The sequence below is a fragment of the Burkholderia sp. Ac-20349 genome (assembly GCF_017104865.1).
GTDB classification, from domain to species: domain Bacteria; phylum Pseudomonadota; class Gammaproteobacteria; order Burkholderiales; family Burkholderiaceae; genus Burkholderia; species Burkholderia aenigmatica.
This window is the reverse complement of record NZ_JAAGPM010000004.1, coordinates 56340-114010: the sequence shown is the minus strand read 5'-3', so window position 1 is coordinate 114010 and position 57671 is coordinate 56340. Positions and strand designations below refer to the sequence as shown.

Below are 57671 nucleotides of genomic sequence, written 5' to 3'. Positions count from 1 at the left end.
CCATAGTACGTCCCGGAATCGCGACTTCAGGCGTCAATGCGTCGATTGTCAGCGATTCAGGCCACACTGTCGAACGTCTCGATGTGGCCGCATGGCGACGTTACCGCATTGCAACGTGCGGCAAAACAGGGAAACCCTTTGATCCGACGATATTTGCAGGCAGTAACCGCCCGACGAGGCAGCGGACTACCGCTCATAATTCAGCCACCGCCATCGATCTGCTCAAGGTCGACTTCGGTCAGGGTTTCACATTCCCTTGCCTGGAGCCGATGGCCGCAGCCATGCGGCTTTGCACGGCGACGAGTTGGTCATCCGTGGTCGCCACCAGCCACAGACGTGCCTGCTCCTCGATTTGGCGGTTGTGATCCTTCAACGGGCCCATCGCGGCAGCGGCCTTCCAGACGACCGGGGCGATTCGGCTTTTCCTGCCCGACGGCGCGCCGACCAGCAGGCAGTAAGGTCCCAGCGGGAGCGATACGAACGGAAGTGCCGGACTGGCACGCACGCGCCAGTCGATGAAGGGCGTGTCGCCGATAAGCAGCGGCATGGGCAAGCCGTGGAGCACACTGAAATCGTACAGCGCCAGTTGCTCCCGCATGCCGGCGTAAATACGCCGGATGTCGTCGACAACCGCCGCGCGGATCTCGTCATCGAACATGGGTTCCTGCGCGTATCGGGCAAACGCCTTTCGAGCCTCCCATTGATATGCGCTGAACAGGCCAATCTCCACGCAGTCCTGCACTGCGCGCTGGACATCCGCGACAGAACCGGCTTCCTCCGGCGTACCCAACTGCGCGGCCCGCAAAAACCGGGCAAGTCCAGCCTCCTGGATCGCAGGACCCTCCGCAGAAGCATCGTCTTCAGCGCCCTTGCCAAGGGGCACATAGATATATTTCTCGGCCGCGAAATGCGACTTCTTGCCCTCGTCAAACCTGATTTCGCCATCAACGCAGTCCAGATAGCGAGTCCCGATTCGACCATGCTCCCAAACCCAGTTTTTCAGGAGCGGACGGAGTGGATGCAGTCTGTCGTGATCGGTCATGGAAGCCTCCAGGTTGCCCAGTATAGTTCCAAGTTGTCGATTGTTTCGTGGAGGACATGGCGATCAATCGATCCACTACCGCCGTTGGAACCCGCGCAGCCTCAACAGCTGTTTAACCGGATATCAGTGGCCCCGTGCCTACGCGCCGAGCGGCAAGTGCTCGGCCTTTGCAGGCGTTCACGTGTCGGCCGCGGCAGGTCGACTTGACGCTACCTTGCGGACGTTCGGCTGAGCATCTGCACCGAACGTCTGCTGTCAGGCTCAGGGAATAGGCAGTTTCGACCCGGAGCGACTTTTCGACCGAATGCCAGCCATGTTCCATGGCTGGCGTGACTCCTCCACGAATCAAGGCTGGCGCTTGCCGCGGCCGTCGGCGGGTTTGCCAGCCGGCTTGCGTGAACCCGCGGCTGGCTTGCTAGTGGGCTTGCCGGCGGGTTTGCTGCGCGGCTTCTGCGCGCTGAATGGACTGCCACTGGACAAGCTCGCGCCCTTACCCGCAGCCCCAGCCCGCTGGGCCGCAGGCTTGCGCTTGTTCTCGCCACTTTGCGGGCGCGGCTTTTTGGCAGGCACCGGCATGGCACCCGACCCAGCTTGCGGCACTTTGGGCTTCTTGGGCTTTTTGGGTTTCTTGATGATCTGGCCCGTCGCGCTGGTTTCCGGCACGCGGTGTTCGGCCTCGAAACCCGGCTCTTCTTCGCGACGCAGCGTTTGCCGGATCAGCGCTTCGATCGCGGCCAGTTGCGGCGCTTCGTCGGCGCACACCAGGGACACCGCCACACCGCTAGCACCTGCACGGCCGGTACGGCCGATACGGTGCACATAGTCCTGCGCCACGATCGGCAGATCCACGTTGATCACCAGCGGCAGGTCGTCGATATCCAGCCCGCGCGCTGCCACGTCGGTGGCGACCAGCATCTGGACTTCGCCCGTCTTGAAGCGCTCCAGCGCACGCAGCCGCGCGGGTTGCGGTTTGTCGCCGTGGATAGTGTCGACCGCATAGCCCGCTTCGTCCAGCATGGCCGCCAGGTAATCCACGCCATTGCGGGTCTTGACGAACACCAGCGCATGCTCCCACTTGTTCTCGGCCACGAGGTGCATGAACAGGTCGGGCTTGTTCCGCTTGTCGACCGGTACGACCCACTGCTTGATCTTGCTGGCCGTGGCATTGGGCGGGCTGACGCTGATATTGACCGGGTCGCGCAGGATGCTCGCCGCCATCGCGCGGATATCGTCGGTAAACGTGGCCGAGAACAGCAGGGTCTGGCGCTGCGCGGGCAGCGCGGCAAAGACGGCGTTGAGTTCGCGTGCAAAGCCGAGATCCAGCATGCGGTCGGCTTCGTCCAGCACCAGCGTTTGTACTTGATCGAACTGCACCGCGTTCTGGCGGTTGAGATCCAGCAAACGGCCCGGCGTGGCCACGAGCACATCCACGCCCTTGCGCAACTTCATCATCTGCGGGTTGATGCTCACGCCGCCGTAGGCCGCCAGATATCGCAAGTCGAGGCCTTGACCGTAAGCGATGAAGCTTTGCAGCACTTGTTCGGCCAGCTCACGCGTGGGCACCAGCACCAGCACGCGTGCGCGGTTGCTGGACACCGCCGGGCCGTGTTGCACCAGCCGTTGCAACAACGGCAGCGCGAAACCCGCCGTCTTGCCGGTACCGGTCTGGGCCGCCGCCATCACGTCCTTGCCACCGAGCACGGCAGGAATCGCCTTGGCCTGCACCGGCGTAGGGGCCTGGTAATTGAGGTCCTGCAGATTACGCAGCAAGGGATCGATCAGGCCGAGCGAGGCAAAAGACATGGACGTATTCCGGGCTAAAACCGCAATTCTAGCGGTTGCCGGGCGGATCAAGGCCCGCCCCGCCTGGCTGGACGCCGCCGGCGGGGGCAGATACGGTCAACCGGAAGCAGCCGCTGACGCAAAGCAACCCGATCCAGCCCATTTTCCGGCACCCAATCGCCCCTCGGAGGAGCCGCTCGCCCCTTGTCTGTCTGTCACCTCATCGCTTGCGGTTCGAGCAACGAGGTCCGGAGAAGGTAGAGGTATCGCAACGCCGAACTGGCGACGAAGGCGGGCTTGAGCCGCTCGACGCTATTCCACGACGAAAGCCAGGTGATAAGCTCGATGCCGGCGTACTGTCGCGTATCGACACGCCCCGAACCCTGCCCTTACGACCGCAACGAGCCGCCCATGTCCCTCGCCCCTTCCGTCCTCTCCGCGTTCACGCCGACCGGCAAGCTGCGCGCGTCGATCAATCTCGGCAACCCGATCCTCGCGAATCGCGACCCGGCGACGGGCGAACCGTTCGGCGTATCGATCGACCTCGCGCGCGCGTTCGCCGAACGCCTGTCAGCCGAGCTGGAGCTCGTGGTGTTCGACGCCGCCGGAAAGTCGGTGCAGGCACTGACCGACGAGCGTGCCGATTTCGGATTCTTCGCGGTCGATCCGCTGCGCGGCGAAACGGTCGCGTTCACGGCGCCGTACGTGCTGATCGAGGGGTTCTATCTCGTGCGCGACGCTTCGCCGATCCGCACGAATGCGGACGTCGACCAGCCCGACAACCGCGTGACCGTCGGCAAGGGCAGCGCCTACGACCTGTTCCTCACGCGCGAACTGAAGGCCGCGCAGATCGTGCGTGCGCCGACGTCGCAGGCCGTCGTGCAGACCTTCGTCGAGCAGCAGCTGGAAGTCGCGGCGGGCGTGAAGCAGCAACTCGAGGCCGACGCGGCGAAGACGCCGGGCCTGCGCCTGCTCGACGAGCGGTTCATGGTGATCCGGCAGGCCATGGGCGTGCCGAAGAGTCGCGGCGAAGCGGCCGCGGCGGCGCTGAATGCGTTCGTCGAGGAAATGAAGGCGTCGGGCTTCGTCGCGGATTCGCTGCGGCGGCATGGCATCAGCGGCGCATCCGTCGCGCCGCAAGCGTGATGGCATACCGCGTGATGCAGCGGCACGCGACTGCGCGCGCGCCGCTTTTGACCTGAAATGCGAAAGCAGGCTCGATACCCGTCGGCTTGCGCAACGGGATCGATGCCTGCTTTCGCGCCGCACGTGCGCGGCGGTCCGCTGAATCAGCCGGCCTTGCCTTGCGGCGGATTGGCCAGCGGCGTGCGTTGGCGGCGGCGCCACCAGAATGCGACGCCCAACAGCGCGATCAGCACGACAACCACCGCGCCAGGCAGGATCAGCGGCCGGACGCGCACGAGCAATGGAACCGGGCCGCCGCTGCGCACGACGGCAACGTCGTCAGCGGTGACGGTCACGTCCGGATTGCCGTACTGCGCGAGCACGTAGTTCGAGATTGCAGCGATCTGATCGTCTTTGAGCGGCTGGACGTAGGAATCCTCACCGAAAGACGGCATCAGCACGTGCTCGCCTCCCACCTCGCGATCGACGCCGTACAGGATCGCCGCAATCAGGTTCGACGGATTACGTGAGCCTGTGGCGGTATTGTTCGACAGCGACGGATACGCCTGGCTCGGGCTGCCCTTGCCGTTGGCCTGGTGGCAACTCGCGCAGTATCCGCTGAACAGCGCCGCCCCCGTCGTCAGCGTGCCGTTCGCATTCAGCGCGGATGCGCCGCGCAACGTCGCTTCGCTGCTGACCGCCTGCCCGTGCGCGAATGCCGGCACCGACTCGCGGTCGTCGCGGATCGGCTTCGTGCTGCGCAGATACGAGACGATCGATTTCAGGTCCGCGTCCGACAGATACTGCAGGCTGTTCTGCACGGCTTCCGCCATCGGCCCGGCCGCCTGGTTCTTGCCCGGTGCGCGGCCGGTCTTCAGGTACGACACCAGCTCGGCGTCGGTCCACGCGCCGATGCCGCTCACCGGATCCGACGTGATGTTCGGCGCGTACCACGCGCCGAGTTGCGCGCCGCCCAGGTTGCGGCCGAAGTCTTCGGCCATCAGCACGTTGCGCGGCGTGTGGCACGCGCTGCAGTGCGCCAGCACGTTGGTCAGGTACGCGCCGCGATTCCACTGCGCGTCGTGGGCGGGATCGGCTTCGAAACGCTTGTTCGTCAGGAACAGCATGTTCCATCCCGCCATCGCCATGCGCATGCCGAACGGGAACGGCAGGTTCGTGGCGGGCGCGGGTTCGTCGACCGGCTTCACCGCATGCATGAAGTAGCTGTAAAGCGCGTGCACGTCGTCGTCGCTGAGGCCGCTGTACGACGTATAGGGCATCGCGGGATACAGATGCGCGCCATCCGCGCGCACGCCTTCGCGCAGCGCGCTTGCGAACTGCGCTTCGGTGTAGTTGCCGATCCCGGCCGTTTTCGACGGCGTGATGTTGCTCGAATAGATCTGCCCCATCGGCGACGCGATGCCGTATCCGCCCGCGAATGGCTTGCCGCCGTCGAGCGCCGTATGGCATGCCATGCAGTCCGCCGCGATCGCGAGCTGATGGCCCTTTTCGATCAGCGCGGCGTCTGCCGATGTCGAAGCCGGGCCGGCCGGCGCATCCTGCGCGAACGCGGATGCGCTGCCGACGAGCGCGAACAGGCCGGCCGCGATGGCCGCGCGATACCCGGTGCCGCGCCGCGCGCGACGGTGTCGTTGAATCGTATGTGTCATCGCATCAACCCTTCGCGAGGCTGGCGGAAATCGAATCCGCGGCCTTCAGGCCAAGGGCCGCCATCGACAGCGTCGTGTTGACGACGGACGCCGACGGCATCGCGCCGCCGCCCGGCAGCCACAGGTTCGCATGGTCGTGCGCGCGGCAATCGCCGTCGACGACCGAATTCTTCGGATCCGAGCCCATGATGGTGCCGCCCATGATGTGATTGTTCGCGTTCAGCGTCGTCGTGATGTTGAATTCGACCGCGTCGAACAGGCTGCCGATGTGCGACAGCTGCTTGCATGCCGCGTCGTAGCCGCGCCGCACGTAGTCGCCGACGTCGTAGTGGATGTCGGGGCACGCGAGGCCGAGCGGATCGACGCGCGTCTTGTTGAGCGTCAGGCGGTTGTTCGGATCCGGCAGCGGTTCGAGGCTGATCGACAGGTCGACGCCGTAGATCGCGCGCCGCCGGATTTCCTCGTCGAGTGCCTTGCCGACCAGGCCGAGCTTCAGCGCCTGCTGCGTCGCCGGCCCGACGCGCGAGATGTTGTTCAGGATCATCTTGTTCGCCGAATACTGTCCGCGGAAATCGCCGTCGCGCGGACCGACGATACAGCTGCTCTGCGCGGGGCCGCGGCCGAGCCACATCGGCTCGTTCGCGAGGAACGTGCAGTGGAAGCCCGAGTGATCCATCATGTTGCGGCCGACCTGGTCCGAGCCGTTCGCGATGCCGTGCGGATTGCGCTCGTTCGCGGCCAGCAGCAGCAGGCGCGGGGTCTCGATGCCGTTGCAGGCGAGCACGAACCGCTTGCCGCTCGCCTTGTGCGACTTGTGCGACGCGTCGTACCAATGCACGGCCGTCACGCGATTGTTCGCATCGGTGTCGATCTTGTAGACGACCGATTCGGCGAGCAACTTCGCACCCTTGCGCTCCGCGCGCTCGATGTGGTGGATGCCGTTGTACATCGCGCCGATCGGGCAAATCGGCTGGCAGTTGTTGTTGCCGCAGCAGGTCGGGCGGCCCTGCCACGGCCGCGTGCTGCGCGCCTGCGGAATCGGGATCGACCGGTAGCCGTGCGCGTTGACGATTTCGGCGAAGCGCCGGTCGCCATGCCCCCACGGCACCATGTCCATCGGATACGGGCGGCTGCGTTGCGACGGCGACTGCATCGCCGGGTCGCTCGGCCCGGCAACGCCCATCTCGTCTTCCGCACGGCAGTAGTACGGCTCGAGTTCCTCATAGGCGATCGGCCAGTCGCGACCGACGCCATACGTCGACTTCATCCGGAAATCGACCGGCAGATGCCGCCAGCTCGACGCGGCCCAGTGCCAGGTCGTGCCGCCGACCGTGCGCAGGTAGCCCTGCTGGAAACTCTGGCCGTCCGGGCCGCTCAGGCCGACGTAGTTGTTCTTCGGGAAATACAGCGGGGCCGGCGCATTCGGCGCCTGCGGGTAGAGCCCCTGGAAGTCGGAGCCGACGCGATTGTCGAACGGCATGTTGCGCCAGTTCTCGACCGCCTGCCCACGCTCGATGCGCAGGCCGGATTCGAGGATCAGCACCGAGTGGCCCTGGCTCACCAGCTGGTCGGCGATCAAGCCGCCCACCACGCCGGATCCCACGATCACGACGTCGGCCGACACGTCGCCGTTCGATTCAAATACAGGAGTTTTCATGAGATTCAGGCGTGCGTTTGCGGGTGCTGTGAAGTGGCTGACGCGACTGCTTTGCGCGGCGGCGCGACATCGGCCGGCGGCGGTTCGGCGGTCCACCACAGCGGGCCGTTCGAACAGTAGGTCGGCGCGCTCATCCCGTCGTGGACGGTGCCGTACATCAGCGCATCCGCATACGTGACCATCACGGCCTTCTGGCCATGACCGACGGTGCCCGTGTACCACGCGGCGACGATCGCGAGCGCGGTGTCGTGCAGGCCCGCGCCATCGGCATCGGCCAGCAGTTGCGCCGGGGTCTGCCCGGCGCGCATGCGTTGCGCCAGCGCGGCCGCCCGCGCGGCAAAACCGGCGTCCGTGCGGTGGAACGCATCGATGAGGCGTCTGGCCGTCATCGGGTCGAGATTCGTGTGGCCTGTCAGTGCTTGCGACAGTGCGAGAAAGGTCTTGGCGTCGAGCGACGGCTGCTGCGCGAATGCGTATCCGGGCGCGGCGGTGAGCAGCCCGACTTGCGTCAGTGCTGCCGCCATCACTTTCAGGGCTGCTCGCCGGGTAATGCCGGCGCGCGCGATGACGCGCGTGTCATGATCGTTAGGGGCCATGTCGTTATCGTCTTTTTGGCGAGAGGTTGCTCGCAGGCTTTCTTGCAAATAATCGGCGACGGGAGTCGCTCCGCGCGAAACAACGGAATGCCTCCCCCACCGGCAGTGCGTAACCCGTCCGACAGCACCGGCAAACGACCATGACCGGCTGAACCAAGTATTGCACATGCCATGCAATGCGAATTTTTATCTGGCCGGATTATGCATAATCCGGCCAGCGAATGGAACCGGTTCCATTTTTGCATCCAGCAACCGGTTCAAATTTTCATCGCGATGGGGGGAAGTGTAGCGATATCGATCGAATCGCGTATTTTCGCGACCGAGTCGAGCGGTCAATCACGGCTGACGCGGGGCGAATCCATCGGGCCGCAGTCGGCCTCGGATACGCGCAAAACCAAATGAAATTAAAACGTCAGGTTTTTATTATTATTTTGAAAGAATAATCGGCTTATAAACTGCCGGCCTGTAGTGCGGCGATTTACCGGACTGCCGCCGCACCCGCGGCCGCGATCACGCTATCCTGCACGCCCGCGCCACCGCTGGTCCCGATTGCACCGATCAGTTGCCCGCCCACCACGATCGGAATACCGCCCTCTCCCGCGAGAATGCCCGGGATGCTGAGGTTGCCGGTCGCGCCGCCGTTGTTGATCGCGTTCTGCATGTCCTTGGTCTGCCTGCGGAAACGCACCGATGCCCGCGCCTTGGCTTCCGCAATATCGGTGGATGCGAGTTGCGTCCCATCCATTTTGTCGCACGAGACCAGATTCCCGCCGCTGTCGACGACGGCGATCGCGTATTTCCAGTTGCGGTGTCGGGCCTCTGCTTCGGCGGCCGCCATCGCCGTGCGCGCCTGTGCCAGCGTGATGGGCGGACCGTACGGGATGTCATACGGCAATTGTTCGGGAATCGGTGCCGGCGCGGGGGATTGTGCGGCTGCATGGGCCGTGAAAATGGCGCTGGCCACGATGAAGAGACGGGATTTCTTCGAAAGCATGAGAGAGGGTTCCAGAAAGGCTCGACGAGGCTGATTGGCTCGGCGAATGGTTGATCTTGCTTGCGTCACAAACGGAGTGCCTCGTCAGTATGGTCACCGCAAGGCTCCCCATTCGGGAATGGCAGCTGATTACTCAGGATATGACGCAGGCCCGTGATCGAGGTTGGAAGGTGACGCTGGCCGCGCAAGATTGCCACGGTGGAGATGATCCTGAGAAACGGCAGGAACGGGTGCAACAACGTGTTTTGATTGCTACAGATCCGAATACTATCCGACAGCCAATGACAGTGCGCCCGAGACCGAGGGCGCTACCGATGGTCAGCCAGACTTTCGACATCCTGTTGCCAGGCCTGGCATTTCATTGAGGACGGCGACGACGCAATCGCATGCACGGATACGGATTCGTCGATGGCGTGGTTGTAACGGCGGTCGGCGAGCAGCCCCCGCCGGCCCGGTCAGGCACCTTCGACCAGCACGGCCCGAAAGCGTGCGCCCTTGAAGCGATGCTGGACGGCGCTCTGGTATTCCGGGCTGTCGTACCACGCGCGCGCGGCGTCCCTGGACGGAAACTCGACGATCACCACGCCCTCCGGGCCGTCGCCCTCGAGCGTTTCCTGCGGGCCATACGCGGCCAGCACCTTCACCGGGTGGCCGGTCAGCGTCGCGCCAACCTTGCTCTGGTAGATGTCGAGTTCCTGCTGATCCTGCGTGCTTTCACGCGTGAAGACGATATAGGTCGCCAAGATTGCACTCCTGATGCGGTTAGAGAATGACTGGACGATCCGGAAACGTCCGTCCGCCAACGACATTCATCCTAACGATGCGGGGCGCTTTCTCGTATCCCCCTTGCATCCAACTCAGTATTCGAGCCGCATTAACAATGGATGCCACCGCTCGGTCGGGCGCGTGGCGCGGCGGCTGCATCTTGCGTCGACAGTTGCCCCAAAAAAACACCCCTCAAAGAGGGGTGCTTGGGCCGGATCGCGGCGCGGCCTCAGCCACTTGCCAGTTAGCTGGGGGAAATCATCGCCCGTCTCCGGAGCCGTCGATACGAAGCATCACGCTCACCCGACCCGCGCTTCTCCCTCGCACTCGGCTTCCCCCTCATCCGAACCCGTCCGCGCCAGCACGGGCTTGAGTGCGTGCCCGGTATGGCTGGCGCTCACCTGCACGAGCGCTTCCGGCGGCGCCGCTGCGACGATCGTGCCGCCGCCCACCCCGCCTTCCGGCCCGAGATCGATGATCCAGTCGGCTTCCGCGATCACGTCGAGGTCATGCTCGATCACGACGACGCTGTGCCCCGCATCGACGAGCCGGTGCAGCACGCGGATCAGCTTCGCGACGTCGGCCATGTGCAGGCCGACCGTCGGTTCATCGAGCACGTACAGCGTGTGCGGCGCCTTCTGGCCGCGCCGCGTGATGTCGTCGCGCACCTTCGTCAGCTCGGTGACGAGCTTGATGCGCTGCGCCTCGCCGCCCGACAGCGTCGGCGACGGCTGGCCGAGCGTCAGGTAGCCGAGGCCGACATCCTTCATCAGTTGCAGCGGATGCGCGATGTTCGAGATCGGCGCGAAGAACTCCACCGCCTCGTCGATCTCCATCGTCAGCACGTCACCGATGTTCCGGCCGCGCCACGTGACGGCGAGCGTTTCGGGGTTGAAGCGCTGCCCGTGACACACATCGCACGGCACCTTCACGTCGGGCAGGAAGCTCATGCCGATCGTGCGCACGCCTTGCCCTTCGCATGCGGGGCAGCGCCCGTCGCCGGTATTGAACGAGAAACGCGACGCCGTGTAGCCGCGCGCCCGTGCCTCCAGCGTATCGGCAAACAGCTTGCGGATCGTGTCCCACACGCCGATATAGGTGGCCGGGCACGAGCGCGGGGTCTTGCCGATCGGCGTCTGGTCGACTTCCAGCACGCGATCGATCTGCTCCCAGCCGCTCAGCGACTCGCAGCCCTGCCACGCATGCGTGACGTTCAGCGACGGCCGCGGTGCGCTGCGCGCCAGCACGCTCGAACGGCGGTTGGTGGCCGGCGCGTCCTGCTGCGCAGCCTTGCGTGCGCGCCGCGTGGCCGGCGACGACAGCACCGAGCGGCCGACCGCATCGAGCAGGTTCGTCATCAGCACGTCGCGCGCGAGCGTCGACTTGCCCGAGCCGCTCACGCCCGTGACCGCGACGAGCCGCGCGAGCGGAATGCCGACCGTGACGTCGCGCAGGTTGTGCAGCCGTGCGCCATGCACGGTCAGCCACGCATCCGGCACCGCGGCACCGCCCTTCTTGCCCGGCAAACTCACGCTGCGGCGCGGCTGCAGCGGGTGCGTCATCGGCTGCGCGAGCAGGCGCCCGGTTACCGAATCGGACTGCGCGGCCAGATCCGCGACCGCGCCCTGCGCGACCAGCGTGCCGCCACGCTTGCCCGCGCCCGGGCCGACGTCGATGATGTGATCGGCGCGGCGGATCGTGTCCTCGTCATGCTCGACGACGACGAGCGTATTGCCCTTGTCGCCGAGCTTGCGCAGCGCGTCCAGCAGGATCTGGTTGTCGCGCGGATGCAGGCCGATCGTCGGTTCGTCGAGCACGTAGCAGACCCCCTGCAGGTTGCTGCCGAGCTGCGCGGCGAGCCGGATGCGCTGCGCTTCGCCGCCCGACAGGCTCGGCGCCGCGCGATCGAGGCTCAGGTAGCCGAGCCCGACTTCCTCCAGAAACGCGAGGCGGCTGCCGATCTCGCTGACGATGTCGCGCGCGATCTGCGCGTCGCGGCCCGTCAGTTCCAGCCCGTCGATCCAGCGACGCGTGTCGGACACCGTCCATTGCGCGACCTCGACGATCGGATGCGCGTCGAACGTGACCGCGCGCGCGGACGGGTTCAGCCGCGTGCCGTGGCAATCCGGGCACGGCTCGTTGCCGACGCCTTCCGGCTCCTGCTCGTCGGACGGCAGCGTCTGCTCGCGGCCGCGGCCGTCCTCGGCGAGCACCGTGTCGTCGTACGCGGCGCGCTGTTCGCGCGTGAGCGTGACGCCGGTGCCGACGCAGGTCGTGCACCAGCCATGCTTGCTGTTGTACGAGAACATCCGCGGGTCCAGCTCCGGGTAGCTCGTGCCGCACACCGGGCACGCGCGCTTGACCGACAGCACCTTGACCGTGCCGACGCGCGCGGTCGAATGATCGTTCTGCATCGCATCGTGCAACCCGTCGAGCGGCGCCAGCAGATGCATCACGCCCTTGCCGAGCTCGAGCGTCTCGTCGAGCACGCGGCGCAATTCGGCTTCGTTATCGGGCGACACGACGATATCGGCGACCGGCAGCTCGATCGTGTGCTCGCGGAAGCGGTCGAGCTTCGGCCACGGATCGACCGGCACGAACTCGCCATCGACCCGCAGATGCGTGCTGCCGCGCGCCTTTGCCCACTTCGCAAGATCCGTATACACGCCCTTGCGGTTGACGACGAGCGGCGCAAGCAGCCCGACGTGCTCGTCGCGATGGTCGCGCAGCAACTGCGCGGCGATCGATTCGACCGATTGCGACGTAACCGGCGTGCCGTCGTGGATGCAATGCTGCAGCCCGAGCTTCACGTACAGCAGCCGCAGGAAGTGCCAGACCTCGGACGTGGTCGCGACCGTGCTCTTGCGCCCGCCGCGCGACAGCCGCTGCTCGATCGCGACGGTCGGCGGAATGCCGTACACCGCGTCGACTTCCGGGCGGCCGGCCGGCTGCACGATCGAGCGCGCGTACGCGTTCAGCGATTCGAGGTAACGGCGCTGGCCTTCGTGGAACAGGATGTCGAACGCGAGCGTCGACTTGCCGGAACCCGACACGCCGGTGATCACGTTGAACTTGCCGTGTGGAATATCGACGTCGAGTGCCTTCAGGTTGTGCTCGCGCGCGTTGACGATCCGCACGACGTCCTCGCCTTCGATCGCACGCCGCTCGCGCGCCGCGTTCAGCACGGCCTGCAACGGCTTGCCTTCGTCGGCGAGCGCCAGCTCGGCGTCCATCGCGCGGTCGTACTGCAGCAGCGCCACGCCGGTATGCGATGCGGCGCAGGCTTTCACGTCATCCGGCGTGCCCGCGCACAGCACGAGACCGCCGCCGTCGCCGCCCTCCGGGCCGAGATCGATCAGCCAGTCGGCTGCGCGGATCACGTCGAGGTTGTGCTCGATCACGATCAGCGAATGGCCGGCCGCGAGCAGCTTGCCGAACGCCTGCATCAGCTTCGCGATGTCGTCGAAGTGCAACCCGGTGGTCGGTTCGTCGAACATGAACAGCTTCGCCCGCGCGATACGTGCCTCTTCCGTGACGACCCGGCGCCCGTTGACGGCCGCCGCCGATTCGGCGAGGAAGCCGGCCAGTTTCAGGCGCTGCGCTTCGCCGCCCGACAGCGTCGGCACCGGCTGGCCGAGCTTCACGTATTCGAGGCCGACGTCGACGATCGGCTGCAGCACGCGCAGCACCTCGGCGTCGGTCGCGAAGAACGCGGCCGCTTCGCTGACGGTGAGATCCAGCACGTCGGCGATGCTCAGCGCGCGGCCGTTGCGCTCGATGCGCACTTCGAGAATCTCGGCACGATAGCGGCTGCCGTCGCAGTCCGGGCAGCGCAGGTAGACATCGCTCAGGAACTGCATCTCGATGTGCTCGAAGCCCGAGCCGCCGCAGGTCGGGCAACGGCCGTCGCCCGAGTTGAAGCTGAACGTGCCGGCGCCGTAGCCGCGTTGCAGCGCGAGCGGCGCCTTCGCGAACAGCTTGCGGATCTCGTCGAACGCGCCGACGTAGCTTGCCGGGTTCGAGCGCGTGGTCTTGCCGATCGGCGACTGGTCGACGAACACGACGTCGCCCACCTGGTCGGCGCCCGTGAGGCTGCGGAACGCGCCCGGCGACTCGGTCGCCTTGCCGTGATGCCGCGCCATCGCGGGATAGAGCACGTCCTGCAGCAGCGTGGACTTGCCGGACCCTGACACGCCCGTCACGCAGACGAGCCGTTGCAGCGGAATCTCGACCGTCACGTCGCGCAGGTTGTGTTCGCTTGCCCCTTCGAGCACGATGCGCGACGTGTTCGCGTCGACCACCCGGCGCGCCCAGTTCGACGCGTGCGCGACATGCTTGCGGCCGCCGAGATACTCGCCCGTCAGCGTGTGCGCCGACCGGATGTCGCCCGGCGTGCCGTCGTAGACGATCGTGCCGCCACGCTCGCCCGGGCCGGGCCCCATGTCGATCAGCCGGTCGGCCGCGAGCATCACCGACGGATCGTGTTCGACCACGACCAGCGTATTGCCCGCGTCGCGCAGCCGCTGCATCGCTTCGACGATCCGTGTGAGATCGCGCGGATGCAGCCCGATGCTCGGTTCGTCGAGCACGAACAGGGTTTTCGTGAGCGACGTGCCGAGTGCCGTCGTCAGGTTGATCCGCTGCACCTCGCCGCCCGACAGCGTGCGGCTCTGCCGGTCGAGCGTCAGGTAGCCGAGCCCCACGTCGCACAGGTATTTCAGGCGCGTGCGCACCTCGGCGAGCAGCAGCTTCAACGCATCGTCGAGCAGCGCGCTCGGCAAGCTTATGTCATCGAAGAAGCGGCGAATGCGCTCGATCGGCAGCAGCATCAAGTCGTGCACGGTCAGGCCCGGCAGCGCTTCGAGCTGCGCACGGCTCCAGTCGACGCCGCGCGGCATGAAGCGGCTGGCCGGCGCAAGCACGCCGTCGGCGTTCTCTTTCGAGCCGAGCCGCCATTGCAACGATTCCGTTTTCAGGCGCGCGCCGCCGCACACGTCGCACGGCGTGTAGCTGCGGTATTTCGACAGCAGCACGCGGATATGCATCTTGTACGCCTTCGACTCGAGATAGCCGAAGAAGCGCTTCACGCCGTACCACTGGCTCTGCCACTTGCCGTTCCAGTCCGGCGAACCGTTGACGACCCAGTCGCGCTCGGCGTCCGACAACTCGGCCCAAGGCGTGTCGCGCGGGATGCCGGCTTTCGCCGCGTAGCGCATCAGGTCGTCCTGGCACTCCTTCCAGGCCGGTGTCTGCATCGGCTTGATCGCGCCGCCGCGCAGCGTCTTGCGCGCGTCGGGGATCACGAGGCCGAGATCGACGCCGATCACGCGGCCGAAGCCGCGGCAGGTTTCGCACGCGCCGTACGCCGAATTGAACGAGAACAACGCCGCCTGCGGCTCCGCGTAGCGCAGGTCGCTGTCGGGATCGTGAAGCCCGGTGGAGAAACGCCACACCTGCGGCTCGGCGGCCGCGCCATCCGCCTGCTCCGGCTCCGCCGCGAGCACGTACACGTTCACGCGGCCGCCGCCGCGTTTCAGCGACGCCTCGATCGCCTCGACGACGCGCACCTTGTCGGTGTTCTGCACGCGGAAGCGGTCGGCCACCACGTCGAGCACCTTGCGCGGCCCGGTGGCCGACGCGACCTCGCGCTGCGCCTGCACGCGCGTATAGCCGCTCGCGGACAACCACTGCGCGATTTCTTCGTCGGACACCGTTTCCGGCAATTCGACCGGAAACGTGACGACGACGCGCGGATCGTCCGCCTGCGTGCGCGCGACGAGCTCCGCGTAGATCGTCTCCGGCGTATCGTGCCGCACCTGCCGTGCGGTCTGGCGGTCGAACAGCTCGGCCGCGCGAGCATACAGCAGCTTCAGGTGATCGTTCAGCTCGGTCATCGTGCCGACGGTCGAGCGCGAACTGCGCACCGGGTTGGTCTGGTCGATCGCGATCGCGGGCGGTACGCCGTCGACGCGCTCGACCTGCGGGCGGTCCATCCGGTCGAGGAACTGCCGCGCGTACGCGCTGAACGTCTCGACGTAGCGCCGCTGGCCTTCCGCGTACAGCGTATCGAACACGAGACTCGACTTGCCGGAGCCCGACGGGCCGGTGACGACCGTCATCTCGCCGGTGCGCAGGTCGAGGTCGAGATTCTTGAGGTTGTGCTGACGTGCTCCGCGAATGCGGATCAGATTGCTGGATGACAATTTGCCTGCCCGTCTGAATGAGTTAGCCAGAGTTCACGGTGCCGGAACGCTGCGGCGGATGCCCGCAGGCGCGGCGCGCGGGCCGCAAGGTTGTACCCGTGCGGCTCGATTTCGTCGGACACTATACTGTATATTCATACAGTTTTCCATGACGACCCTGGGGGCGTCATGGGCAGGCGGCTGGCTGTCGTGATTTACTTCGCCTGGAACGCGGTTCGCTCAAGCCGGAACCCGGTTTGGACGTCGCGCATGCTCGATGCGCTCGCGGTCCGCCATCCCTGGCTTGACCCGTTTGACGACGGAAACGAAACACCCGCGCTGCGGCGGTCACGCCCATTCCCGGATACTGGATAGCTCATGACGAACCGCTTTCACGTCAAATCCGGGCGCGCTGCACTGGCGACCGAAGTCGTCGGTCGTGGCGCCCCGATTGTGTTTCTGCACGCACGCGTCGCGGACCGCCGGATGTGGGACCGCCAGATGCGCGAAATCGGCGCGAATCTCCAGGCCGTTGCCTACGATCGGCGAGGCTTTGGAGAAACAGCTGCTGAAGCAGAGGCTCATTCTTCCGTCGAGGATCTGATCGCCGTTATCGAGTCGGCGACAGACGGCTCTCCTGCAATACTGGTGGCCTGCTCGCAAGGAGGCGGAATAGCACTCGACGCAGCGCTTCGATATCCGTCACGTGTTCGCGCGCTTGTTCTGGTTGCGCCGAGTGTGACCGGCGCGCCAAAACTAACCCATGCGGCGCAGGTTGACGATTTGATCGCCCATTTAGCAGACGCTGAGGCCAACGGCCATATTGACGAAGCCATTGCAATACGCGCGAGTCTGTGGCTCGACGGCCCGCTTCAGCGCGAAGGGCGCGTCACAGGTGAGGCTCGCGCGCTGTTTGACGAGATGAACGCTGTCGCGCTCGGTTTGCCCCCGGCGGGCATGAACGCGGATGCTCCGATTGCATATGGGCGCCTGGCGGAAATTTCCGTCCCGACCTTGGTGATGTGCGGTGATCTTGACCTTCCCGGCATACAGGAGCGCAGTCGTTACGTCGCGAATACCCTGTCTGGCGGCATCTTCCACCCCATAACAAGTACCGCCCATTTGCCGAGCCTCGAGCGGCCTCGCGAGGTCACGGGCAAGATCGTGGATTTCATCGGATCACTGTAATTGTCCGGGAATCGCGGAGGGTGCGAAACGCTGACGAAGATTCCGATTTCCATACTTCGAATTTCCCGTTGCGGCCCGTATCCGAAGTTTCGTGGCTCCCGGTGCAGTTCCGCTTTCCCGCTTTCGTCCTACACTTCACGGGTTGCTTTTAACCGAAGCGTTGCAATGAACATCGATTTTGACGTCGTCTGCGACAATCAGGGCCACTATTCGAATGGCCCGCATGCCCATCCTTGCGACATGCTGTTTGTCCCGCTCGACGGCATCTTCTCGGTGTCATCGCCACGCCAGGCGCGCGGCGAGGTGCTGGCGAGCGGGAGTCTCTGGTTCGTTCCCGAACGGCACATCCATCACGTATCCGCAACGCCCGGACAGCGCCATCTCTGCTACTACCTGAACATCGACAGCCTGATGCCGCGGGTCAATGCGGATCTGCGCTCGCCGATACGACATTCGGAGAAATGGGGAGCGTCGCTGCTCCTCTCCGACCTGCTGCGCGTGCGTGCGCATCTCGCGCGAAAATCCGGCCCGCTTCTCGGGCCGTACGAACTCGACCTGCTCATTCTGCAGGAGGCCGGTCGCATCATGACGTCCGTCCTGCCGTCGCGCTCGCGCGAGCCGGCGGACATCGTGCGCGAGGTCAGGATTTACATCGGCGAGCACCTCGACGGCGATCTGTCCTGCACGACGCTCGCGCGTCAGTTCGGCACATCCGAGCGGACGCTGTCGAGATGGTTCCAGGCCGAACAGGGTCGCTCGATCGGCCAGTACGTACTCGATACACGCCTCGTCGAAGCGAAGCGCCTGCTCGTCTCGACCACCTTGCCGGTAGTCGACATCCAGAACACCGTGGGCTTCGCTTCGGCCCCTCATTTCGCCTACTCGATGCGCAAGGCCTTCGGCCTGTCGCCGCGACATCTGCGGCGCCGTGGCGCGGCCGAGTGGCAGGAAATCGACAGTCCTGGCCTGTCGACGACATAACGCATCGACGCTCCCCCTTACGCTCTGAATGCTGACGCTCGCGGCTCGACCGCCTCGCGAGCCCGCGTCAGCCGGAATTCGCATGAGCCTTGGAACGGAGTTGTCCGGTTGAAGTCAGCAGATTATCGGTGGTACGTGCTTGGCGTATCGACACTGACGCAACTGACCGCGGCGCTCGCGAGTCAGGGAATCGGTGTGTGGGGCACGTTCGCGCAGAAGACGTTCGGACTTTCGCTCGGCCAGATCGGCGGCCTCGCAACATTCTCGAACGTCGCCCCCATTCTCGGCCTCGCACTCGTCGGGCGCGTGCTGGATCAATACGGAGAGCGCTGGCCCGTCGTCCTCGGCCTGGCGATATTGAGCGTCGCGATGACGCTCGTTGCGCTGTCCTCCGGCTATGGGGGGCTGGTCGCCGGCATGCTGATGATCGGCGTCGGCTACAGCCCGGTTCAGCCGGGCGGCAGCCGGGCGATCTATCACTGGTTTCCGCCCGGCGAGCGCGGGCTCGCGATGGGTATCAGGCAGGCTGCGCTTCCGCTTGGCGGCGCACTGGCGGCGGCGCTCTTCCCCGCACTGCTCATCCACACGGACTGGGCGCGCGCGATGCTCGGCGCGAGCGCCGTGCTCGCGACATCCGCGATCGTGTACGGCGCCGTTTTCCGAAACTCGCCCCGCCACGCACAGCGTGCATCCGCGTCGGCCCGGCGTGGCCTGATGCCCCATCTCCGCGACGCCGGATTCCGGCGAATCTCCGTCGTCGGCGCAGTGCTCGTCGGCGCGCAAACCGCGATCTCGATTTTCTGGGCGATCTTCGCGGAGCGTCGTTTCGGTTATTCGCCGACCGATGCCGCGTGGGTGCTGTTCATCGTGCAGTTGAGCGGCTCGGTAGGCCGGATCGCGTTGTCGGCCATCAGCGATCGCGTCGCCGACGGTAAGCGCCGGCTCGTCACGCTGTGTCTCGGCGCGACGCCCGTTGCGCTGGTCACCGCGGCTTCGCTTCCAGCGCATTCGGCACCTTGGGTCGTCGGCGCGTTCTCGGCGCTGATCGGCGTGTGCTGTTTCGGCTGGTACGGACCCTGGGTGGTCTGGCTGTCGGACAGCGCAGAGGATGGGCAAGTCGGTGAAGTGCTCGGTGCGGCGATGGCCATCAACCAGATTGCGATTGCGTCCGTTCCCGCGATGTTCGGTTTCGTCTCCGACATCGTGCCCGCCCCTGCACTACCGTGGTACTGCATCTCCGGTCTGCTCGGTCTCGCTTTCGCCTGGACGTTTCGGGCATCGTTGAAGGCACGCGGCGCATCGCCTGCCGGCGGCAGCACCGATACGGGGAATGCGAGGAAGTGCCAGCCGTTGCGGTGACGCGACCTGAAGGCGCGACGCGCGCACGCAAGTCACTCGCTCATGCGCACTGTGATCGACATTGCCGTGTGGCAGTGTTCCGGTGTGAAAGCGATCTCGGGAGACAGGGAATGTCGACGACGAATCATGGACAGTCTCACGCCCCTGAAAGAAATCCGGCAAACCATCCTGCATGCAAGTGGAATCAGGCCATCCCTCCTTCGCTACGCCTTTTTCGTATAAGTGTTGCACCAGCCTTTCGCATTGACCTGCTTGCCGCCGAAAATCGCGCACGGCCCCGTCGTGGCGCCGGCCTTGCCCTGGAAGAACTGGCAGTTCGCACAGGCTTCGCCCGCCTGGAATTTCGGGTACTTCGCATGGTCGACCCGGCTGGCATCCGCCTTGTAGCCGAGGGCCACGGCGTTCGCGTCGGTTTCCTGCACGACACCGGCACCGGCATCCGCCGCCGCCGCGCGGCGTCCGACAGCGAGCGCGGAGGCGAGAACGGTGGTCACTGCAATAAAGCGTCGGCGTGAAAACTTCATGGGGTCCTCCCTTCAGGTTTGCGTGAACGGATGTCCGGGAAGCGTCGTCCGCTCCGAAACAGCGTCCGCCGATGGCGCACGTATCGTGCCCATCGCGATGCGAGGCGCCCGTCGGCCAACGCACGGCCGGCGAAGCCATCAGCGAAAGAACAACTCCCGCATCCCGAACGTGTGATGCGCTTCCGCCGCCATCAGCACCATGAGCACCAGCAGGCACAGCGGCGGGATCAGGATCGCGTACACCAGCGCCAGCCGCTCCCACATCATGTGCATGAAGATCGACACGATCAGCCCGGCCTTGGCGATCATCAGCACGACGATCAGCACCCAGCGCATCAGGCCCTGCACGTTGAAGTAGTCGACCAGGTACGAGAACGTGCTCAGCACGAACAGCAGGCCCCAGATCTTCAGGTAGAGGCCGATCGGATGCTGCTGGCCGTGCGCGGCGTCGGGTCGATCGGCGGGATCGGTGTGCTCCATGGCTGCCTCACCACAAATAGAACAGCGCGAAGATGAACACCCACACCAGGTCGACGAAGTGCCAGTACAGGCCGGCAATCTCGACGATCTGAAAGTTGCCGTGTTCGGTAAACCCCGGCTGCAGGATCTTGCGTGCGATCAGCAGCAGGTAGATCACGCCGCAGGTCACGTGAAAACCGTGGAACCCGGTGATCGTGAAGAAGCACGCGCCGAACTGCGCCGCGCCGAGCGGGTTGCCCCACGGGCGGATCCCTTCACGAAAGATCAGGTTGCTCCATTCGAACGCCTGCAGCGACAGGAAGGTCGCGCCCAGCAGCGCGGTCGCCAGCAACAGCGCGGCGGCGGGCCGTGCGTTGCGCCGGTAGCCGAAGTTGACGGCCATCGCCATGGTGCCGCTGCTGCTGATCAGCGTGAACGTCATGATCGCAATCAGCAGCAACGGCACCTCCACGCCGCCCACGGTGAGCCCGAACACCTTCGCGGTATCGGGCCACGGCGCCGTGGTCGACATGCGCACCGTCATGTAGCCGATCAGGAAGCTGCTGAAGATGAAGGTGTCCGACAGCAGGAAAATCCACATCATCGCCTTGCCCCACGGCACCCGGAAGGCTTCGCGGTCGGACGACCAGTCCGTGACGATGCCGCGCCAGCCATCGGGCCGCGCGTCGGCGGACGAGGCCGCAGGCGATTCGGCCGCGGATTCGGTATGGACCGTGGGCGCGGTCATGGCGCGGCTCCATACAGCGGCCCGCAGATCGCGGCGACAATCCCGGGGGTCAGCCACCACATCGCCGCCAGCAGCACGAGCCAGACGGCGAGCAGAAAATGCCAGTAGAGCGCGCACAGCGCGATGGCCCGTTGGGCCCGGAACGGGTCCGTGCGCCGGAGCTGCGCCATCGTCACGCCCCACGCCACCAGCCCGCCCAGCACATGCACCCCGTGCAGGCCGGTGAGCAGGTAGAGGAAGCTGTTGGACGGATTGACGGTGACGGTCTCCCCGGCCGCCGCCAACGTGTGCCACGCAGTCAGTTGCCCGATCACGAACACGGCCGCCAGCACGCCGCCGGCTAGCAGCCACACCGTGCGGAACAGGCCTATCCGCCGGGCACGCTGCATCGCGATGCTGGCCAGCGCCAGCGCGCCGGTGTTCCACCACAGCAGCGCCGGATGCGGGATCGGCTGCCAGTCGGATTCCCGCATGCGCATCGCATAGGCGAGCAGCAGCAGCGAAAACAACGTCGTGACCACCGCCATGAACACGGCCAGCCCCGTGCGCCCCGCATTCGGCAAGCCGGGTGGCGCATCGGGAACGAAGGGGCGCGGCAGCGTGGTCATTCGCGGGCCTCGCCGGGGTGCAGCGTCGGGTGGGCCGCTTCAGGTTCGGGCGCGGTCGCCGGCGGCTGGTTCTGCGGCACGAAGTCTTCCTCCTGCCCCGGCGGGCTGTATTCGTATGCCCAGCGGTAGACGACAGGAAGCGCCGCGCCCCAGTTGCCGTGCACGGGCGGCGTTTGCGGCGTCTGCCATTCGAGCGTGGTGGCCCGCCACGGGTTGCCGTCGGCACGCCGGCCGCGCACGAGGCTCCACGCCAGGTTGAACAGGAACAGCAGCTGCGCCGCCGCGACGATCAGCGCGACGATCGTGATGAACGTGTTGAGCGTCTGCGCCGAATGCGGAATGAAGCTGTAGCCCTGATACGCGTAATACCGCCGCGGCATGCCGAGGATGCCGAGATAGTGCATCGGGAAGTAGATCGCATAGGTGCCGACAAAGGTGATCCAGAAATGCGCGCGCCCGAGCGTGTCGTCGAGCATGCGGCCGGTCACCTTCGGGTACCAGTGGTAGAGGCCGCCGAACACCACCAGGATCGGCGACACGGCCATCACCATATGGAAGTGCGCGACCACGAAATACGTGTTCGACAGCGGGATGTCGACGCTCACGTTGCCGAGGTAGAGCCCAGTCAGCCCGCCCAGCACGAAGGTGCTGATGAAGCCGATCGCGAACAGCATCGGCACGGTCAGGTGGATATCGCCGCGCCACAGCGTCAGCACCCAGTTGTAGACCTTGAGGGCGGTCGGGACGGCGATGATCAGCGTGGTGGTGGCGAAGAAGAAGCCGAAGTACGGATTCATGCCGGCGATGAACATGTGGTGCGCCCAGACCACGAAGCTCAGCGCGCCGATGATGACGATGGCCCACACCATCATCCGGTAGCCGAAGATGCTCTTGCGCGCGTGCGTGCTGATGAGATCCGACGCGATGCCGAAGGCCGGCAGCGCGACGATGTAGACCTCCGGATGCCCGAAGAACCAGAACAGGTGCTGGAACAGCAGCGGGCTGCCGCCGGCATGCTTGAGCGTCTGCCCCATCGACACCACGGCCGGAATGAAGAAACTGGTGCCGAGCGTCCGGTCGAACAGCATCATCACCGCCGACACGAACAGCGCCGGAAACGCCAGCAGCGCCATGATGGTCGCGATGAAGATGCCCCACACCGTGAGCGGCATGCGCATCAGCGTCATGCCGCGCGTGCGTGCCTGCAGCGTGGTGGTCACGTAATTCAGGCCGCCCATCGTGGCCGCGACGATGAAGATCGCCAGCGACACGAGCATCAGCACGATGCCCCATTCCACGCCCGGCGTGCCCGGCAGGATCGCCTGCGGCGGATACAGCGTCCAGCCCGCGCCGGTCGGCCCGCCCGGCACGAAGAAGCTCGCCACCAGCACCAGCACGGCCAGCAGGTAGACCCAGTAGCTCAGCATGTTGAGAAACGGGAACACCATGTCGCGCGCGCCCAGCATCAACGGGATCAGGTAGTTGCCGAAACCGCCCAGGAACAGCGCCGTCAGCAGGTAGATCACCATGATCATCCCGTGCATGGTGACGAACTGGTAATAGTGGTTCGCGTCGATGAACGCGAACTTGCCCGGAAAGCCGAGCTGCAACCGCATCAGGTCCGACAAGACGAGGCCGACCAGGCCGATCGCGATGGCCGTCAGCGCGTACTGCACGGCGATCACCTTGTGGTCCTGGCTCCACACATAGCGGGTCCAGAAGCTGTGCGGGACGTGGTCGGTGTGCGCATAGGTCATGGCATCTGCTCCGCTACGGCTGGGCCGCGGTACTGGCGGGCGGCGTCCCGCCCTGCGCCTTGATATAGGCCACCAGCGCGGTCAGTTCCTGCTCGCTCAGGTCGAAGTGCGGCATGATCGGCGAGAAGCCCTTCACGACGCGGGCCGTCGGATTGCGGATGAACGCGCGCAGATAGGCTTCGTCCACCTTCGCGGTGCTGCCGTCGGCCATCGTTTCGGTCTTGCCGTACAGGCCCTTCCAGGTCGGGCCGACGAGCGGGCTGCCGTCCACGGTATGACAGGCGACGCAACCCTTGCCCGCCGCGAGCGTCTTGCCCAGGTTGACAAGCGCCTGCGCGCTGCCGCCGGCAGCCGCGGGTGCGGCCTGCACGTGGGCCAGCTGCTGCTGCGCGAACGTGGTCTGCTGCGCCAGCCAGCGCGAGAACGCGGCTTCGTCTTCCACCACCACCACGCCGCGCATGCTGGAGTGCCCGATCCCGCAGAGCTGCGCGCACAGGATGTCGTAGCGCCCCGCCTTGGTCGGCGTGAACCAGAAGGTGGTCACCATGCCCGGCACCATGTTCATGCGTGCGCGGAACGGCGGAACGTAGAAGTCGTGCAGCACGTCGCGCGACCGCGTCAGGACCTGGATCGGCCGGTTGAGCGGCAGGTGCACCTCGGGTGTCTCGATCAGGTAGTTGTCACGGCCGTTGGGGTCGGCGGGGTTCAGGCCGAACGGATTGTCGTTGCTGATGTAGCGCACGTCCGTCGTGCCCAGCTTGCCGCCGGGGCCGGCGAAGCGGAAGCGCCATTGCCATTGCTGGCCGAGCACTTCCATCTGCAGCACGTTGCGCGGCGGCCGGATATAGTCCGCGTAGACGAACAGCCCCGGCGCCAGCAACGCCGCCACGCCGACGGCGGTCAAGCCGATCAGCCACCATTCCAGCTTCCGGTTATGCGGTTCGTAGGCCGCGCGATGCCCGCTGCGGTGGCGATAGCGCACCAGTGCGACCACGATGAACAGGTTGATGGCGATGAAGAATGCACCGGTGATGACGAGCGTGATCGTCAGCATGTCGTCCATGCGCACCCAGTTCGACGCGATCGGCGTGATCCACCACGGACTGGCAAAGTGAAACCCCACCGCCAACAGGATGATCAGGACCAGGGCAATCGCAAGGGCCATAGGCCGCCTCGCTGCGTGTCACTCGCCGGAGCCGCGAACGCGCGCTCCAGGCGTCAACGTGCCGCCTTGCCGTCTTTCGTCTTGTTATTTTGGCGGCAGTCTGCCAGGACCGATTCGTCTGGCGTTGCAGGCGGCTCTAAAGAAAAGGTAGTTCGCTCCTCCCTATCGCGCAAGACAGTGGAAGCGCGAAGCGCGCCCCGGTACGAGCCGCGAGAATGACGGTTTCGAGTGGTTCCTTCACGTGCGGCAATGCCATGCGAAACGACCACCTTCGGCGTCAGTTGCCGAGGCGGTCATCGCTTGATGGGCACCGGTTATTCAAGGCCGGCGCGTCGGGAACAAAACGCCGCGTCAGTCCGCCGCGTTCTGCCTGCGTCGCCGTTCCAGCATGCCGTAGGTGACAGCCGCCACCACGCCGAACAGCAGGTTGGCCAGCAACGGTCCGGAACCGCGTTCCGAGATGAACCACGGGAACACGGCCGTCATCACGTAGAAGTTCCACCCATACGCGACGAGCCCGAACGCCAGCCCGATGACCGCCTCCATGCCCACGCTCGAATCGAAGCGGAACGGCGCCATGATCGCGGCGAGGATCATCCCCATGATCGCGCCGAGCACGTAGTGCAGAAACAGCGCCAGCGCGACGATTTCGAGGTTGAATTGCGACATCTGACCGAGCGCGCTGCGGCCCATCACCATCGCCGCGATCTTGTGGGTCGGTTGCCACGGGCTTTCACCGATCACGAGGGTCGACCAGAAGAATTCCAGCGCGATCACCAGCGCACCGCCCGCAAGACCGGCCACGGCGGCGCAAAGCCAGTCGGGTGTGCGACGCTCCCAATGGTGTGATTGAATGTGCAGTTCCATACGACCTCCTTGCTGACGGTTCCACTTCAGCAATCATGTTCAGAAGGCACCACGCGCGTCGGGTCACGGCACGTCCCTCGCGCACTTCGTCATGGAAGACAGGACTCCTTATGCAAGGGTCAGAAGCCCTGCGCGGTGCCTCGCACCGCGACACGCCGCACCCCGTTCGGCATCGGCGTGTCGGCAGGCAGTGGGCGCGCGGTGTTGTTCTGTTGGTTCGCCGGTCAGGAACGACGCTGAGACGCCGTGACGCACGCAGCGCGCCATGCAGCAACGCCCGAGCCGCCCGCGTCGAGACGTCAGAGCCTGTCGCCCTGGGTCGCGGCAATGCGATAGCGCGCCCGGCGATGCGCGTCGACGCGCTCGAGCGTCGTGCGTGCCGGTATTCGCGTTTCAGGGGAAGATCGGTGTCGTAGGCTCCCCACCCTCCAGGTCGGCCGTCGGAAAATGCTGGGCGACCATCTGCTCGATTTCCTGCTCTCGCAATGGCGGTACATCGGCCATGATCAGGATCTGGCCTTCCTTGATCGCTTCACGAAATCGCTCGAGTCGCGCGTTCGGCTCGGCGATGCCGATCATCGCGGCCGTCCACGCGCCGAAGCCCGCCCCCATCACCGTCAATGCGACGACGGCGCCGCCCGCGATCACGAGCTCCGCAGGGGGGAACACCAACGCGACGAGGCCGATCAGCGCGCCCGTCGCGCCGCCGAATGCGACGCCGCGCTCCAGCGCATGCACGACATCGCTGCTCTGCAGCAACGATGCTTCGGGTAACTGATCGAGTGTGACGCTGTGATTCGCGAGAACGTGGATATGACGCCAGATGATGCGCGCGCGCAGCAAGTCATCGACGATTGCCTTCGCCATCGGCGTATCGGGTACGAGGAAATAAAGGCGTCTCATGTTGGCACCCCTTTTTGCCATCAACGACTCTTTTCATTTTATGTCAGCATTGGCGACGCGCCAGGTGCTTGCGGGTCAGTACCGACGCCGCATGCGCGACGCATGACCTGCTGCAGCGCACGCACGATACGGTCTGGCGACCTGCCGCAAGGCAGGCACCACGAGCAACGTCAAGCATGGCCTTTCTTGCCGAACGACAGACACCGCCATGCGCCCTGGCTGCGCCGAACGTTCGATCACCGCGGCACGATGCGGTCGTTCAACCCACGCGGCAGGGAGTTGGACAGGAGCGGTTGTCGCCGATCGCCGTCGATCGATGCGGGCCCGCGTGGCACGCTCGGTCATTCGCCCCTGATTGACGCTATCCGCGCTTGCGCAACGGCTCCAACAAGTCGCGCAGGCCGTTGTGATCGATCTCGTGCATCAGCGCGAGCTGCCGGCCGATCTCACCGCGCGGGAACCCTTCGCGGGCCAGCCAGTTGAGGTAAGGCCCGGGCAGGTCGGCAATGAGCCGCCCCTTGTATTTTCCGAAGGGCATGATGACGGTGACGAGGTGTTCGAGGTCTGGATTTTGCATGCGGGTATTGTGCACGGCTTTCCGCTCGTGTCGCATGCCGAGCGATTGGAGGTCGGGATTTCGGCCCTTCGCGGGAGACGGATTCGTGACGCAGCGTCGGGTTGACGGCAATCGCCATCTCCGGCCAGCAGCGGCCCATTACCCGTCGGATCGAGCACCGGCGGATACGGATGAGTCGGCCGGATTGACGCGTGGACCTTCGAGGCGGCAATACCGCCTTCAACGACCTCGACCAAAGGACGCTGCAAACCGCCTGTGCCCCGTTTCTGGCCTGCTAGACTGGAATTCCCCCCTGCAAACGATGGAGGGAATCATGTTGTCCGTCTACGTCGTGAAGACCGGCGAGCAATTCCTGTGCACCGCCGAGGATGGCGATATCGGCATGGCACCGGCGGTTGAAGATGCCACGTCGTTTCTTTCGTACGAGGAAGCGGAAAAGGCAGCGCACGTGCATGCCGACCCCGGATACGAAATCGTGGCCGTCTGCGTGCTCAAACACTGAGATGGCGCCCGCTGCCGGGCGCTCGGCGAGGAAGTGCGGCTCGCGGTTCCGCTGGCGCCATGCGACATGGGTGGCGCGATTGGCTGCGTCCGAAATGGCCTGCGAACAGACCAATTGCGGGTCGGGATGCTCATGATGGCGGCACCCTGTGCGTCAACAGGCCCGCCGTGTGCAGTGCGACGCAGCGCACGCGCGACGCGGAACGCGCCTTTCCTGAAACGCGTGCCATCCGGCACGCACTCCCCATATGCGGCGCTGCCAACAATCAGAGCGTCGTTGCTACGCTTCTATCGTCTGGGCCCTTTCATGCCCTCCGACTCCATGGCCGCATGCCACTCCTCATTCGCCTCGATCGGGTCCATCGCTTCGTCAACCGAAGCCGTCGCGCGCTCGGCGGCGGCTCTGGTGTCGTCTGCCTCGGAGGCAACATCACCATCGCCATCACTGTCGCCGTCGCCCGGGGGGTGAAGCATGTCCTTGAGCATGGCGCTCAACTCCGACGTGTCCCATGGCAGCCCACGCCGAGTCCGATCCTTGATGTAGTGCCTCACTTCCGCGTCCTGCTCCACGGTCAGCGGCAGCCCTCGGAAGGTGCTTTGGGGACCAGCGTCGATCATCGCATTCTCCTGTTTCATGGCATGTTCAGTGTACTCGCCATCGCAAGCACGCGAGCCACGATTGCTGCGCGCTTGCGTCGGATCAAACGTGCGAGCTCGACAGGCAGGCGGCAGCCACCAAGCGTCGCTCACCAGCAGCGTTGTCGGACATCAGGGCGACCGTTCCGCCCAGCAAGGAGCCGTTCGACCAATGTGACGAGCGTCGCAAGATCGACTGTTTGCAGCAGGGTCGACGCGGGCATCCTCCCGCCGCATTCGTCCGGCATTTCCGTGCACGCGAATCGTCTTCGTTCGCACGCCATCCGATGGCGGCCCGCCCGCCTCTATTCTTAAAATAAGACGATTGATTCAAAAAATAGAAACCCGATTGACACGTCTGAAATTACACGGATTTCATTGGATTTTTTATTTCGAAAAATAGCTTAACGTCGCCTTGTAATCCGTCAATCGTCCGTCTATGTTCGTTCAATAACGAATAGTCTTGCTCACCAGGTTGTCGTAGGCCTGCTTTGTGTCCGGGGGGCAGTCGGTAGTTAACGAAGGGAAGGAAGGCGACGACTATGGACACTTGCTTCACGCGCACGGCCTAGACACCCTAGGGTCTCCATCTTCAAGCATCCACTCGCCTGTACGGCCATCCCGCGCGCCGGGTGACGTCACGCCTGCGCGTCTGCTTGTCCACTGGCAATCAATGGGCGTTACGTGACGCGCCGAGGGAATTCGGTCGTATATCGCCACCAAAATCGTGAAGCCTGGCTACAACGGATTTCGCCACCCGATAGTCGCCAAGCGAAACCGTGCCTGTTTTCGATTCCTGCTAGTGGATGCATGCAGTTCGGTCAGTCAAGGAAGCAAACCGCCCCGCTTGATCAAGTTAAGCGCCCGATTCATGACTTGGAGATGAACATGAAAAGCAAGCGTCTAAGCATTCTGTCTGCAACAGCTGTTGCCCTTCTATCGCTCAGTGGTGCCGCGCAGGCCGATGGCCTTTGCTCGAACGCGATGCTAAAGGGAGCGTTTGAGTTTATTGGTCACGGAGAGATTCTTGGATTGATCGGTGCCGACGGCAAGGTGCATCCATACGCTGCCCCGTCGATCCTCGATGACGTTGCGCTGGTGACGTTCGACGGTACGAGCCATTATTCACGCACCGATTTCGGGGTGATCGGCGGCCTGCCGAAAGGTGGGCAGACGTCGTTCAATCCGCACCAGACCGGAAACTACACGGTGAACTCCGATTGCACCGGCACCATGAGCACGGTCTATACCACGGGCGGATCCGTGCCGGCCGGCGTCGAGACCGATCTGAACATCGTCGTCGCTGCCGACGGGACGTTCATCGAATCCGTTGTCTACAAAGCGGTCACCGTGTCAGGCGAGAGCGCGGATGGTGTCGTAAAGTGTCCGCCGAATTGCGTGCAAGGCGTGCAGGAGACCTTTGAGGGTAAAAAAATCTTTGTGCGTCGCGAAAACCACGATTGACCGTTGTCCCTGGGTCGCTGCCGTTCGAACGCCGTCGCGCCGACCCCGCGACGATCTCGAGCCTCATGGGTCAGCGTCGTTCAGATGCCAGACAGACGGAAGCCGGCCCGCACCCGGGGGCGGCCCGCTCGGTTTCATTCAGGAGGTGGATGGCGTCGCACGATCCCCGGGACTGAGGCATGCGCCACCGGTTCGTGAGAACCGGGGCGTTGGCCCGTCATGCCTGCAGTGCTCAGCGTTTTCGTGCCCGCCTGATTCGAGCGCGCACCGCGCGCGGCCGTCCGATGGATCGAACCCTCGGACGGCCAACGCGCAGCCACTCACCCTTTCCGTCCCGCCGTCAAACGCATTCCCCGGATTTCCGGAACAGCATCGACGACTTGCCGGACGACCCCTGCATCGAATGAATCGATCGAATTTCCTTGACGATTTCGTCTCGACCGACGCCTCACACACAAGCATATTTCAAGATTCACCGATTTTTCTTATATAGCAACGTATTCGGCAAATCATGAGATTTGCATTACCCTCGTGCCAGTTATTCGTGCCCTGCCTCAATCCCATGTCATCGGAATCGCATCATTCAATGTCATATTGGTATCGCATGCACCTCGATCGGACTTCGGCATGCGATCCGCGCGATCTCGGATGTATCGAAAGAATCGATTCCAGCCGCGCCAAGGCTAGTGTGCGGGTATCTCGACAAACGCACCTTTTCCCGATCGGAAAAAACCTTTTCCCGAGCGGACGGCATTGACATCCATACACTTTGGCGCGAAAGCCGATTACCGGACGAACAGAATTCCGACCAGCCCCTGGCAAAAAACAGCAATCAGGCACGCTACGAGTTCCCCATCTGGTTTACCTTGATGACATCGATTTTCCGACGCATGACGAACTGGTTCATCGATCGGAACAATTCGAATTCAGGGCAATTAACCCTCAAACAAGGACCGATTATCAACATTCAGTTCGGTATGTTTTTCCACCTCCGTTTCTTCCGGCCAGACGGCACGACGACAACCAAGCCACACCGCGTCGCGCAAGCCCTCTCGGGCCACACGGAATCCTCACAGTCGGCGCTGCCGTCGACATATAATTTTTCGCCACAATCGCGCAGACAGCGATGTTCCCAACCTGACCGGCCACCCTTCCAACGCGTCCGCAACCATGTCATCCCGCTCGCCCAGTTCGGTGTTGCCTCGTGCCACGCCGGATCTCGCTGACGCACATATTCTTGTCGTCGACGATCGCCCGAACGACCTGCGGCTCCTGACCGAGATCCTGCGTACCGCGCGGTGCCGGATCAGCGTTGCGTTCGACGGCCTGCAGGCCTATCACCGCGCCCAGGCGATCGCGCCCGACCTGATCCTGATGGATGTCCGCATGCCGCGCATGGACGGCTTCGCCGCGTGCCGGCTGCTGGCGTCGACGCCTTCGACGCAATCGATCCCGATCATCATCCTGACTGCCGCGGGCGATCTCGAGGATCGCCTCGCGGGGCTCGAAACGGGCGCAATCGACTACATCGTCAAGCCGTTCGAGCCAACGGAAGTGCTGGCCCGGATCCGCAATCACCTGAAGCGGGCACGGCGCAGCCAGCCGTTCGCGCATCTGCCCGCGTTGCCCGACCACCCGGATGCAGCCCTCGTGCGCGCGGCGACCGAGGTCCTGCTGCGCGACCTGCGGCGTCCGCCGGCGCTCGAGGATCTCGCCAGACAGGTCGGGACGCACGAAAAGCGCCTGTCCCGTGTGTTCCGCGACCATCTCGGCCAGACCGTGTTCGAATATCTGCGCGACACGCGCCTGCGCGCCGCGATGCATTTCCTCGCGGAGACGTCGATGGGGATCGGCGACATCGCCGAGGAAATCGGCTTTTCCACGCCCGGCAATTTCGCGACGGCCTTTCGCGAACGCTTCGGCATCACGCCGTCCGACTGGCGGCGCCAGCACCACGCGGCCAATGCGCCCGCCACGCCCGCGGAGCACCGTCACGATGCGTAGGCGCCACGCGGCATGGGCAGCCGGATGTCGCGCGGTGCTGCTGCTTCTGATCGCGATGGCCGTCACCTGCGCGACGGCGCGCGCCGCGTCGGCACCGAACCCCGCACAACTGGATGCCGTGTCGGTATTCGAGGACGCGAGCACGACGATGTCCGCCGACCAGGTCGCCGCCCGGCTCGCCGATCCGGGCCATGGCACGCCGTTGGCCAGCACGTCGTCGTTCAACGTCGAGTTCTCGCGATCGGCATGGTGGATCCGCGCAACGCTGACCAACCGCGACAGCGCCACGCGCGCGCTGGTGCTGGCGATTCGCGACGCGCGTGTCGACCAGGCCGACTTCTATATCGGCCAGCACGGCCGGTGGACACTCGACAGCCGTTTCCCGGCCGCCGGCACCGGCGGTGATGCCCCCCCGCCGTCGTCGCGCTACCCGGTACTCGACATCACGCTGCGCGCCGGCGAAAGCATTCCCGTGCTGATCCGCGTCACGTCACGCAAGGAAATGCGGCTCGCGCCGGCCGCGTTCACGCATGCGGCATGGGATGCGCAGGAACGTCGCGCGACGATGTGGGATTTCGGCTTCTTCGGCGGGCTGCTCGCGCTCGTGTGGTGTGCGCTGCTGATCGGGTTCTTTTCGCGCAGCGGCATGTTCCATGTGCTGGCCGCGTTGGCGCTGGGCACGACGCTGTTCGAAGCGGCTTACCGCGGCTATCCGGCGATGGCGTTGCCGCCCGCGCTGCATGAATGGTCGGCGCGCGGCGAAGTGATTTTCGCGTACCTGGCGGTCGCCTGCTTCATCGTCTTCATCCTGATGGTCGCCCGGCGCGAGCAGGCCAGGCTACCGATGCGCGCGATCTACATGGCCTTCCTCGCGCTCGAATGTGTCGGCATGGTCGGCGCCGCGAGCGGCGACCTGCTGACGTTCACGTGGTTCTGCCTGCGGCTGAATGCGGTACTCGGGATCGTCAACATCAGCCTCGCGCTGATGCTCGCGATCCGCCGGACGCCGACCGGCCGCGTGATGCTGATCGCCATCGGGTTCGCCACCTTCAACATGCTGATCCGCGTGCTCGACGGCATGAACACGCTGCCGCCGGCGCTGTCCTGGCTGAAATCCGACATCTACCCGAACCCCGTCATCGCGATCATCGGTCTCGCCACGCACCTGCTGGTGCTGGCCGCGTGGATCCACCACGTGGGCCGCCAGCGCACCGAGGCGAGGACGCGGCTCGAACACTGGCAGATCACCGAACAGGACCGCCTGCGCGACGAAGTCGCACGACGCACGGTCGCGCTCAACGACGCGCTGCAACAGGTGACGACCCACATGCAGCAGAAGATCGAGACACTCGGTTACGTCAGCCACGACCTGCGCGCGCCGCTGTCCACGATCAACGGCTACGCGAAGCTGCTGCTGCAAAGCGCGACGCGCGGCCAGGCGCAGCTGATCCGGTCGATCGATCGCAGCATCCGCTACCAGCTCGCACTGATCGACGAACTGCTCGCGTTCACGAAGGCCGAGCTGCAGCCGCTCGGCGTGGCGCCGGACGCGACCGACCTGCCCGGCCTGCTCGACGACATCGGTCACTATGCGCTCGCGCTGTGCGCGCAGCAGGACAACCGGTTCGTCTACCGGCCGGCCACGCCGCTGCCGCGCACGGTGTCGATCGACGGCATGCGGCTGCAGCAGGTGCTGCTCAATCTGTTGTCCAATGCGTCGAAATTCACGCGCGACGGCACGGTCACGCTGTCGATTCATGCGTCTCGCGAAGGCGACACATGGCGCCTGTTGTTCGAGGTGGCCGATACGGGTATCGGGATCGACATCAGCGGGACCCGCGACATCTTCCGCGCGTACCAGCAGGTGCAGGCCGTGAACGGCGGCACCGGGCTCGGCCTGTTCATCGCGCAGCGCATCGTCGGCGCGATGGGGGGCGAGCTGGCCGTCGCCAGCCAGCCGGGCGCCGGCACGGCGTTCTCGTTCGCGATCGTCGCACCGGCCGTCGGGCACGCGCTCGTACCGGCGCCGGAGCTCGTCCGGCGGCTTCATCCGGACCACGATGCCGAACCGAACCGTGCCGCGCCCCCGATGCAGGGCCCGCCCGACGACGCGCTCGCCGAACTGATCCGGCTGGCCGACAACGGGCAGCTCACCGATATCGAGGATTGGCTCGGCCAGTATGCGGACGAGCCGGACTACGCGGCCTTCGTGCAGGACGTGCGCGAGCGCCTCGATGCACTGGATCTGACCGCGATCGGGAAACGGGCCGGCGCGCTGCAACGCGCGCGCATCGCCGATACGTCGTTCGACGCCGAGATGGACGCAGCCGGGCCGGCCTGACTACGTCGGTCCATCCGTTTCATATCGATCGGATACCTTACCGACGAATCAACGCAACGCGCCCTTCGCGCGCAGTTCGCGGCCGATGCGCACGATCTCACGCTCGCCCTCCACCAGCGCGGCGGCACTCGTGTGCACCGAATAGTTGCCCAGATGCAGATCGTGCGGATGCGGGACGGCCGTGCCGACCACGAAGCGCACATCGGTGACCGCCTCGAATTCGATCGCGGCGTCGGACGCGTCGAAGACCACCAGCTCGCCCTGGGCGACCGGATCCGGTACGCGCAGGCTGCCGTCCATCACGGCGGTCCAGCCGACGCTGTAGCCCGGCTGCGGCCGGCAGGTCCAGCGCTCGCCGGCCCGGAGCTGCACGACGACGTAGTGGATGCCCGGCGGCGCATCGATCGGGCTGACCGCATCGCCGCTGCGGCCGAGCAGCACGCGCGCCGGGCCGTCCGACGGGATGTCGGCGATCGACAGATGCTGGCTGAAGGCCGGCGCCAGCTCGCGCTCCGGCGGCAACGCGACCCACAGCTGGAACACTTTGACCGGCGGCACGACGGTGCCGGTATGCCAGACCCCGCGCCCGGCGCTCATCCATTCGATGTCGCCGGCCACGATCGCGCCTTCGTGGCCGGTGGATTCGGCAAAGGTGCCCTGGCCGTCGATCACGAGCGTGAGCGTGGCGATCCCCGAGTGCGGATGCCAGCCGAAGCCCGACCCGAGCGACGCTTGCGTATCCACCAGATCGAGAAAAACGAACGGCTTGATCATCTCGCCGACGTCGGACGGGCTCACCATCCGCACGATGGGCCCGTGCGCGCGGCCGCGGGTGCGGAAGATGACGTGACGGCCGGCGACGGCGACATCGGCGGGCTGCGTGGCATGTGACATGGGGGTTCTCCGGTGGTCGGTTTCGGTTAGGTGACGTCAGGCCGCGAGCGCAGCCGCCGCTTCCTTCGCCGATGCGATCGCACCGCTGCGCAGGTCCTGCCCCATCGCGACGCCTTCCGCACGGATGAACGTGATGTCCGTGATGCCCAGGAAACCAAACGCCGCTTTCAGATAGGTTTCCTGATGATCGAACGCGGCGGCAGGCGAACCTTCGCTGTACACGCCGCCGCGCGACGACGCGACGACCAGCTTCTTGCCGCCGCACAACCCGACCGGCCCGTTCTCGCCGTAACGAAACGTCGTGCCGGCGACCGAGATACGGTCGATCCACGCCTTCAGTTGCGACGCAATGCCGAAGTTGTACATCGGCGCGCCGATCACCACGATGTCCGCCGCGAGAAAGTCGTCGAGCGCGCGCTGGCCGATCTCGACGTCCGCCTTCAATGCATCGCCTATCGGGGCGCCTTGCGCGGCGGCCAGGTGTTCTGCCGTCAGATGACCGATCGGCGTGGCGGCGAGGTCGAGACGCGTCACCGTGAGGCCCGGATCGCGGGCGCGGAAGGTCGCGACGGCCTCCGCCGACAGTTCGCGGCTGACGGAGCCTTGGCCGAGGATGCTGGAATCGATATGGAGCAGTTTCATGTGGGTGTTCTCCGAACGGGATTACTGTTTGAGCGCTTCGGCCGTGATCAGCAGCTTCGTCTTCATCCTGAAGCCGTACTGCTTGCCGTAGTCGAGGCCGAAATCGCTGCGGTCGAATTCGCCGACCGCGTCGACGCCGCACACTTCACGCTTGAGCATCGGGTGCGGCATGCACTTGAACGCATCGATCTTCAGCGTCACCGGCTTCGTGACGCCATGCAGCGTCAGGTTGCCGACCACCGACACCGGCTTGTCGCCGTCGAACTTGATCGTGCCCTTGTAGTTCGCCTGCGGAAACTTCGCGACGTCGAAAAACTCGGCCGTCTGCAGGTGCTCGTCGAGCTTCGCGCTGCCGGTGTGGATCGACGCGATGTCGGTCGTCACGTCGACCGTGCCCGTCTTCGCCGCGCGGTCGAGCGTCACGGTGCCGCTCGACTTGTCGAACTTGCCGCGCCACACCGACAGGCCGCCCATGTGGTCGGCTTCGAAGCTCGGGTACGTGTGATTCGGGTCGAACTGGTAGGTGGCGCTTTCGGCGAAGGCCGAACACGACAGCACCGCTGCCAGCGCGCCCGCTGCAATCATCAAATGCTTCTTCAACGCTTTCTCCCTGGAACGTAAAGGTTCGTCTGTAGCGTGAGAGCAGTATGGAGATGGACGCTGCTTTACACTAGACGGATAAATAGGATTTGATTAATCCATTTTTGGAGGAATCCGATGCTCGATCTGAATGATCTCTCGCTGTTCGTCCAGGTCGTGCGCGCCGGCAGCTTCTCGGAGGCCGCGCGCCGCCTGCGCATGCCGGCCAATACGCTGAGCCGGCGCATCGACCAGCTCGAAGGGCAACTCGGCACGCGCCTGCTGCATCGCTCGACCCGCAAGCTCGCGCCGAGCACGGAAGGGCAAGCGCTGTTCGAGCGCTATGCGCCGGCGCTCGACCGGATCTTCGAGATCGGGCGGCTGCATGCGGACGAGCAGGAACCGTCCGGCACCGTGCGCGTGACGGCGATGGCCGGCCTGTTCGAAATTTTCCGGCTGGAATGGCTGGCCGAGTTCTATGCGCGCTACCCGCAGATCAGCATCGACTTCCTGCTCGACGACACGCCGTCCGACCTGATCGGCGAGCGCATCGACCTGGCCCTGCGCATGGGGATCGAGACCGGCGGCAGCTTTCGCGTGCGCCGGATTGCCCCGGGCACGATGATCCTCGCGGCCAGCCCCGCCTACCTGGAACGGCGCGGCGCGCCGCGCACGCCGCGCGAACTGGCCGACCACGACTGCCTGACGGTGTCCGGCCGTCAGGGCCGCAGCATGTGGCGCCTGCAGGGGCCGCGCGGCACCCAGGAAATCTCGATCGACAGCCGCTTCTCGGTCAACGACATGCGCGTGGTGGTACAGGCCTGCATCGCCGGGCTCGGGGTCGCGCTGCTGCCGCAGTTGCTCGCCGAACCGGCCATCGAGCAAGGCAAGCTGGTGCGCGTGCTGCCTGCCTATCGACGGTCGAGCAGCGATCTCGGGCTGCAACTCGTCTATACGAGCCGCCCGCCCCTGGCGCCCGCGGTCACGGTGTTTGCCGATTTCCTGCTGGAGAAACTGGGCGAAGCGCTGCCCGGGCAGTCGAAGCATGCTGCCGACCGATGACGTTTTCTTGTCGCGGCAAACGGGATATCGGCCATTGGACACTGCGGTGCGCTGCGTCGCGTCGGGCAACGGCGCCAGGCTTGCAAAGGTCGAGTCGCGATTCGCACCGTGCCTGCTTCTCCGGCGACTCGCCCGGGCGTACGATGAGCGGCGCAGACGCCATCGCCTGCACCACCCGGACACCTGCATGAAATCACATCACCCGCTCACGACCGAAACATGGCGCATGGACGACGCCACGGCCGCCACCTGGATCGGCGCGGCCCACCTCGGTCGCCGCAAAAAGTATGACAAGGGCGCCACGATCTACCGGCAGGGTGAGCCGGGCGCCACGTTCTACTTCCTGCTGTCGGGCCGCGTACAGGTTTCGATCTTCCAGCGCGACGGTGCCGAATTCATTCTCGAAGTCATGGGGCGCTGGTCGATGTTCGGCGAGAGCCCGGCAGTCGACGGCCACCCGCGGATCGCCACGGCGATCACGGTCGAGGATTCCGAGTTGCTCGAATTCGACATCCGCGCGATCGAGGACGCGATACCGTCGTCGCCCGAGCTCGCGATGGCGCTGCTGCGCGTGATCGCGCTCAAGCAGCGCATCCTGGCCTCGCGCATCCAGTACCTGGCCCTCCCCAAACCGGACATGCGCATCGGCGAACTGCTCGGCAGGCTGTCGGATCTCTATGGCGAACCGCACGACGGCCGCACGCTGATCACGATCCCGCTCACGCACGAGCAGATCGCGGCGATGACGGGCGCTACGCGCGTGACCGTCACTCGCGCGTTGAAACGGCTCGTCGACCTCGGTGCGATCGAGATCCGGCAGCGGCGCATCTGGGTGACGGATGCGTCCCGGCTGCTCGGCTGATTTGTAAACGCCTATACAGACTTCCCTTCGGGGCGCCGGTAAAGTCCGCGCATCGGGTGTCCGCTGGAGGACGCCCTACCTCGTGAAGGAGAAGTCATGAACGGCATCGAACGGCTGCGCCTCCCCGAAGACGATCCGGCGTTCGGCGGCAATCGCATCTTCGACCTGTTTCAGTATTCGCCGGCAGTCACCGCCAACGGCCTCGTGTTCATCGCCGGGCAGGTCGGCCTGCGCGCCGACGGTTCGATCCCGGCGTCGCCCGTCGAGCAGATCGACGCGGCGTTCCGGCGCGTCGAAGCGATCCTCGCGCATCTCGGCCTGGATTTCTCGGATGTCGTCGAACTGGTGTCCTATCACGTCGATATCGGCGCGCACCTTGCCGACTTTCGCACGGTGAAGGCCCAATACATGCGCGCCGACTTTCCCGCCTGGACGATCCTCGGCGTCGCCGCGCTTGCACGCCCTGAATTCATCGTCGAGGTCAAGATCGTCGCAGCGACCCGCAACGCATGAGGCCGCTTTCGCACTCGATATAATCAGGAGTTCGATATGAATCACCCAGTCAAAACCGACGGATTCGCGTTCGTCGAATTCGTTTCATCGGCGCCCACCGAGCTGGTCGACCTGTTCGAACGCTTCGGCTTTCGTGTCGCCGGACGGTCGCAACACGACATGATCCTGATGACGCAGGGCGCAGCCACTTTCGTCGTGAACGGCCATCCGAACGCGTTCCGGGATCGACATGGCGCGTCGGTCCGGGCGATCGCCATTCGCGTCGACGACGCGCACCGTGCGCAGGCGCAGGCACTGGCAGGTGGCGCGCGCGTCGCGATGCCTGAAACCGAAGGCGCATTCGTCGTCGATACGCCGACCATGCTGGGGATCGGCGACAGCCTCGTGTACTTCGTCGATACCGATATTCGCGACGTATTCAGCGTGCCGGTCGAACCGCATCGCGCACCGGCAAGCGACGCGCGCATCGTTGCCATCGATCACACGTCGAACATCGTTCACCCGCAGCATCTCGACCGCTGGGCCGATTTTTACCGCGACACCTTCGGCTTCGACGAACGGCAATATCTTGAAGTGAAGGGGCGTGAGTCCGGCATGCGTGCGCGCTCGATGGTCAGCCCGTGCGGACGCGTGTCGATTCCGGTCGCGGCCGCCGCGCACGACCGGCCCGGCGTGTTGAACCAGAATGACGAGTTCATTCGCGACTACGGCGGAGAAGGCATCCAGCATATCGCGCTGCTGAGCGCCGATATCGACGCGACGCTCGACCGCCTCGCCGCGGCCGGCATCGCGTTCATGGCCCCGCCTTCGCCTCACTACTACGCCGGCATCGACGCGCGACTGCCCGGACACGGCCTCGACGTGGAAAAGCTGGCCGCGCGCGGCATTCTCGCCGACGGGAACGGACCGGAGCACATCCTGCTCCAGCGCTTCACGCGGCGCCAGATCGGCCCCGTGTTCTTCGAGATCATCGAGCGGCGCGGCGCGGACGGGTTCGGCGAAGGCAATTTCAAGGCGCTGTTCGAATCGCAGGAACAGGATCAGCAGGAACGCAACACCCACTCGTGAACGCGGGCCACGGATCGGTACGCCACGGCATCCGTGCGTGCCTCGCGCCCTGCCCTGCCCTGCCTGACGGACGCAAGCGGAAGCCGGTGCGGCACAGTATTTCATTGCCCGCTCGCCTGCGGCCGCTTCAGCCCAACCGACGCGCCCCCACCCGGTGTCGTTTACAACCGGGTTCCGGGCGCATGACCGATAGTCGGGCGCGCCCGTTTCTCTAAACTGGTTCCCACAACAAACCTGCCCGGTGTCGCCCGCAGCGCGCGTCACTTCACCGACATCGAGGCGCCCCGAGACATCCGCCTTCGCTGTCCATCGGCCCGCACGACTCCACTGCACACCCGCCCGGCCGGCGGCCAAGGCAATTCCAGGAGAGTTCATTGAGCCCGTCGCAAGCGCACCCCGCGAGAGCCCGATCTTCGCGCAAGACCGTCAAGCTGGAAGACATCACGATCGTCGACCCCGCCGTCCTCAAGCGCGCGGTCGGCGCAATGGCGTTCGGCAACGCGATGGAATGGTTCGACTTCGGCGTCTACAGCTACATCGCCGTCACGCTCGGCAAGGTGTTCTTCCCGTCGAGCAGCCCGTCCGCGCAGCTGCTCGCAACCTTCGGCACGTTCGCGGCCGCGTTCCTCGTGCGCCCGCTCGGCGGCATGGTGTTCGGCCCGCTCGGCGACCGCATCGGCCGCCAGCGCGTGCTCGCCGCCACGATGATCATGATGGCCGTCGGCACCTTTGCGATCGGCCTGATCCCCAGCTACGCGTCGATCGGCATCATGGCCCCCGTGCTGCTGCTCGTCGCGCGTCTGGTGCAGGGCTTCTCGACCGGCGGCGAATATGGCGGCGCGGCCACCTTCATCGCCGAATTCTCGACCGACAAGCGTCGCGGCTTCATGGGCAGCTTCCTCGAATTCGGCACGCTGATCGGCTATACGCTCGGCGCGGCCACCGTCGCACTGCTCACCGCGTCGCTGTCGCAGGAAGCGCTGCTGTCGTGGGGCTGGCGCGTGCCGTTCTTCATCGCCGGCCCGCTCGGCCTGGTGGGCCTCTATATCCGGCTGAAACTCGAGGAAACACCCGCATTCAAGAAGGAAGCCGAAGCACGCGAAGCGGACGAACGCGGGCGGCCGAAGCAACGCTTCGCGACGCTGCTCGTCGAGCAATGGAAGCCGCTGCTGCAATGCGTCGGCCTCGTGCTGATCTTCAACGTGACCGACTACATGGCGCTGTCGTACCTGCCGAGCTACCTGTCGGCGACGCTGCATTTCCGCGAGTCGCACGGCCTGTTCATGGTACTGCTCGTGATGGTGCTGATGATGCCGATGACGCTCTATGCCGGCCACCTGTCGGACAAGGTCGGCCGCAAGCCGGTGATGATGGCCGGCTGCGTGGGCCTGCTCGTGCTGGCGGTGCCGGCGCTGATGCTGATCCGCACGGGCGGCATGCTGCCCGTGTTCGGCGGGATGCTGATCTACGGCGTGCTGCTGTCGACGTTCACCGGCGTGATGCCGTCGGCGCTGCCGGCGCTGTTCCCCACGCGGATCCGCTATGGTGCGCTTGCGATCGGCTTCAACGTATCGGTGTCGCTGTTCGGCGGCACGACACCGCTCGTCACCGCGTGGCTGGTCGATCGCACCGGCGACCTGATGATGCCCGCGTACTACCTGATGGGCGCATCGTTCATCGGCATCGTGTCGGTGCTCGCGCTGCGCGAGACGGCACGCCAGCCGCTGCCCGGCTCCGCGCCGTGCGTGGCGAGCCGCGCGGAGGCGCTGAGCCTGATGCGCGGGGAATCCCGCGACGCACGCGGCCGCGATCGCAAGCTCGCCGCACTCGGCGAACGCGCGTAGCGCGACGTGCGGCGGCTAGTCCGTGGCACGGTCGAGCGTCATGGCAACGTAATGGGCACCGCAGAAACGACCGCGGCGCCGGACAACCTCGGTCGTCCGGCGCCGCGTCGATGAAAGCACGCGATCGGAGAATCAGAACACCGCGTGCCCGCTGATGATGCTCGGCAGCCAGGTCGAGAAGAACGGCAGGTACGTGACGATGTTGATCGCACTGAAGATCGCGAGATAGTACGGCCACGCCATCTTCGTGGTCTCGCCGATCGACACGTTGCCGATCGCGCAGCCGACGAACTGCACCGAGCCGATCGGCGGGTGCACGAGGCCGAGCGAGCAGTTCAGCAGCAGCATGATCCCGAACTGCACCGGCCCGACGCCGCACGCCATCGCGATCGGCAGGAACAGCGGCGTCGTGATCAGGATGTGCGCGGCCATGTCGACGAACGTGCCGAGGAACACCTGGATGATGTTGATGTACAGCAGCATCAGCCACGGCGCGGCGGTCGACTGCTTCAGCAGCCCTTCGATCGCATCCGGAATCTCCAGGTACGACATCTGGAAGCGCAGCATGTTGGACACCGCGATCAGCAGCAGCACGACGCCCGTCGTGCGCGCCGCATGCGACAGCGCGCGGCGCAGCTTCGCGGCCGTCAGCGTGCGGTAGACGACCGCGGTCAGCACGAGCGAGTACACGACGGCGATCGCGGCCGCTTCAGTCGCGGTCGCAATCCCCTTCGCGACGCACACGAGGATGATCGCGATCACCATCAGGCCGGGCACCGCACCGACGAAGCTGCGCAGCACCGCATACCAGCCGGGAAACGCGGGCAGCGCGGACGAACCGTCTTCCCGGCGCGGATAGCCGTGACGCACGGCCTGCCAGTACGCGGCGGCGAGCACGAAGCCCATCACCCACAACACCGGCAGCAGCCCCGAGAACAGCAGGTCGCCGATCGACACGCCGCTCACCGGCTGGCCGTGCAGCATGCCGGTGATGCCCTGCGCGGCGAACGCATAGATGATCATGTTGGTCGACGTCGGCATCAGCGCGCCGGCGAGCGACGCATGCGTCGTCACGTTGACCGCGTACGCGGCGCTGTAGCCTTCGCGCTTCATCAGCGGAATCACCACGCCGCCCATCGCCGACGTATCGGCGGTCGGCGAGCCCGACACGCCGCCGAACAGCGTACAGGCAACGACGTTCGCCATCCCGAGGCCGCCGCGGAAGTGGCCGACGGTCGCCTGCGCGAAGCGCAGGATCCGGTCCGCGATGCCGCCATGCAGCATCAGTTCGCCGGAGAAGATGAAGAACGGCACCGCGAGGAACGAGAACGCGTTCATCCCCGAGATCATGGCCTGCATCGCGGTCGCGATCGGCAAGCCTTCGACCATATAGGTCAGCACGCAGGCTATCCCGAGCGCGAACGACACGGGCACGCCGAGCACGAGGAAAATCAGAAAACTGACGGACAGGATCGCGAGTTCCATGGCGTTATTGTCCCGGCGAAGAACGACGAAGCGCGAGCAGGTGCTCGAGCGAGAAGAGGATGATCGCGATCGCCGCGGGCATCGCGATCAGGTAGCGCACGCCTTCGGGCAGCCCGATGATCGGAATGCGGTCGCCCATCGTTTCGGCGGCCATGCTGCCGCAGCCGACCATGATCATGATCGCGAACGCGATCAGGCTCAGGTGCTGGATCGCGATCACCACCGTGCGCGATTTCGGCGGCAGCCGGCGCACGAGCGAATCGAGGCCGATATGGCCGCCGTCACGCACCTTCATCGCCGCACCGAACATCGCGATCACGATCACGAGCAGCAGCGCGATCGGCTCGACGAAATCCGGCGCGTTCTCGAACACGTAGCGCATCACGACCGCGTAGAACACCAGCACCGTCAGCACCGCGAGGCACGCCGACGCGATCACCGCCAGCACGCGGAACAGCACGTCGTTCACGCAGCGCAGCAGCGGCGCGGCATGCGGCCGCGCCGTCGCCGTGCCTTCCGGGGCGCCGCCTGGCGAACCCGCAGCCGACGCACCGTCCAGGGAAGTGTGACGTGTCACTTGGTGGCCTCGATCTCGTCGACGATCTGCTTCATCTGTGGCGTCTTTTCATATTTGGTCCACAGCGGCTGCATCGCCTTCACGAACGCCGCGCGATCGATCTGCGCGGCCGGCAGGATCTTCGCGCCGCCCTTCGCCACCGTCTGCTGCGCAGACGCCTCGCGCGCGGTCCACAGCTTCTGGTAATACGGCACCGAATCGGCCGCGGCCTTCCTGATCGCCGTCTGCTCCTGCGGCGACAGCGTGTCCCAGATCTTCTTCGAGAACACCAGCACTTCCGGCGTCATCGCATGCTGCGTCTCCGAGTAATCGGGCGCCACTTCGTAGTGCTTCGTTTCCTCGTACGACGGCATGTTGTTTTCAGCCGCGTCGACGAGGCCCGTCTTCAGGCCCGTGTACACCTCGGCGAACGGCATCGGCGTCGGCGTGCCGCCCATCGCCTTGATCTCGTCGACCATCAGGTCGGACGGTTGCACGCGCACCTTCAGCCCCTTCATGTCGGCCGGCGAGCGCACCGGGCGCTTCGCGTAGATCGAGCGTGCGCCGCTCTCGTAGAACGTCAGCGCGATCATCCCCTTCGCGGTGAACGCATCGAGGATCTTCTGGCCGGCCGGGCCGTACATCGCCTTGCGGAAATGATCGATGTCGCGGAACAGGAACGGGAACGACGGAATCAGCGACTCCGGCACGATCTCGTTGAACGATGCGCCGTTCACGCGCGCCATGTCGATCGCGCCGATCCGCACTTGGTCGACCGTGTCCTTCTCGGAGCCGAGCGCGCTGTTGCCGAACACCTTGATCGAATCCTTGCCGCCCGTCTGCTTCGACAACTCGTCGCCCATGAACTTCACGGCCATGTTGGTCGGGAAGTTGTCGCCGTGCACGTCCGCCGAGCGGAACACGCGCGCCTGGGCGGACATCGCGAAGCCGGCCATCAGCGCGACGGCCAGGGCGATACGGGAGCGGGTGAATCGGTGCTTCATCGTCAGTCTCCTTGATGGTTGTGCTCGTTGTGGCGCGGCGATCCGCCGGCATGCGCATGCTTCGGCGCCGTAGTCGCTGATCGCAGAGTCATACGTCGTATGACGTGTTGACGCGAATGTACGTCGGTTAATCGTTTAACTCACTTGGTGCATACCCGTAGAATGCCTAACATGAAGGGCTTTCAGCCAATTTCAGGGAATCGTGTTCTCTGTTTAGATGAATTTGCGCGAAACGTTTTCCGGAAACGGGTTCGCATTCAAGCCGGACGGCAGCGCGGCTGCTTCTACCTGTGCCGGTAAGCAATCTTTCGCTTCGCTTGCCATAGTCATAGGATGACCGACATCGAAGCCAACACATAGGCGCGATGCCATGAGCACATGCCGGCCATGCCCCGCTGCGTGCGGCGCTACCAGGAAGGGACGACAGGGAATCCGGGCAGCGGCAGGCGCCCACGCCTGCCTCGCGCCGTCACGTCTGCATGACCAGCGACGTCAGTTGCGACGCGCGCGCCACGGCCGTCTTCGCGTAGATCGACTTGATCTGCGAGCGGATCGTGCCGATCGACACGCCGCGCAACCCGGCGCATTCCTGCGGCGACAGCCCGTCGCAGCACAGCAGCACGGCGAGATCGGCCTCGGCCGACGACAGCCCGTAGAACACGCGCAACCGCTGCGCGCGGGCCGACGGCGAACGCAGGTCGGCGGCCGTCATCAGCGTCGCGACGCCCGGCCGCTCGCGCATCAGCCGCGATTGCTCGGGCACCGGCATCAGCGCCAGCGGCAGCGGCTCGCCTGTCGCGCGCCGCAACAACAGCCCGCCGCGCGCGTGAGCGTGCCGCCATTGCGCATCGTCGATGCAGCCTTCCGGCGCGAAGCGCCCGTTCACGACCCGCAGCGCCGGCTCCGCCGCGATCAGTTGATCGGCCGCGCGATTCGTATAGCGCAGTTCGCGCTGTGCGCCGAGCAGGAACACCGGCACCGGAATCGCATCGAGCGCCGATTCGGCGGCAGCCACGCGCGCCTCGAGCTCGCCGATCCGCGCCTGGATCTGCAGCGCGCGGCTGATATGCGTTCCCATGCCTTCGATCGCACGGCGCTGATCGTCGGAAAGGCCTAGCGATTCGGGGCCGCTCTGGACGCTGAGGAATGCGCCGGAACCCTCGCTGCGATGGATGTACAGGCCCGAGATGCTGCCGAGCCCGTAAGGGTGAAGGAATTCCTGATAGAACGCGCTGTGCGCGCGCTGCTGCGCAGGCAGGTGCTTGACGTCCTCGAACCAGCGCCCCGCCGGCCAGTTGCCGGCGACCGGCACGACCGGGTCGTACCGATAGAACTCAGTGTTGTAGGTGTGGTAACACGCGGCGACCCACGACGCGTCGTCGCCCGCAGCCTGCTCGATCGCCGGCACCCTCGCCGCGTCGTCGAACGACAGCAGCGTGACCATGCGCACGCCGACCCACGATCGCAGCCCGTCCAGCACCGTTTCCCATCGCTGATCGCCCAGTGCCGCAGCGTAGACGTCATCGATCCATGCCGATGGAATCAATCCGTTCATTGGCATCTGGCCACCCCGCGCCGTGCGTTTTTGTCGAACGTCTTTCTTCTGCGCATCTTAGTCAATCGGCGCCAACGTTTGAATCACTCGTTCGCGTTTGATCGAAATACCACGTTTGTTACCGTTTATCGTCAGACGTAATGGCCGTTTTTCCGCCTTTCACCACGCAATTGCATCGGGCGCGCGCGGTGCCGCCTGCTTTTCATCCGGATCAGGGTATGCCATGATGCGGCGCATGACGATTCGAAACACCACGATCTCGCTGCACCATCACCACGGACGCCCTCTGTTGCGCCGTGGCTCGTTTCGCATCTAGCAATTGCATCGGGTAAATGCCCGATCAGGACGACAACCAAGGCGCCTCCGGCGCCTTTTTTGTTTTCTGCGGCCTTAAAAACCTGCTGCGCCAATCAATCGATACCGTACGGAGTGTTTTCAATGCAACCACCCTGGAAAGCCGTTGCCCTGTCAGATTTGCCGCTTCGCGAGGATCTCAAGTTGCAGCACGCATACGGTGCGCCGCAGCTCGATGTGCCGGTGTGCCTGAACGTCAACGAGAATCCGTATCCGCCGTCGCCAGCGCTCGTCGAGCGCATCGCGACCGCGGTGGCCGACGCGGCGCGCGCGGCGAACCGCTATCCCGATCGCGACTTCGTCGAACTGCGATCGCATCTGGCCGAGTATCTGACGCACGACACCGGCGTGACGGTCGACGCATCGCGCGTCTGGGCGGCCAACGGCTCGAATGAAGTGATCCAGCAGATCCTGCAGGCATTCGGTGGCCCGGGGCGATCGGCGCTGGTCTTTACGCCCGCGTATCCCATGTATGACGAATACTGCCGCACGACTTTCACGCGCCTGCATAGGTTGCCGCGCACCGAGGATTTCGCGCTGGATCTGGATCAGGCGCTCAACAGTATCCGCGAGCACCAGCCGAGCGTGGTGCTACTGACGTCGCCGAACAACCCGACCGGCACCGCGCTGCCGCTCGACGATATCCGCGCGATACTGGACGTCGTGCCGGGCGTGGTCGTCGTCGACGAAGCCTATGCGGAGTTCCGGCGTCACGGCGTCCCCAGCGCGGCGACGCTGCTGCCGAACCATCCGCGGCTCGTCGTTACCCGTACGTTGAGCAAGGCGTTCAAGTTCGCGGGCGGCCGCGTCGGGTATTGCGCGTGTGCGCCTGCGATCGTCGAAGCGCTGAAGCTGGTTCGATTGCCCTATCACCTGTCGGCCTTCACCCAGGCGGCAGCCTGCGCGGCGCTGGTCGCGCGTGACGAGATGTTGTCGCAGGTCGACGCGATCAAGGCCGAGCGCGACTCGACCGTCGGCTGGCTGCGTGGCCTGGGCCTCACGGTGGTCGATTCCGATGCCAACTTCGTGATGTTCGGCGAGTTTGCGGATCGGCACCGGATCTGGAGCGGACTCCTGCGCCACGGCGTCCTGATTCGCGAGTCGGGCCCGCCGGCGTATCTTCGCGTGTCCATCGGCACCGCTGCGGAGATGGTCGCGTTCCGTGCGGCCCTGCTTGACGTGATGGCGCTCGCGTAACCCGGATCAGCGACCGGCCATCCGGTCGATGAAGCGACGGCGCGACAGCGCGCGTGCCGGCGCCGGATCCGACGATGTGCTTACTTCATCGTCGCGAACCGCATTTCCATCGCGTCGATCTTCGCGAGCACCGCTTCGCTCAGCTTTCTGACGTGGCGCGGCACATCGGGCGCCGACAGCAGTTCCTCGATGCGTCCGCGCCAGTAGCTCGGATGCCGTACACGCCCCGCGCCCGACATCGACACGTCGTCGGCGTACGTTTCGCTGTCCAGGAGAGCAACCATTCTCTGGATGTGAGAGAGCTCTCGCTCTGCATAGTCTCGTGCCAGCATATTGATTGAAATTCCCCGAAATACGACTGCAGGCTTTCCGTCATCAACGCGCCATCGTGTTGCGATGCAAATGACTCACCGCACACGTCGAACGTCATCGTACGCAGAAGCTGTGTCAGTAAACCGTGTGGGCATTGATTGATTTCGACACGGAATGGCCGGCCTGTCCATTTGTTCTGATGACATCCGGTCCCGATGCCCTGCGGTCAATCGTAGGCTTATCGTCGGGTGATGGCATCTCCCAAAATGGGGATGCCGGTTGATATTGGCGGGGTGGTGGTTTCTTGAAATTGCGGGAATCGGGAATAATCCGGCAGGCATGCGGTTGCCGGACCGTGACAAATTCGCGATCGGCTGACGACTTGAAAGGCGTATAGCCGCCGCACTGCCGCCGCGCAGGCAGGAAGCGCGGATCGACTGCGTGCCTGGGCGCGGTGCACAGCGATATGCGCAACCCCTACGGGCGCGAACGTGCAGCGCCGTGTGCCGCATTCGCAGGTCGCGACAACGTACGCGCTCCACTCAGTGAGCCAGCTCGCGAGATCGTCTGGACACGAGTCGAACGCCAGCGCGGCCCACTTGCCCAATCCGCCGCGCGCATTCATGTCTCAGGCATCGAACAGCGCCTGAAGCTTCGCGAGCTTCTCTTCATCGGGCATCGTTTCGAATTCCTTCGGCAGCCGTTTTTTTCTTTCGGCATCGCGAGGCGCCATCGTCAATGCAAATGCATCGGCTTTCCGCGTGCTTCGAGGAACTACGCATCCGCGACATGCAGCCCGCGGAAGTCAGCTACCGACAGCGCCGTGCATCAGCCCGAAAATGAAATCCGCTTCAACCGATGCACCTTTGGGCAATTGCAGCACGCCGACCGACGTACGCGTATGAATACCGGCGTCGCCAAGTACCGCATACAAAATTTCCGATGCGCCATCGGCAATTTCGCTTTGCATCGTGAAGCCGGGCGCGCTTCGCACATACACGGTGATGCGCGGCACCGTCGCTATCGCGTCGAGCGTGCCGCAGTGCTTTCTGATCAGCGAGAGCGCACGCAGCGCCGATACGCCGGCGGCCCGACGCCCTTCGTCGAGCGAAACGGATTCCCCCACCACGCCCACGAAATGCACCACGTCGCCAATCCGCGGAATCTGGCCAGCAATGTAGGCCGTGCGCCCGTCGACCAGAACGGGCGTGTACTTTCCGCCAATCCTGATTTCCTCGTCCGGATCGAATCCGAATTCGGCCGCGATCTGTATCAGCTTATCGTCTCTGTTCATTAGTGAATTCCCCGATACTTCAGAAAAATGTAAAGACTCATTAAGTCTATGCTGCTTGTCTCCAAGAAAAAAACCGCCTCGAACGGTCAAAACGACGTGTCGTTTCCGATAAAAGTTTCCGGGTAATCCTCTACGCGCTCGTCAACATGACACACTTCTCAGGTGTTCGAAGCAGTCTTGCTCGCCCAATCGATGACAAAACACGTAGTCGGTGAGAATTTCCACAAATTTTCCCGTTGAAACCGCTATCATGTGAGTACTCAACCTGAAGAGCGATCATGGCGACTTACAAGGAACTGAAAGCCCAAATGGATGCTTTGGCCGAGAAAGCCGAAGCTGCACGTGCCGCGGAATTCCAGGCGATCGTCGACGACATCCGCACCAAAGTTGCGGAATACGGCATTACCGAAAAGGACATTTTCGGTGCGCGTCGTGGTCGTCCGGCCAAGCAAGCGGCCGCCCCCGTGCAGGCAAAGTATCGCGACCCGAAGACCGGCGCAACCTGGTCAGGCCGCGGTCGCGCACCTGCATGGATCAAGGACGCGAAGAATCGCAATCGATTCCTGATCCAGGAATAAGATTCTCGACGCACACCGGCGCGCAGCTTCGCGCGCCGTCCTGCTATTTGGGCATCGATACCGGCGGTATTCAAAGACCGCCGGGTTGATGAAGCTTTGCCTCATTCGGCGCGCGGTGGCATGCTGCGCGCCGGATTGCATGCCGCCCAAAATTTCCCGATTCAACGTTCGTAATAAATCGCAAGCCAGACGGTTTGCGTTTCTTCGTGCGTCCACGCGACGCGATGGCGGCAATGCGGCTCGATCAGCACGTAGTCGCCTGGGTGCATTTCATGGCGCGCCGGGCCTTCTTCGAATTCGAGCACGGCTGCGCCCGACAGCAGTACGACCCATTCGGCGCGCGAGTCGTCATACCAGAAGCCGTCGGGGCTCGTGTGACCCATCGAAACGATCCGCTCTACGTTTAGACGCTGCCCCGTGACGAGGAGGTCGATTCGCTCGTCGTCGCCATGCTGGCCTTCGGCGGTGAACAGGTTGCCGGTTTGAAGTTGCATGGATTGACCTCGACGTGGACATTCAATGGATGGGGCGGGTTTGAACGTAACGCGGAGTGTTCACTGTCGTCCAGTGACCGTCAACTCAGCGAACTTGTTTCGCAGCGACTGACATGGTGGAACACCGAAGTCCGTAATCGACCGACGACGGCGCAGGACGAACCCGCGTCAAGCCCCACTGCCAACGTGACTACGATCCATCATCCAAGATAACGATTCAACGTTACAACGCCTGCGCCCATTCGTTGCCGGGGTGGAGAACGTCGAGGCACTCTTTCAACCACGCGCGTTCGACAGCTGGCAGTTTCGGTAATGCTCTGTCGAAATCCTGTTGATCTTTCGGGCGCCGATCCCGGGCCTTGAACAGCAGTACGGCCGATGGATTCAGAAAGGGAATGCCGTCGGCTGTTTTCATCACCATGTCGGCGCGCGGTCGTTTGAACGACGGATCTCTCTTGTAGGCCCAGCATTCATTCGTGCCCGGCTCGATCATCATATCAATCCGCCAGCTTTCAGCCGCGCAGTCGAATCCCCAGAATTGCATGATCCCCGATGGGGCATCCTGATTTTCCGGCAGCTTTTCCACCACTCCGGCATGCGCGGTGTAGAACGCCAGATCATCGAACACGCGGCGGAAGGTGCCAAAGTCTTCTCGCAATATCGTGAATTCCAGATCGTCATGTTCACGCGTCTGGGCGCCATGCCAAAGATCGAGCGCCCACCCGCCGACGACACACCAGGGCAAATGGACAGCATTCAATCGTTGAGCAAGCTCGGCCGGATGCCATGCGTTCCACGCATCCTCGTCGGGAACAGTCATTTGAGTACGCATTCTGTTGAAGTGATTTGCGCTGAACAATGCTCATCGGGATCGTTGGCGAACGCTCCAATACATCGATGCTTCGCAGCGACACCAATGGGCACGACGGCGTGCAGACTGCCGCCGATCGTCGTCAGTTTCGCATGCCTGGAAAAAGCGAACCTCGAGCCGATGCGGCAGGCCGAAATCGGCGAATTGCGATCAATCGATCCCGCGCAGTCCGGGACATTCAACAGCCCCTTTCAGCACTCAGTAGTCGTTCGATCGCGTATCGCAGTGAATGTTTTCATCACGGAGATCGAAACGAAAGCGTGATGCGAAATCACGTTCGTTCCGTCAAGGACGGTGCACGGGCCCAGCCTCGATCACTGCTTGCGACGAGGACCAGCAAGCGACTGCCGATGTGCATCGCCCAGTGCTCGCTCGCTGACAACACCGCCCAACGCGCTTGAAGACGTAGCCACGGCGTCAGGACTCTCGAAGGGATACATGTCCCAAGTCGAGCGAGGCCACGCATCCCCATCTTTGTCTGCGCTCACCCGCATCGCTACTGCCCTCGGCGTTGCGATCGATTATTTTTTTACCCCGTCGGGTAACGATTTATCCATTTCGCATGCCGAATCAAGAACGTTTTTCAGCACGTCAGAATCACCCAGCTGCTTTTCTCATCTGACTGGCTATCGTGGCCACGGTGAGATGGAAGCGGTATTGATTCGAACACCGCCGGGAGCGCGATGCATCGAATCGCCATTGTCGGCAGAACAGCTGATCTACGTTCTGAAAGGTGAGATCAAACTGACCCTGGACGGCAACGAATTTCCGCTACGGGAGGGCGATTTCGTGCAGTACAAGACGAAGGCCCCGCACAGCGTCGAGAACGTCGCGCAAGCCGAGACCACCTTGCTGTGGATCGGCACGCCTTGACGCTCGCCGATTCGAACCAGCGCGCGATTGACGACGCATGCAGGACGGATTCGTGCGCGTCGCTCGATTCGTTTTATGCCTGCCGCCTCATGGCGGAACCCCTCGTTGCCGGAGTAATGCATCCATTACTCCGGACTTCCGAGCCGGCGATCAGAAACCGTGGTACATACCGATGTTGACCTGAACCTGGTTCCCGCCCGATGCGGTGTTGCCGAAGTCGGCAACTGAAGCCTGAGCGCCCTGGGCATGAACGTAGCCACCCATCGCGTACAGCGCGGTGCTCTTCGACAGCGAGTACGTTGCACCCAGCGACACCTGGTTGATCGACGCCATCGTGCGACCTTCAGCAGCCAGCTTCGGCGTAGCCGCGGAACCGTAGACGTACGTATAGCCGGTCGCCAGCGCCAGCGCCGGGGTGACCTGGTACTGCAGGAGGGCACCCAGCACGTTGAAGTGGATCGACGGCTGGCCAGCGTTGCCCTGGTACTGGGCGTTCGAGTAGCGCAACCCAGCCGTGTACGGACCAATCTGGTATTGAGTCGCGATTTGCGCGATGCCCGCGCTCTTGAACGCATTGCCGCCGTTGTAACCCGAGCTCGGATAGCCCAGCGCACCGCCGAAACTCGGCTGCGCCGTTGCGTTCATCCACCCGTTCTCACCCTGGTTCGCCGCATGGAAATAGCCGCCGGCGACCGTCAGGCCACCTTGGGCGTAGTTCGCCGCCACCGACCACGATTGACCCGAACCCATCGCACCGGCCACGCCGCCGAACGAATACGCGCCTTCCGCCTGGAAGCCGTGGAAGACCGGCGAAATGTACTTCACGGCGCTGTTCTGGTTCGTCGTGTTGTCGTTGTTGTCTACGTCGCCCGGGGTCGAGAATGCCGACGCCGAAATGGCGTCGCCCGTCAGGACTTGCACCATTTCCGTCACGGCGTCGAGCTGGCGACCCAGGCGCACGGTACCGTACTGATCGGAAGCGAGGGAGACGTAAGCCTGGCGGTTGAACAACGAACGCGAGGAACCAATCGGCCCCTGGCCGCCTATGCCACCGGTACCAATGTTGAAACCGTTTTCGATCTTGAATATCGCCTTGAGGCCGCCACCGAGGTCTTCCGTCCCCCTGAGGCCCCACTTGTTCGAACCTGAGGCACCGCCATCGAGGCCGAACCGCTTGTGGCCATTGATGTTCGAGGTGTAGCCGATACCTGCATCGAGCATGCCATACAGGGTGATCGACGACTGTGCCATTGCTGCCGACGACGCTGCGAAGGCGGCAACAGCGATAACGCTGACGTTGAATTTCTTGTTTTTCATCTGTATTTCACTGTCAGGAGTGGTTTCGGGATTGTTTGAAACGGGTTTTGTTGTATTCGAATGCAGATGACGGCGCACGGCCTGCGCGTCGTCTCAAGTTGCAACGGCCGGCGTCATATTCGACAAATCGGCATATTCAATTCGATCATTTCGTCATCCTCACAATTTCCTGCGGGAAGGCGCCTTGCGTGTCCACCCATCCGGCACTCCCCCGATTAGAACAGTCGCGGCGCCCCTACCTGGACGAAAACCGCTTCCTTGCCTCCGTTGTCGCTCCAGCTATACGGCACCGTGGATTGATCACGTGCCGAGTCTCCTGCATGCAGCACAAACACCTTGCCTTTCAGTTCCAGCGCCACTTCGCCGGCGATCACGCAAAGGAACTCACCCCTGGGGGGACTTCCGAGTACGTCTTGCCTGCGGGCAGGCATACGAGGATCCACTCGAACTGCCGTCCTTCCGCCGTATTCGCGATCCGGGCGAACAAACGTGCCGACTCCGCGAAGCCCAAAAAAACTCGAGCGGATTACCGCGCCAGGCCAAACGCTCCTCCGATGGCATGTCGAAGAAGGACTGCGTCGTGACGCTCAACGCTCGCGCATTACCCGCAAGCGAGGGCGACGGTGACGAAACCAGAACACGCCCTACCTGCTCCCCAAATCGATCTGGAAATAACGGCCGCCATTGCAGACTGATCGAGCGTCCAATTCAGCCGCCGGCGACCTGGGCGAACCATTTCGCTGAGCACCAACGCAGCCGGGTCGCGCTTTGCAAGTGCAAAAACCATATCAGGAACATAAATCGTCGTCAAAATTAGTTTGATATAAGTTAATCTCGTCTGATAACCTCGCAACGCACCGGGATTTCCCTGATAGGAACGGGCGCCAAGACAAAGTGTTCGCGAGATCCGCGTCTCGGTTTTGGCTGATCGTGACTGTTTTTGCCAGGCTTTTGGGAAAGCGCTGACAGAGCACATACCGCGAGTTCCCCCACGCTGAGGTGGATGCAGGCCCGCAGTCGGGAGCTTGTCGGTTCAATGGATCGCGCCTGTCGATCGGTCTCCTGTTGCTGATCGCGCTGGTTCCCCACTACGCAGGCGCTGGCCCTCGGTGTACTGCTCAAAATGGCAATAGCTGGCCTGTACATGCTGGCATCTCGAAGCTATCCTGTCTCGGCGCGAACCCGTGGCGCCGGGCTTCTGCCTGGTGTGCGCATGAAGGCGCGACGCTGTCGCCAACCGTTGCAGGCTGACTGCTGGATGCCCATCGGACGCCCCGCGCAGTTGCTCTTCTTTCATGCCGCCAGCCAGCTGCCGGCGAACCTCGCAGTCGTTGCTCTGCTATCACCACGAGGCCGCGGCAACGACGCCCCTCTGATCTACAAGGTATCGCGCTGTCTTGAGTTCGTTGAAACAGGCGCTGAACGAAGGACGCTTCGTCTGCGTGCTAGAGGTCGTCCCTCAACAGTCCCCTTCTCGCTTGACCGCGTTCGAGCAGATCGTGCAACGCGGGCACTTGGCAGGCTGGCCGTTACTGCCATCCTTCGCCGATCGTGTCGGCCTGCACTCGGACATGAGCCCCCTGGAAGGCGCCGGAGCATTGGGAAATCCGGCCGCATCCTTGCTGCACTTTTCAGGCAAGGATCGGGAGCGTGCAGACTTGCTGCTCCAGATTGAGTCGATGAAGGCCCGCGGTCTCGAGCAATTGTTGCTGCTCAGTGGTGACCGCTTGCCAGGCCACCATCCCGGGCAGGCACCCGTGCGCTATCTGGAGTCGGTACCTGCGCTGCAGATTGCCCGCGAGCAATGCCCGGACTGGCTGTTGGGCGCCGCGTTGAACCCGTTCAAATACCGCGAAGAAGAAGGCGGCGCACAGTATCTGAAGGCGCAGAAAAAGCTTCTGGCTGGCGCTGATTTCTTTACCCTGCAACTCGGTTTCGACGCCGCCAAGCATGTTGAAGCCCAGACCTGGATGCGCGCTCAGGTACGCATGAAACCCATGCTGGCCTGTGTGATGAGGCTGACCGACAAACGCGCGGCCGCTCTGCAGACCGTGCCCGGCGTCGTCATCACCGAATCCATGCGCGCGTTGTTGGGCAGGGAGCAGCAGGTATCGCAGGCCTATGCCAGCGCACGAAGCCTCGAGCGTCTGGCCCTGCAGATCGTGGGCCTGCAACTGATGGGCTATGCCGGCGCGCATGTGTCCGGAGTGCATACGCTGGATGAACTGCTTGCGCTGGAGCAGGCGATTACCGAGCAACGGGACAGCGTGACCTCACTGACCGAGTGGGACGAACGATGGCGGGCAAGTTGGCAAATGCCTGGGGCGCCCGAGGTATGCTTCGCTCCCGAAATCGATGCGTGGGAAATGGGGCAATCCGATGTCACCGCCACCCGCCGGGAGCGCCTGCGACACACGCTGCTCTCTACCGCACATAGCCAGGTCTTCGGTGGCACGGGATGGCTCAGCAAAGCATTTGGCTGGAGCGTGACGCGGCCGATATGGAAGATCGGCGTGGCGGCTGATGCGCTACATGCGGTCGAGCGGACGGTCAAACGGCCGCTGGTCGGCTGCGATACCTGCGGCAGTTGCCGCTTGCATGACACCCTCTACGTATGCCCCGAGACATGCCCCAAAGGTCTGGCGAACGGCCCCTGTGGCGGGACCCGGCTCAATCGTTGCGAATTTGGCGACCGGGAGCGCGTGCACAGTGTCAAATACCGGATTGCCAAATCGGCCAATCAGTTACCGGTACTGGCGCAGACATTGATTCCTTGCGTCGAGGCGGGCAACCGGCACCGCAGCTCGTGGCCTGAATGGTTCGAGCCGGAAGAGTCGACGCCAGAGCGCTGAATCGAACCCCGGGAACTGATGGCTGGCCAAACACCCATGGCCCCATCGAGTCGCCCGCCTGGTAATCAACGCAGCCGGATACCAAGCGTGATCGCGACCTCGGCGCACCTTTTGATGGATTGATGCAGTGCCGCTTCGGCTCCGGTGCCGAGCGTATTCACCGAGATGGTCAGGCGCTCAATTGATTGACGCTTAAAAGAGGGCCGCGGAGGTCAACGCTCAAACCGCGTCATGCGCGGCGATGTTGCGATACTGCCCTTTGAAATACAGCAATGGCTGCGTAGCAGCAGCTTCTTGCACGTCCAACGCTTTCACCTCGCCAATCACGATCAGGTGATCACCCGCGGCGTGTTCGGCGTAGATTTCGCAATCAAGCCAGTGAAGGCTGCCGACAATGATCGGGTTACCCAGTGGCGACTGTAGCCATTCGACTCCGTGCCACTTGTCCGTGCCGCGTCGAGCGAACTGGTTGGAAATCCCGACTTGCTCGTCTGACAGGATGTTGACCACGAATCGACCTGCCTGGCGAATTTTAGGATAGCTGGCCGAACTGGACATGACGCTGAACGACACCAGCGGCGGGCTCATCGACACGCTATAGAACGACTGGCAAGTGAAGCCGATCGGCTCGTCATCAACGTGCGATGTAATGACCGTGATACCGGATGCGTAATGCCCGAGCGCTTCGCGAAAGCTCAATGGCTCGATGGCAGTGCTGGAAAGAGACATGGTAGACACTGAATACTGGGTGCGGCTCGAAAATATCAAGGAAGGCCTGAAGTCGTCAGGTCATTTTGGCTGACTTCATCGGTCGTCAATTGTGCAAGCGGCCCGTCGATCAAAATCGACCCGATAGCCCACTCGCTTCTCCGCGCTTGGCCGTTGCGAGCGGCTCACGGCGACAATGTTGCGCATGACGGGCACACCGCTTCGGCGCCGACCGGCACATATCGGCGTGCCGGCTGTCTATGCACTCACTCGGCATCCGTGCCGATGTGTGCCGTCGTACTGAAGCAGTACGCGCCAGCCACCCTCCCGCGGCGCTACCTGATCCGCTTCGATCGTCGACAACGTCCTGCCGGCCTGCTTGTGCTCGTCGGCTTGATCGGAATCGAAAAGGGCCCCTGCTTCATCTTTACTCGGGAAATCCGGGCGGCGTATTCCAACGGAATCAGGGAGCCCGCTTGAGGCCCCCCCCTGAAATCCACACGCGCTTCAATTTCCCGAGCACCCCTTCCGACTGCAGCCAAGAGTTAGTTCGAGATTTCTCGTCGGACGATTTCCGCGCCTGCACTCAAAGCTTCCAGCTTGCCTCGTGCGACTGCACGAGACAACGGAGCCATCCCGCAGTTGGTGCAAGGATAGAGCTTGTCGGCATCGACAAACTGCAGTGCTTTCCGCAAGGTGCTGGCGACTTCCTCGGGCGTTTCAACGGTATCCGTTGCCACATCGATCGCCCCCACCATCACCTTCTTCCCTCGAATGAGCTCGATCAGATCCATCGGAACGCGGGAGTTGTGGCACTCCAGCGAAACCATATCGATACTGGATTTCTGCAGCTTGGGAAAGG

The 57671-nt window shown here is 64.2% G+C and carries 52 protein-coding genes and 1 pseudogene (2 of these 53 cut by a window edge); 19 read left to right on the top strand and 34 right to left on the bottom strand.

What is annotated here, in order from left to right:
- From G3N61_RS02970 to G3N61_RS02960, 3 genes are all read right to left on the bottom strand, one after another.
- A protein-coding gene (locus G3N61_RS02970) for a hypothetical protein (RefSeq protein ID WP_143331130.1) crosses the window boundary here: on the bottom strand, positions 1-4 show its 5' end (the start). 404 nt of this gene lie to the left of the window's left edge; only the first 4 of its 408 coding nucleotides appear in the window; its start codon is at positions 2-4; its stop codon lies off the left edge, out of view.
- A 234-nt stretch (positions 5-238) separates the two neighbouring features.
- The gene (locus G3N61_RS02965) at positions 239-1042 is read right to left on the bottom strand and encodes a hypothetical protein (RefSeq protein WP_205821469.1); all 804 of its coding nucleotides are present in this window, start codon (positions 1040-1042) and stop codon (positions 239-241) included.
- A 345-nt stretch (positions 1043-1387) separates the two neighbouring features.
- Positions 1388-2845 (bottom strand): DEAD/DEAH box helicase, encoded by a 1458-nt coding sequence (locus G3N61_RS02960; RefSeq protein ID WP_205821468.1) that lies wholly within the window; start codon positions 2843-2845, stop codon positions 1388-1390.
- 390 nt (positions 2846-3235) lie between these two features.
- Between G3N61_RS02960 and G3N61_RS02955 the strand changes: the two genes are divergently transcribed.
- Positions 3236-3970, top strand: coding sequence for an ABC transporter substrate-binding protein (locus tag G3N61_RS02955; RefSeq protein ID WP_205821467.1), 735 nt, complete (start codon positions 3236-3238; stop codon positions 3968-3970).
- 143 nt (positions 3971-4113) lie between these two features.
- Here G3N61_RS02955 and G3N61_RS02950 read toward each other — a convergent pair whose 3' ends face one another.
- From G3N61_RS02950 to G3N61_RS02940, 3 genes are read right to left on the bottom strand one after another with little or no spacing between them, the layout of a single operon-like run.
- On the bottom strand, positions 4114-5619 hold the full coding sequence (locus G3N61_RS02950) for a cytochrome c (RefSeq protein WP_205821465.1): 1506 nt from the start codon (positions 5617-5619) through the stop codon (positions 4114-4116).
- A 4-nt stretch (positions 5620-5623) separates the two neighbouring features.
- On the bottom strand, positions 5624-7276 hold the full coding sequence (locus G3N61_RS02945) for a GMC family oxidoreductase (protein WP_205821464.1): 1653 nt from the start codon (positions 7274-7276) through the stop codon (positions 5624-5626).
- Positions 7277-7281: 5 nt separating this feature from the next.
- Positions 7282-7872 carry a sugar dehydrogenase complex small subunit gene (locus tag G3N61_RS02940; protein WP_051889988.1) on the bottom strand — a complete coding sequence of 197 codons (591 nt, stop codon included), beginning with the start codon at positions 7870-7872 and terminating at the stop codon, positions 7282-7284.
- Between the two features lie 171 nt (positions 7873-8043).
- On the opposite strand from G3N61_RS02940, the gene G3N61_RS02935 reads away from it, so the two are divergent.
- Positions 8044-8274 carry a hypothetical protein gene (locus G3N61_RS02935; RefSeq protein ID WP_205821463.1) on the top strand — a complete coding sequence of 77 codons (231 nt, stop codon included), beginning with the start codon at positions 8044-8046 and terminating at the stop codon, positions 8272-8274.
- 76 nt (positions 8275-8350) lie between these two features.
- On the opposite strand, the gene G3N61_RS02930 is transcribed toward G3N61_RS02935, so the two are convergent.
- The 3 genes from G3N61_RS02930 to uvrA form a co-directional block, all read right to left on the bottom strand.
- Positions 8351-8866, bottom strand: coding sequence for a heme-binding protein (locus G3N61_RS02930; protein ID WP_043184338.1), 516 nt, complete (start codon positions 8864-8866; stop codon positions 8351-8353).
- A 455-nt stretch (positions 8867-9321) separates the two neighbouring features.
- Positions 9322-9609, bottom strand: coding sequence for a DUF1330 domain-containing protein (locus tag G3N61_RS02925; RefSeq protein WP_205821462.1), 288 nt, complete (start codon positions 9607-9609; stop codon positions 9322-9324).
- Between the two features lie 321 nt (positions 9610-9930).
- The gene (gene uvrA / locus G3N61_RS02920) at positions 9931-15834 is read right to left on the bottom strand and encodes an excinuclease ABC subunit UvrA (protein WP_205821461.1); all 5904 of its coding nucleotides are present in this window, start codon (positions 15832-15834) and stop codon (positions 9931-9933) included.
- A gap of 357 nt (positions 15835-16191) precedes the next feature.
- Between uvrA and G3N61_RS02915 the strand changes: the two genes are divergently transcribed.
- The 3 genes from G3N61_RS02915 (at position 16192) to G3N61_RS02905 (ending at position 19341) form a co-directional block, all read left to right on the top strand.
- Entirely contained in the window at positions 16192-17001 is an 810-nt protein-coding gene (locus tag G3N61_RS02915; protein WP_205821460.1) for an alpha/beta hydrolase, read from the top strand.
- Positions 17002-17982 carry an AraC family transcriptional regulator gene (locus tag G3N61_RS02910; protein WP_205821459.1) on the top strand — a complete coding sequence of 327 codons (981 nt, stop codon included), beginning with the start codon at positions 17002-17004 and terminating at the stop codon, positions 17980-17982.
- Between the two features lie 108 nt (positions 17983-18090).
- Positions 18091-19341 (top strand): MFS transporter, encoded by a 1251-nt coding sequence (locus tag G3N61_RS02905; protein ID WP_205821458.1) that lies wholly within the window; start codon positions 18091-18093, stop codon positions 19339-19341.
- A gap of 203 nt (positions 19342-19544) precedes the next feature.
- On the opposite strand, the gene G3N61_RS02900 is transcribed toward G3N61_RS02905, so the two are convergent.
- From G3N61_RS02900 to G3N61_RS02860, 9 genes are all read right to left on the bottom strand, one after another.
- Positions 19545-19865: a high-potential iron-sulfur protein gene (locus tag G3N61_RS02900; RefSeq protein ID WP_043184332.1), complete on the bottom strand. Its 321-nt coding sequence runs from the start codon at positions 19863-19865 to the stop codon at positions 19545-19547.
- Positions 19866-20003: 138 nt separating this feature from the next.
- The gene (locus tag G3N61_RS02895) at positions 20004-20345 is read right to left on the bottom strand and encodes a cytochrome C oxidase subunit IV family protein (protein ID WP_043184330.1); all 342 of its coding nucleotides are present in this window, start codon (positions 20343-20345) and stop codon (positions 20004-20006) included.
- A gap of 7 nt (positions 20346-20352) precedes the next feature.
- Entirely contained in the window at positions 20353-21072 is a 720-nt protein-coding gene (locus G3N61_RS02890) for a heme-copper oxidase subunit III family protein (protein ID WP_205821456.1), read from the bottom strand.
- Entirely contained in the window at positions 21069-21680 is a 612-nt protein-coding gene (locus tag G3N61_RS02885; protein WP_205821454.1) for a cytochrome c oxidase subunit 3, read from the bottom strand. Before G3N61_RS02885 ends, G3N61_RS02890 begins: the two co-directional genes overlap by 4 nt.
- Complete coding sequence (ctaD, locus tag G3N61_RS02880) at positions 21677-23437, bottom strand: cytochrome c oxidase subunit I (protein ID WP_205821453.1); 1761 nt, start codon at positions 23435-23437, stop codon at positions 21677-21679. The genes G3N61_RS02885 and ctaD overlap by 4 nt, the downstream gene beginning before the upstream one ends.
- A gap of 13 nt (positions 23438-23450) precedes the next feature.
- Positions 23451-24602 carry a cytochrome c oxidase subunit II gene (locus tag G3N61_RS02875; RefSeq protein WP_089452690.1) on the bottom strand — a complete coding sequence of 384 codons (1152 nt, stop codon included), beginning with the start codon at positions 24600-24602 and terminating at the stop codon, positions 23451-23453.
- A 351-nt stretch (positions 24603-24953) separates the two neighbouring features.
- Positions 24954-25469, bottom strand: a complete 516-nt coding sequence (locus G3N61_RS02870) for a hypothetical protein (protein ID WP_089452689.1) — start codon at positions 25467-25469, stop codon at positions 24954-24956.
- A 393-nt stretch (positions 25470-25862) separates the two neighbouring features.
- On the bottom strand, positions 25863-26372 hold the full coding sequence (locus tag G3N61_RS02865) for a DUF1269 domain-containing protein (protein ID WP_089452688.1): 510 nt from the start codon (positions 26370-26372) through the stop codon (positions 25863-25865).
- Between the two features lie 361 nt (positions 26373-26733).
- The gene (locus G3N61_RS02860) at positions 26734-26949 is read right to left on the bottom strand and encodes a DUF3820 family protein (RefSeq protein WP_205821452.1); all 216 of its coding nucleotides are present in this window, start codon (positions 26947-26949) and stop codon (positions 26734-26736) included.
- Positions 26950-27262: 313 nt separating this feature from the next.
- Here G3N61_RS02860 and G3N61_RS02855 point away from each other — a divergent pair, with 313 nt between their 5' ends.
- The gene (locus G3N61_RS02855) at positions 27263-27451 is read left to right on the top strand and encodes a hypothetical protein (RefSeq protein ID WP_043184320.1); all 189 of its coding nucleotides are present in this window, start codon (positions 27263-27265) and stop codon (positions 27449-27451) included.
- 287 nt (positions 27452-27738) lie between these two features.
- Here G3N61_RS02855 and G3N61_RS02850 read toward each other — a convergent pair whose 3' ends face one another.
- A complete protein-coding gene (locus G3N61_RS02850; protein ID WP_205821504.1) occupies positions 27739-28068 on the bottom strand; it encodes a hypothetical protein in 330 nt (109 codons plus the stop codon).
- A gap of 906 nt (positions 28069-28974) precedes the next feature.
- On the opposite strand from G3N61_RS02850, the gene G3N61_RS02845 reads away from it, so the two are divergent.
- From G3N61_RS02845 to G3N61_RS02835, 3 genes are all read left to right on the top strand, one after another.
- Positions 28975-29550 carry a hypothetical protein gene (locus tag G3N61_RS02845; RefSeq protein ID WP_089452803.1) on the top strand — a complete coding sequence of 192 codons (576 nt, stop codon included), beginning with the start codon at positions 28975-28977 and terminating at the stop codon, positions 29548-29550.
- Between the two features lie 1170 nt (positions 29551-30720).
- Positions 30721-31554 carry a response regulator gene (locus tag G3N61_RS02840; protein ID WP_205821451.1) on the top strand — a complete coding sequence of 278 codons (834 nt, stop codon included), beginning with the start codon at positions 30721-30723 and terminating at the stop codon, positions 31552-31554.
- Positions 31547-33895, top strand: coding sequence for a sensor histidine kinase (locus G3N61_RS02835; RefSeq protein ID WP_205821450.1), 2349 nt, complete (start codon positions 31547-31549; stop codon positions 33893-33895). Before G3N61_RS02840 ends, G3N61_RS02835 begins: the two co-directional genes overlap by 8 nt.
- A gap of 48 nt (positions 33896-33943) precedes the next feature.
- On the opposite strand, the gene G3N61_RS02830 is transcribed toward G3N61_RS02835, so the two are convergent.
- From G3N61_RS02830 to G3N61_RS02820, 3 genes are read right to left on the bottom strand one after another with little or no spacing between them, the layout of a single operon-like run.
- Positions 33944-34789 carry a pirin family protein gene (locus G3N61_RS02830; RefSeq protein ID WP_205821449.1) on the bottom strand — a complete coding sequence of 282 codons (846 nt, stop codon included), beginning with the start codon at positions 34787-34789 and terminating at the stop codon, positions 33944-33946.
- A gap of 36 nt (positions 34790-34825) precedes the next feature.
- Positions 34826-35431, bottom strand: a complete 606-nt coding sequence (locus G3N61_RS02825; protein WP_089452685.1) for an FMN-dependent NADH-azoreductase — start codon at positions 35429-35431, stop codon at positions 34826-34828.
- A gap of 21 nt (positions 35432-35452) precedes the next feature.
- A complete protein-coding gene (locus G3N61_RS02820; protein WP_205821448.1) occupies positions 35453-36031 on the bottom strand; it encodes a YceI family protein in 579 nt (192 codons plus the stop codon).
- A 117-nt stretch (positions 36032-36148) separates the two neighbouring features.
- Here G3N61_RS02820 and G3N61_RS02815 point away from each other — a divergent pair, with 117 nt between their 5' ends.
- The 5 genes from G3N61_RS02815 to proP all read left to right on the top strand — a co-directional run bounded on the left by G3N61_RS02815 (position 36149) and on the right by proP (position 41359).
- The gene (locus tag G3N61_RS02815; RefSeq protein WP_205821447.1) at positions 36149-37072 is read left to right on the top strand and encodes a LysR family transcriptional regulator; all 924 of its coding nucleotides are present in this window, start codon (positions 36149-36151) and stop codon (positions 37070-37072) included.
- Between the two features lie 187 nt (positions 37073-37259).
- Positions 37260-37934, top strand: coding sequence for a Crp/Fnr family transcriptional regulator (locus G3N61_RS02810; protein ID WP_205821446.1), 675 nt, complete (start codon positions 37260-37262; stop codon positions 37932-37934).
- Between the two features lie 96 nt (positions 37935-38030).
- Positions 38031-38447 carry a RidA family protein gene (locus tag G3N61_RS02805; protein WP_205821444.1) on the top strand — a complete coding sequence of 139 codons (417 nt, stop codon included), beginning with the start codon at positions 38031-38033 and terminating at the stop codon, positions 38445-38447.
- Between the two features lie 36 nt (positions 38448-38483).
- The gene (locus G3N61_RS02800; protein ID WP_205821442.1) at positions 38484-39515 is read left to right on the top strand and encodes a VOC family protein; all 1032 of its coding nucleotides are present in this window, start codon (positions 38484-38486) and stop codon (positions 39513-39515) included.
- Positions 39516-39889: 374 nt separating this feature from the next.
- Complete coding sequence (proP, locus tag G3N61_RS02795) at positions 39890-41359, top strand: glycine betaine/L-proline transporter ProP (protein ID WP_205821439.1); 1470 nt, start codon at positions 39890-39892, stop codon at positions 41357-41359.
- A gap of 132 nt (positions 41360-41491) precedes the next feature.
- Here proP and G3N61_RS02790 read toward each other — a convergent pair whose 3' ends face one another.
- From G3N61_RS02790 to G3N61_RS02775, 4 genes are all read right to left on the bottom strand, one after another.
- The gene (locus G3N61_RS02790; protein ID WP_043184307.1) at positions 41492-42844 is read right to left on the bottom strand and encodes a TRAP transporter large permease; all 1353 of its coding nucleotides are present in this window, start codon (positions 42842-42844) and stop codon (positions 41492-41494) included.
- A 4-nt stretch (positions 42845-42848) separates the two neighbouring features.
- Positions 42849-43421 (bottom strand): TRAP transporter small permease, encoded by a 573-nt coding sequence (locus G3N61_RS02785; protein ID WP_205821437.1) that lies wholly within the window; start codon positions 43419-43421, stop codon positions 42849-42851.
- Positions 43418-44404 (bottom strand): TRAP transporter substrate-binding protein, encoded by a 987-nt coding sequence (locus tag G3N61_RS02780; RefSeq protein WP_205821435.1) that lies wholly within the window; start codon positions 44402-44404, stop codon positions 43418-43420. Before G3N61_RS02780 ends, G3N61_RS02785 begins: the two co-directional genes overlap by 4 nt.
- A 469-nt stretch (positions 44405-44873) precedes the next feature.
- Positions 44874-45959, bottom strand: a complete 1086-nt coding sequence (locus G3N61_RS02775; protein ID WP_230624397.1) for a helix-turn-helix transcriptional regulator — start codon at positions 45957-45959, stop codon at positions 44874-44876.
- 438 nt (positions 45960-46397) lie between these two features.
- Here G3N61_RS02775 and G3N61_RS02770 point away from each other — a divergent pair, with 438 nt between their 5' ends.
- The gene (locus G3N61_RS02770) at positions 46398-47510 is read left to right on the top strand and encodes a histidinol-phosphate transaminase (protein WP_205821433.1); all 1113 of its coding nucleotides are present in this window, start codon (positions 46398-46400) and stop codon (positions 47508-47510) included.
- Between the two features lie 80 nt (positions 47511-47590).
- Here G3N61_RS02770 and G3N61_RS02765 read toward each other — a convergent pair whose 3' ends face one another.
- Positions 47591-47842, bottom strand: coding sequence for a hypothetical protein (locus G3N61_RS02765; protein ID WP_043184298.1), 252 nt, complete (start codon positions 47840-47842; stop codon positions 47591-47593).
- Between the two features lie 785 nt (positions 47843-48627).
- Complete coding sequence (locus G3N61_RS02760; RefSeq protein WP_205821432.1) at positions 48628-49116, bottom strand: RidA family protein; 489 nt, start codon at positions 49114-49116, stop codon at positions 48628-48630.
- Positions 49117-49394: 278 nt separating this feature from the next.
- Here G3N61_RS02760 and G3N61_RS02755 point away from each other — a divergent pair, with 278 nt between their 5' ends.
- Complete coding sequence (locus G3N61_RS02755) at positions 49395-49694, top strand: H-NS histone family protein (RefSeq protein ID WP_043184296.1); 300 nt, start codon at positions 49395-49397, stop codon at positions 49692-49694.
- A gap of 161 nt (positions 49695-49855) precedes the next feature.
- Here G3N61_RS02755 and G3N61_RS02750 read toward each other — a convergent pair whose 3' ends face one another.
- Positions 49856-50188 carry a cupin domain-containing protein gene (locus tag G3N61_RS02750; RefSeq protein WP_089452673.1) on the bottom strand — a complete coding sequence of 111 codons (333 nt, stop codon included), beginning with the start codon at positions 50186-50188 and terminating at the stop codon, positions 49856-49858.
- 223 nt (positions 50189-50411) lie between these two features.
- The gene (locus G3N61_RS02745) at positions 50412-51008 is read right to left on the bottom strand and encodes a hypothetical protein (protein WP_205821431.1); all 597 of its coding nucleotides are present in this window, start codon (positions 51006-51008) and stop codon (positions 50412-50414) included.
- Between the two features lie 96 nt (positions 51009-51104).
- Here G3N61_RS02745 and G3N61_RS02740 point away from each other — a divergent pair, with 96 nt between their 5' ends.
- Together G3N61_RS02740 and G3N61_RS02735 are read left to right on the top strand one after the other, a co-directional pair.
- Positions 51105-51323, top strand: a complete 219-nt coding sequence (locus G3N61_RS02740) for a hypothetical protein (protein WP_205821430.1) — start codon at positions 51105-51107, stop codon at positions 51321-51323.
- 30 nt (positions 51324-51353) lie between these two features.
- The gene (locus G3N61_RS02735) at positions 51354-51932 is read left to right on the top strand and encodes an XRE family transcriptional regulator (RefSeq protein ID WP_346778538.1); all 579 of its coding nucleotides are present in this window, start codon (positions 51354-51356) and stop codon (positions 51930-51932) included.
- A gap of 150 nt (positions 51933-52082) precedes the next feature.
- Here G3N61_RS02735 and G3N61_RS02730 read toward each other — a convergent pair whose 3' ends face one another.
- Positions 52083-53249 carry a porin gene (locus tag G3N61_RS02730; RefSeq protein WP_043184291.1) on the bottom strand — a complete coding sequence of 389 codons (1167 nt, stop codon included), beginning with the start codon at positions 53247-53249 and terminating at the stop codon, positions 52083-52085.
- A gap of 215 nt (positions 53250-53464) precedes the next feature.
- Positions 53465-53985: pseudogene (locus tag G3N61_RS02725) on the bottom strand (cupin domain-containing protein).
- Between the two features lie 661 nt (positions 53986-54646).
- Here G3N61_RS02725 and G3N61_RS02720 point away from each other — a divergent pair.
- Positions 54647-56101, top strand: coding sequence for a methylenetetrahydrofolate reductase C-terminal domain-containing protein (locus G3N61_RS02720; protein WP_241017527.1), 1455 nt, complete (start codon positions 54647-54649; stop codon positions 56099-56101).
- A gap of 219 nt (positions 56102-56320) precedes the next feature.
- On the opposite strand, the gene G3N61_RS02715 is transcribed toward G3N61_RS02720, so the two are convergent.
- A complete protein-coding gene (locus G3N61_RS02715) occupies positions 56321-56830 on the bottom strand; it encodes a flavin reductase family protein (protein ID WP_043184289.1) in 510 nt (169 codons plus the stop codon).
- Between the two features lie 524 nt (positions 56831-57354).
- Positions 57355-57671 carry the end of a methionine synthase gene (locus tag G3N61_RS02710; RefSeq protein ID WP_043184288.1) on the bottom strand. The gene runs 712 nt beyond the window's last position, so 317 of the gene's 1029 nt are visible here — the last part of the coding sequence; its start codon lies off the right edge, out of view — the gene reads right to left on this strand; its stop codon occupies positions 57355-57357.

Excerpts from the sequence above, each read along its gene's own strand:
- G3N61_RS02800 (WP_205821442.1), top strand. The coding sequence starts at position 38,484 with ATGAATCACCCAGTCAAAACCGACGGATTCGCGTTCGTCGAATTCGTT.
- G3N61_RS02875 (WP_089452690.1), bottom strand. The coding sequence starts at position 24,602 with ATGGCCCTTGCGATTGCCCTGGTCCTGATCATCCTGTTGGCGGTGGGG.
- G3N61_RS02930 (WP_043184338.1), bottom strand. The coding sequence starts at position 8,866 with ATGCTTTCGAAGAAATCCCGTCTCTTCATCGTGGCCAGCGCCATTTTC.
- G3N61_RS02780 (WP_205821435.1), bottom strand. The coding sequence starts at position 44,404 with ATGAAGCACCGATTCACCCGCTCCCGTATCGCCCTGGCCGTCGCGCTG.
- G3N61_RS02750 (WP_089452673.1), bottom strand. The coding sequence starts at position 50,188 with ATGCAACTTCAAACCGGCAACCTGTTCACCGCCGAAGGCCAGCATGGC.
- G3N61_RS02950 (WP_205821465.1), bottom strand. The coding sequence starts at position 5,619 with ATGACACATACGATTCAACGACACCGTCGCGCGCGGCGCGGCACCGGG.
- G3N61_RS02830 (WP_205821449.1), bottom strand. The coding sequence starts at position 34,789 with ATGTCACATGCCACGCAGCCCGCCGATGTCGCCGTCGCCGGCCGTCAC.
- G3N61_RS02810 (WP_205821446.1), top strand. The coding sequence starts at position 37,260 with ATGAAATCACATCACCCGCTCACGACCGAAACATGGCGCATGGACGAC.
- G3N61_RS02715 (WP_043184289.1), bottom strand. The coding sequence starts at position 56,830 with ATGTCTCTTTCCAGCACTGCCATCGAGCCATTGAGCTTTCGCGAAGCG.
- ctaD (WP_205821453.1), bottom strand. The coding sequence starts at position 23,437 with ATGACCTATGCGCACACCGACCACGTCCCGCACAGCTTCTGGACCCGC.
- G3N61_RS02860 (WP_205821452.1), bottom strand. The coding sequence starts at position 26,949 with ATGCAAAATCCAGACCTCGAACACCTCGTCACCGTCATCATGCCCTTC.
- G3N61_RS02870 (WP_089452689.1), bottom strand. The coding sequence starts at position 25,469 with ATGGAACTGCACATTCAATCACACCATTGGGAGCGTCGCACACCCGAC.
- G3N61_RS02740 (WP_205821430.1), top strand. The coding sequence starts at position 51,105 with ATGGGCACGACGGCGTGCAGACTGCCGCCGATCGTCGTCAGTTTCGCA.
- G3N61_RS02935 (WP_205821463.1), top strand. The coding sequence starts at position 8,044 with ATGCAATGCGAATTTTTATCTGGCCGGATTATGCATAATCCGGCCAGC.
- G3N61_RS02775 (WP_230624397.1), bottom strand. The coding sequence starts at position 45,959 with ATGAACGGATTGATTCCATCGGCATGGATCGATGACGTCTACGCTGCG.
- G3N61_RS02815 (WP_205821447.1), top strand. The coding sequence starts at position 36,149 with ATGCTCGATCTGAATGATCTCTCGCTGTTCGTCCAGGTCGTGCGCGCC.
- G3N61_RS02855 (WP_043184320.1), top strand. The coding sequence starts at position 27,263 with ATGTTGTCCGTCTACGTCGTGAAGACCGGCGAGCAATTCCTGTGCACC.
- G3N61_RS02760 (WP_205821432.1), bottom strand. The coding sequence starts at position 49,116 with ATGAACAGAGACGATAAGCTGATACAGATCGCGGCCGAATTCGGATTC.
- G3N61_RS02730 (WP_043184291.1), bottom strand. The coding sequence starts at position 53,249 with ATGAAAAACAAGAAATTCAACGTCAGCGTTATCGCTGTTGCCGCCTTC.
- G3N61_RS02965 (WP_205821469.1), bottom strand. The coding sequence starts at position 1,042 with ATGACCGATCACGACAGACTGCATCCACTCCGTCCGCTCCTGAAAAAC.
- G3N61_RS02960 (WP_205821468.1), bottom strand. The coding sequence starts at position 2,845 with ATGTCTTTTGCCTCGCTCGGCCTGATCGATCCCTTGCTGCGTAATCTG.
- G3N61_RS02835 (WP_205821450.1), top strand. The coding sequence starts at position 31,547 with ATGCGTAGGCGCCACGCGGCATGGGCAGCCGGATGTCGCGCGGTGCTG.
- G3N61_RS02915 (WP_205821460.1), top strand. The coding sequence starts at position 16,192 with ATGACGAACCGCTTTCACGTCAAATCCGGGCGCGCTGCACTGGCGACC.
- G3N61_RS02765 (WP_043184298.1), bottom strand. The coding sequence starts at position 47,842 with ATGCTGGCACGAGACTATGCAGAGCGAGAGCTCTCTCACATCCAGAGA.
- G3N61_RS02770 (WP_205821433.1), top strand. The coding sequence starts at position 46,398 with ATGCAACCACCCTGGAAAGCCGTTGCCCTGTCAGATTTGCCGCTTCGC.
- G3N61_RS02790 (WP_043184307.1), bottom strand. The coding sequence starts at position 42,844 with ATGGAACTCGCGATCCTGTCCGTCAGTTTTCTGATTTTCCTCGTGCTC.
- G3N61_RS02850 (WP_205821504.1), bottom strand. The coding sequence starts at position 28,068 with ATGATCGACGCTGGTCCCCAAAGCACCTTCCGAGGGCTGCCGCTGACC.
- G3N61_RS02945 (WP_205821464.1), bottom strand. The coding sequence starts at position 7,276 with ATGAAAACTCCTGTATTTGAATCGAACGGCGACGTGTCGGCCGACGTC.
- G3N61_RS02940 (WP_051889988.1), bottom strand. The coding sequence starts at position 7,872 with ATGGCCCCTAACGATCATGACACGCGCGTCATCGCGCGCGCCGGCATT.
- G3N61_RS02825 (WP_089452685.1), bottom strand. The coding sequence starts at position 35,431 with ATGAAACTGCTCCATATCGATTCCAGCATCCTCGGCCAAGGCTCCGTC.
- G3N61_RS02900 (WP_043184332.1), bottom strand. The coding sequence starts at position 19,865 with ATGAAGTTTTCACGCCGACGCTTTATTGCAGTGACCACCGTTCTCGCC.
- G3N61_RS02865 (WP_089452688.1), bottom strand. The coding sequence starts at position 26,372 with ATGAGACGCCTTTATTTCCTCGTACCCGATACGCCGATGGCGAAGGCA.
- G3N61_RS02890 (WP_205821456.1), bottom strand. The coding sequence starts at position 21,072 with ATGACCGCGCCCACGGTCCATACCGAATCCGCGGCCGAATCGCCTGCG.
- G3N61_RS02895 (WP_043184330.1), bottom strand. The coding sequence starts at position 20,345 with ATGGAGCACACCGATCCCGCCGATCGACCCGACGCCGCGCACGGCCAG.
- G3N61_RS02745 (WP_205821431.1), bottom strand. The coding sequence starts at position 51,008 with ATGACTGTTCCCGACGAGGATGCGTGGAACGCATGGCATCCGGCCGAG.
- G3N61_RS02755 (WP_043184296.1), top strand. The coding sequence starts at position 49,395 with ATGGCGACTTACAAGGAACTGAAAGCCCAAATGGATGCTTTGGCCGAG.
- G3N61_RS02840 (WP_205821451.1), top strand. The coding sequence starts at position 30,721 with ATGTCATCCCGCTCGCCCAGTTCGGTGTTGCCTCGTGCCACGCCGGAT.
- G3N61_RS02955 (WP_205821467.1), top strand. The coding sequence starts at position 3,236 with ATGTCCCTCGCCCCTTCCGTCCTCTCCGCGTTCACGCCGACCGGCAAG.
- G3N61_RS02885 (WP_205821454.1), bottom strand. The coding sequence starts at position 21,680 with ATGACCACGCTGCCGCGCCCCTTCGTTCCCGATGCGCCACCCGGCTTG.
- G3N61_RS02805 (WP_205821444.1), top strand. The coding sequence starts at position 38,031 with ATGAACGGCATCGAACGGCTGCGCCTCCCCGAAGACGATCCGGCGTTC.
- G3N61_RS02845 (WP_089452803.1), top strand. The coding sequence starts at position 28,975 with ATGAAAAGCAAGCGTCTAAGCATTCTGTCTGCAACAGCTGTTGCCCTT.